51 protein-coding genes (1 of these 51 only partly in view) are annotated in these 56,917 nt (G+C 71.8%); 33 read left to right on the forward strand and 18 right to left on the reverse strand.

The features are described 5' to 3' along the window. A protein-coding gene (locus Vau01_RS30455; protein WP_203999606.1) for a sensor histidine kinase crosses the window boundary here: on the forward strand, positions 1-1,197 show its 3' portion. It extends 63 nt beyond the left edge of the window; 1,197 of the gene's 1,260 nt are visible here — the last part of the coding sequence; its start codon lies beyond the left edge, outside the window; its stop codon occupies positions 1,195-1,197. Beyond that, positions 1,194-1,871 (forward strand): response regulator transcription factor, encoded by a 678-nt coding sequence (locus tag Vau01_RS30460; RefSeq protein WP_203999609.1) that lies wholly within the window; start codon positions 1,194-1,196, stop codon positions 1,869-1,871. Before Vau01_RS30455 ends, Vau01_RS30460 begins: the two co-directional genes overlap by 4 nt. Positions 1,872-2,183: 312 nt before the next feature. Here Vau01_RS30460 and Vau01_RS64715 read toward each other — a convergent pair whose 3' ends face one another. Further along, positions 2,184-2,975, reverse strand: coding sequence for a hemerythrin domain-containing protein (locus Vau01_RS64715; RefSeq protein ID WP_203999612.1), 792 nt, complete (start codon positions 2,973-2,975; stop codon positions 2,184-2,186). Between the two features lie 20 nt (positions 2,976-2,995). Further along, on the reverse strand, positions 2,996-4,135 hold the full coding sequence (locus Vau01_RS30470; protein ID WP_203999614.1) for an acyltransferase family protein: 1,140 nt from the start codon (positions 4,133-4,135) through the stop codon (positions 2,996-2,998). 174 nt (positions 4,136-4,309) lie between these two features. On the opposite strand from Vau01_RS30470, the gene Vau01_RS30475 reads away from it, so the two are divergent. The 4 genes from Vau01_RS30475 to Vau01_RS30490 all read left to right on the forward strand — a co-directional run bounded on the left by Vau01_RS30475 (position 4,310) and on the right by Vau01_RS30490 (position 8,984). Beyond that, entirely contained in the window at positions 4,310-4,945 is a 636-nt protein-coding gene (locus tag Vau01_RS30475; RefSeq protein WP_203999616.1) for a TetR/AcrR family transcriptional regulator, read from the forward strand. Between the two features lie 236 nt (positions 4,946-5,181). Further along, entirely contained in the window at positions 5,182-5,724 is a 543-nt protein-coding gene (locus tag Vau01_RS30480; protein ID WP_203999618.1) for a hypothetical protein, read from the forward strand. 92 nt (positions 5,725-5,816) lie between these two features. After that, positions 5,817-6,380, forward strand: a complete 564-nt coding sequence (locus Vau01_RS30485; protein ID WP_203999620.1) for a pyruvoyl-dependent arginine decarboxylase — start codon at positions 5,817-5,819, stop codon at positions 6,378-6,380. A 141-nt stretch (positions 6,381-6,521) separates the two neighbouring features. After that, positions 6,522-8,984, forward strand: a complete 2,463-nt coding sequence (locus Vau01_RS30490; protein ID WP_203999622.1) for a penicillin acylase family protein — start codon at positions 6,522-6,524, stop codon at positions 8,982-8,984. A 140-nt stretch (positions 8,985-9,124) separates the two neighbouring features. Here the strand turns inward: Vau01_RS30490 and Vau01_RS63610 are convergent, their stop codons facing one another. Further along, positions 9,125-11,371: a GNAT family N-acetyltransferase gene (locus tag Vau01_RS63610; RefSeq protein ID WP_239151971.1), complete on the reverse strand. Its 2,247-nt coding sequence runs from the start codon at positions 11,369-11,371 to the stop codon at positions 9,125-9,127. 249 nt (positions 11,372-11,620) lie between these two features. Further along, positions 11,621-12,259 carry a GOLPH3/VPS74 family protein gene (locus Vau01_RS30500; protein ID WP_239151977.1) on the reverse strand — a complete coding sequence of 213 codons (639 nt, stop codon included), beginning with the start codon at positions 12,257-12,259 and terminating at the stop codon, positions 11,621-11,623. 263 nt (positions 12,260-12,522) lie between these two features. Between Vau01_RS30500 and Vau01_RS30505 the strand changes: the two genes are divergently transcribed. The 5 genes from Vau01_RS30505 to Vau01_RS30525 are packed head-to-tail and all read left to right on the forward strand — an operon-like array spanning position 12,523 to position 20,353. Continuing rightward, positions 12,523-14,454: a S1 family peptidase gene (locus tag Vau01_RS30505; RefSeq protein WP_203999626.1), complete on the forward strand. Its 1,932-nt coding sequence runs from the start codon at positions 12,523-12,525 to the stop codon at positions 14,452-14,454. Continuing rightward, a complete protein-coding gene (locus Vau01_RS30510) occupies positions 14,451-16,514 on the forward strand; it encodes a tetratricopeptide repeat protein (protein WP_203999628.1) in 2,064 nt (687 codons plus the stop codon). The genes Vau01_RS30505 and Vau01_RS30510 overlap by 4 nt, the downstream gene beginning before the upstream one ends. Positions 16,515-16,533: 19 nt before the next feature. Beyond that, the gene (locus tag Vau01_RS30515; protein WP_203999630.1) at positions 16,534-18,039 is read left to right on the forward strand and encodes a vWA domain-containing protein; all 1,506 of its coding nucleotides are present in this window, start codon (positions 16,534-16,536) and stop codon (positions 18,037-18,039) included. Continuing rightward, positions 18,036-19,118, forward strand: a complete 1,083-nt coding sequence (locus Vau01_RS30520; RefSeq protein ID WP_203999632.1) for a GlnX family signal transduction membrane protein — start codon at positions 18,036-18,038, stop codon at positions 19,116-19,118. The genes Vau01_RS30515 and Vau01_RS30520 overlap by 4 nt, the downstream gene beginning before the upstream one ends. Beyond that, entirely contained in the window at positions 19,115-20,353 is a 1,239-nt protein-coding gene (locus tag Vau01_RS30525) for an ABC transporter substrate-binding protein (protein WP_203999634.1), read from the forward strand. Before Vau01_RS30520 ends, Vau01_RS30525 begins: the two co-directional genes overlap by 4 nt. Before the next feature lie 18 nt (positions 20,354-20,371). Here the strand turns inward: Vau01_RS30525 and Vau01_RS30530 are convergent, their stop codons facing one another. Both Vau01_RS30530 and Vau01_RS30535 read right to left on the reverse strand, forming a co-directional pair. Then, positions 20,372-20,998 (reverse strand): response regulator, encoded by a 627-nt coding sequence (locus Vau01_RS30530; protein WP_203999636.1) that lies wholly within the window; start codon positions 20,996-20,998, stop codon positions 20,372-20,374. Next, complete coding sequence (locus Vau01_RS30535; RefSeq protein ID WP_203999637.1) at positions 20,995-22,182, reverse strand: sensor histidine kinase; 1,188 nt, start codon at positions 22,180-22,182, stop codon at positions 20,995-20,997. Before Vau01_RS30535 ends, Vau01_RS30530 begins: the two co-directional genes overlap by 4 nt. A 112-nt stretch (positions 22,183-22,294) precedes the next feature. Between Vau01_RS30535 and Vau01_RS30540 the strand changes: the two genes are divergently transcribed. Beyond that, a complete protein-coding gene (locus Vau01_RS30540; RefSeq protein ID WP_203999639.1) occupies positions 22,295-22,465 on the forward strand; it encodes a hypothetical protein in 171 nt (56 codons plus the stop codon). A 25-nt stretch (positions 22,466-22,490) separates the two neighbouring features. Here Vau01_RS30540 and Vau01_RS30545 read toward each other — a convergent pair whose 3' ends face one another. Both Vau01_RS30545 and Vau01_RS30550 read right to left on the reverse strand, forming a co-directional pair. Further along, on the reverse strand, positions 22,491-23,699 hold the full coding sequence (locus tag Vau01_RS30545; RefSeq protein WP_203999642.1) for a saccharopine dehydrogenase family protein: 1,209 nt from the start codon (positions 23,697-23,699) through the stop codon (positions 22,491-22,493). Positions 23,700-23,842: 143 nt separating this feature from the next. Beyond that, on the reverse strand, positions 23,843-24,454 hold the full coding sequence (locus tag Vau01_RS30550) for an alpha-ketoglutarate-dependent dioxygenase AlkB (RefSeq protein ID WP_203999645.1): 612 nt from the start codon (positions 24,452-24,454) through the stop codon (positions 23,843-23,845). Positions 24,455-24,615: 161 nt separating this feature from the next. Here Vau01_RS30550 and Vau01_RS30555 point away from each other — a divergent pair, with 161 nt between their 5' ends. From Vau01_RS30555 to Vau01_RS30585, 7 genes are all read left to right on the forward strand, one after another. After that, positions 24,616-24,912: a putative quinol monooxygenase gene (locus tag Vau01_RS30555; protein WP_203999648.1), complete on the forward strand. Its 297-nt coding sequence runs from the start codon at positions 24,616-24,618 to the stop codon at positions 24,910-24,912. A gap of 94 nt (positions 24,913-25,006) precedes the next feature. Continuing rightward, the gene (locus Vau01_RS30560) at positions 25,007-26,356 is read left to right on the forward strand and encodes a helix-turn-helix domain-containing protein (protein ID WP_203999651.1); all 1,350 of its coding nucleotides are present in this window, start codon (positions 25,007-25,009) and stop codon (positions 26,354-26,356) included. 10 nt (positions 26,357-26,366) lie between these two features. Continuing rightward, positions 26,367-27,224: an NAD-dependent epimerase/dehydratase family protein gene (locus tag Vau01_RS30565; protein WP_239151973.1), complete on the forward strand. Its 858-nt coding sequence runs from the start codon at positions 26,367-26,369 to the stop codon at positions 27,222-27,224. Between the two features lie 97 nt (positions 27,225-27,321). Next, positions 27,322-27,495 (forward strand): hypothetical protein, encoded by a 174-nt coding sequence (locus Vau01_RS30570; protein WP_203999656.1) that lies wholly within the window; start codon positions 27,322-27,324, stop codon positions 27,493-27,495. Next, positions 27,480-29,318, forward strand: coding sequence for an ABC transporter ATP-binding protein (locus Vau01_RS30575; protein ID WP_239151974.1), 1,839 nt, complete (start codon positions 27,480-27,482; stop codon positions 29,316-29,318). Before Vau01_RS30570 ends, Vau01_RS30575 begins: the two co-directional genes overlap by 16 nt. After that, positions 29,315-29,938 (forward strand): maleylpyruvate isomerase family mycothiol-dependent enzyme, encoded by a 624-nt coding sequence (locus Vau01_RS30580; RefSeq protein WP_203999658.1) that lies wholly within the window; start codon positions 29,315-29,317, stop codon positions 29,936-29,938. Before Vau01_RS30575 ends, Vau01_RS30580 begins: the two co-directional genes overlap by 4 nt. A gap of 121 nt (positions 29,939-30,059) precedes the next feature. Beyond that, complete coding sequence (locus tag Vau01_RS30585) at positions 30,060-31,415, forward strand: cellulase family glycosylhydrolase (RefSeq protein WP_203999660.1); 1,356 nt, start codon at positions 30,060-30,062, stop codon at positions 31,413-31,415. Between the two features lie 99 nt (positions 31,416-31,514). Here the strand turns inward: Vau01_RS30585 and Vau01_RS30590 are convergent, their stop codons facing one another. Continuing rightward, positions 31,515-32,165: a response regulator gene (locus tag Vau01_RS30590; protein WP_203999662.1), complete on the reverse strand. Its 651-nt coding sequence runs from the start codon at positions 32,163-32,165 to the stop codon at positions 31,515-31,517. After that, positions 32,162-33,298, reverse strand: a complete 1,137-nt coding sequence (locus Vau01_RS30595) for a sensor histidine kinase (RefSeq protein ID WP_203999664.1) — start codon at positions 33,296-33,298, stop codon at positions 32,162-32,164. Before Vau01_RS30595 ends, Vau01_RS30590 begins: the two co-directional genes overlap by 4 nt. Positions 33,299-33,450: 152 nt before the next feature. Between Vau01_RS30595 and Vau01_RS30600 the strand changes: the two genes are divergently transcribed. After that, a complete protein-coding gene (locus Vau01_RS30600) occupies positions 33,451-34,317 on the forward strand; it encodes a hypothetical protein (RefSeq protein WP_203999666.1) in 867 nt (288 codons plus the stop codon). Here the strand turns inward: Vau01_RS30600 and Vau01_RS30605 are convergent. Beyond that, positions 34,238-35,818: an AMP-binding protein gene (locus Vau01_RS30605; protein ID WP_203999668.1), complete on the reverse strand. Its 1,581-nt coding sequence runs from the start codon at positions 35,816-35,818 to the stop codon at positions 34,238-34,240. The two genes, Vau01_RS30600 and Vau01_RS30605, sit on opposite strands and share 80 nt — an antisense overlap. A gap of 105 nt (positions 35,819-35,923) precedes the next feature. Here Vau01_RS30605 and Vau01_RS30610 point away from each other — a divergent pair, with 105 nt between their 5' ends. Next, complete coding sequence (locus tag Vau01_RS30610) at positions 35,924-36,295, forward strand: DUF4870 domain-containing protein (protein WP_203999670.1); 372 nt, start codon at positions 35,924-35,926, stop codon at positions 36,293-36,295. A 1-nt stretch (position 36,296) separates the two neighbouring features. Here the strand turns inward: Vau01_RS30610 and Vau01_RS30615 are convergent, their stop codons facing one another. Continuing rightward, positions 36,297-36,857 (reverse strand): helix-turn-helix domain-containing protein, encoded by a 561-nt coding sequence (locus Vau01_RS30615; RefSeq protein ID WP_203999672.1) that lies wholly within the window; start codon positions 36,855-36,857, stop codon positions 36,297-36,299. A 22-nt stretch (positions 36,858-36,879) separates the two neighbouring features. Here Vau01_RS30615 and Vau01_RS30620 point away from each other — a divergent pair, with 22 nt between their 5' ends. Then, on the forward strand, positions 36,880-38,070 hold the full coding sequence (locus Vau01_RS30620; RefSeq protein WP_203999675.1) for a pyridoxal phosphate-dependent aminotransferase: 1,191 nt from the start codon (positions 36,880-36,882) through the stop codon (positions 38,068-38,070). Between the two features lie 16 nt (positions 38,071-38,086). Here Vau01_RS30620 and Vau01_RS30625 read toward each other — a convergent pair whose 3' ends face one another. Then, a complete protein-coding gene (locus Vau01_RS30625) occupies positions 38,087-41,167 on the reverse strand; it encodes an AfsR/SARP family transcriptional regulator (RefSeq protein WP_203999678.1) in 3,081 nt (1,026 codons plus the stop codon). Positions 41,168-41,279: 112 nt separating this feature from the next. Here Vau01_RS30625 and Vau01_RS30630 point away from each other — a divergent pair, with 112 nt between their 5' ends. Together Vau01_RS30630 and Vau01_RS30635 are read left to right on the forward strand one after the other, a co-directional pair. Then, on the forward strand, positions 41,280-41,879 hold the full coding sequence (locus tag Vau01_RS30630; RefSeq protein WP_203999681.1) for a leucine-rich repeat domain-containing protein: 600 nt from the start codon (positions 41,280-41,282) through the stop codon (positions 41,877-41,879). A gap of 93 nt (positions 41,880-41,972) precedes the next feature. Next, positions 41,973-42,386, forward strand: a complete 414-nt coding sequence (locus Vau01_RS30635; protein WP_203999684.1) for a hypothetical protein — start codon at positions 41,973-41,975, stop codon at positions 42,384-42,386. A gap of 62 nt (positions 42,387-42,448) precedes the next feature. On the opposite strand, the gene Vau01_RS30640 is transcribed toward Vau01_RS30635, so the two are convergent. Further along, positions 42,449-45,367, reverse strand: coding sequence for a glycoside hydrolase family 48 protein (locus Vau01_RS30640; protein WP_203999687.1), 2,919 nt, complete (start codon positions 45,365-45,367; stop codon positions 42,449-42,451). A 614-nt stretch (positions 45,368-45,981) separates the two neighbouring features. Beyond that, a complete protein-coding gene (locus tag Vau01_RS30645; RefSeq protein WP_239151978.1) occupies positions 45,982-46,431 on the reverse strand; it encodes a tellurite resistance TerB family protein in 450 nt (149 codons plus the stop codon). A 113-nt stretch (positions 46,432-46,544) separates the two neighbouring features. Between Vau01_RS30645 and Vau01_RS30650 the strand changes: the two genes are divergently transcribed. The 3 genes from Vau01_RS30650 to Vau01_RS30660 are packed head-to-tail and all read left to right on the forward strand — an operon-like array spanning position 46,545 to position 50,368. After that, positions 46,545-47,210, forward strand: a complete 666-nt coding sequence (locus Vau01_RS30650; protein WP_203999692.1) for a leucine-rich repeat domain-containing protein — start codon at positions 46,545-46,547, stop codon at positions 47,208-47,210. Continuing rightward, positions 47,207-49,129 (forward strand): hypothetical protein, encoded by a 1,923-nt coding sequence (locus Vau01_RS30655; RefSeq protein ID WP_203999695.1) that lies wholly within the window; start codon positions 47,207-47,209, stop codon positions 49,127-49,129. The genes Vau01_RS30650 and Vau01_RS30655 overlap by 4 nt, the downstream gene beginning before the upstream one ends. An 18-nt stretch (positions 49,130-49,147) precedes the next feature. Beyond that, a complete protein-coding gene (locus Vau01_RS30660; RefSeq protein WP_203999697.1) occupies positions 49,148-50,368 on the forward strand; it encodes a M50 family metallopeptidase in 1,221 nt (406 codons plus the stop codon). Between the two features lie 248 nt (positions 50,369-50,616). On the opposite strand, the gene Vau01_RS30665 is transcribed toward Vau01_RS30660, so the two are convergent. Together Vau01_RS30665 and Vau01_RS30670 are read right to left on the reverse strand one after the other, a co-directional pair. Continuing rightward, complete coding sequence (locus Vau01_RS30665; RefSeq protein WP_203999699.1) at positions 50,617-51,216, reverse strand: hypothetical protein; 600 nt, start codon at positions 51,214-51,216, stop codon at positions 50,617-50,619. A gap of 47 nt (positions 51,217-51,263) precedes the next feature. Then, a complete protein-coding gene (locus Vau01_RS30670) occupies positions 51,264-51,689 on the reverse strand; it encodes a hypothetical protein (RefSeq protein WP_203999700.1) in 426 nt (141 codons plus the stop codon). Between the two features lie 95 nt (positions 51,690-51,784). Between Vau01_RS30670 and Vau01_RS30675 the strand changes: the two genes are divergently transcribed. Then, complete coding sequence (locus Vau01_RS30675) at positions 51,785-52,441, forward strand: helix-turn-helix transcriptional regulator (protein WP_203999701.1); 657 nt, start codon at positions 51,785-51,787, stop codon at positions 52,439-52,441. Here Vau01_RS30675 and Vau01_RS30680 read toward each other — a convergent pair. Next, positions 52,384-53,337, reverse strand: a complete 954-nt coding sequence (locus Vau01_RS30680; protein ID WP_203999702.1) for an AraC-like ligand-binding domain-containing protein — start codon at positions 53,335-53,337, stop codon at positions 52,384-52,386. The genes Vau01_RS30675 and Vau01_RS30680 overlap by 58 nt on opposite strands. Before the next feature lie 97 nt (positions 53,338-53,434). On the opposite strand from Vau01_RS30680, the gene Vau01_RS30685 reads away from it, so the two are divergent. From Vau01_RS30685 to Vau01_RS30705, 5 genes are all read left to right on the forward strand, one after another. Then, complete coding sequence (locus Vau01_RS30685; RefSeq protein WP_203999703.1) at positions 53,435-54,475, forward strand: NAD(P)H-dependent flavin oxidoreductase; 1,041 nt, start codon at positions 53,435-53,437, stop codon at positions 54,473-54,475. A 9-nt stretch (positions 54,476-54,484) separates the two neighbouring features. Continuing rightward, entirely contained in the window at positions 54,485-55,054 is a 570-nt protein-coding gene (locus Vau01_RS30690; protein ID WP_203999705.1) for an alpha-ketoglutarate-dependent dioxygenase AlkB, read from the forward strand. Between the two features lie 47 nt (positions 55,055-55,101). Then, positions 55,102-55,467 carry a thioredoxin family protein gene (locus Vau01_RS30695; RefSeq protein ID WP_203999707.1) on the forward strand — a complete coding sequence of 122 codons (366 nt, stop codon included), beginning with the start codon at positions 55,102-55,104 and terminating at the stop codon, positions 55,465-55,467. A gap of 133 nt (positions 55,468-55,600) precedes the next feature. Continuing rightward, positions 55,601-56,149, forward strand: coding sequence for a DUF3307 domain-containing protein (locus Vau01_RS30700; RefSeq protein WP_203999709.1), 549 nt, complete (start codon positions 55,601-55,603; stop codon positions 56,147-56,149). 53 nt (positions 56,150-56,202) lie between these two features. Further along, entirely contained in the window at positions 56,203-56,853 is a 651-nt protein-coding gene (locus tag Vau01_RS30705; RefSeq protein ID WP_203999712.1) for a Crp/Fnr family transcriptional regulator, read from the forward strand. The last annotated feature ends 64 nt before the right edge of the window (positions 56,854-56,917 follow it).

The raw sequence follows: 56,917 nt of genomic DNA on the forward strand, positions 1-56,917 counted from the left end.
GCGGCGGTGCTGTTCGTCATCACGGTCACGGTCGCCGAGGGTCCCGACGAAACGCTGGTCCTCCGGCCGGTGAGCTCGGTGCCCGTCCCGGTCGTACTGGTGATCGCGTGTGCGACGGCGGCCACGTACCTGCGCCGGCGGGCGCCGCTGCTGATGCTCGGCGTGGCCGCCGTCGGCTGGGCGGTGCTCGTGCCCACCGGCAGGTACGACCTGGGGTTCACGGTGCTGGTCGTCCTCTACAGCGCGGGCCGGTACGTGGCCGATGTCCGGCTGGGGCTGGCCGGCCTCGGCGTGATATCCGCCGCACTGGTGGCCGAGGGGCTGGTCCGGTCCACCCCGTGGGGCGAGACCGCGTTCGGGGTCGGCGCGCTGTCGCTCACCTGGTACGTGGGGCGGCAGTTGCGGCTGCGCGAGGAGCGCGCCGTCCAGCGGCGTCGGCATCAGGTCGACGAGGCCCGCCGCATCGTCGCCGAGGAACGCACCCACATCGCCCGTGAGCTCCACGACGTGGTCGCCCACCAGGTGAGCATGATGACGGTGCAGGCCGGCGCCGCCCAGGCCGTCGCCGACGCCGACCCGGAGGCCGCCCGGCGGGCGATGGCCGCCGTCGAGCAGGCCGGCCGGCAGGCCCTCGACGAGCTGCGCCACCTGCTCGGCGTGTTACGCCCGGAGTCCGGTGCCAACGGCGCCGACCCTGGCGCGACCGGCCCCCAACCGGGTCTCGCCGACCTGCCCCGGCTGCTCGACCAGGTCCGCGCCGCCGGCCTCACCGTCGACGTCCACGACGCCGTGCGAACGCCGTTGCCGATCCGGGTGCAGTTGTCGGCGTACCGCATCATCCAGGAAGCCCTCACGAACGTCCTCAAGCACGGCGGCCCCGGCACGCGGGCCGAGGTCCACCTGACCGAAGTGGATGGCACCATCACCATCGAGATCCTCGACCACGCCACGCAGCTCCCCACCCCGAGATCCGCCGACCAGCCCGTGGCACGAAGCGCCACCGTGCCATCCGTGCAGATCGCCGACCAGCCCGCCCCGCGAGGCTCCGCCGCGCGGCCACGGCGGGTCGCCGGCCACGGCATCATCGGGATGCGGGAACGTGCGGTCCTCCTCGGCGGCAGTCTCGACACCGGTCCCCACCCCGACGGCGGCTTCCGGGTCGTCGCCCGCCTTCCCGTCACCGGAGACGCGGCATGACGATCACGGTGGTCGTCGCCGACGATCAGGCGTTGGTACGGGGCGGGTTCGCGATGATCCTGGGCGTCCACCCCGACATCGACGTGGTGGCCGAGGCCGGCACCGGGTTCGAGGCGATCGACGCCGCGCACGAGCACCGCCCCGACGTCATCCTGATGGACATCCGCATGCCCGACCTCGACGGGCTCGAGGCCACCGCACGGATCCTGAACGAGGCCGACTGGCCCGTGCGCGTCCTGATCCTCACCACCTTCGACCCCGACGAGTACGTCTACCGGGCGCTGCGCGCCGGAGCGAGCGGCTTCGTGCTCAAGGACATCCCGCCGCAGCAACTGGCCGACGCCGTCCGAACCATCGCCGACGGCGGTGCGCTGATCGCGCCATCGATCACCCGCCGCCTCATCGGCCGCTTCACGGAACGCCGCTCGGTGAACACGGCCGTCGCCGCCCGCGCCCATCGCCTGACCGACCGCGAACGCGACATCGTCGTCGCGGTGGCCCGCGGCGCCACCAACACCGAGATCGCCCTCGACCTGCGAATCGGCCCGGCCACGGTCAAGTCGCACATCTCCAGCGTCCTCACGAAGCTGGGCCTGCGCGACCGCGCCCAGATCGTGGTGTTCGCGTACGAGAGCGCCCTCGTCCACCCCGGCGACCACGACATCGGCCACTAACACTTTCCGGCTTGCCCGCGTGCGGCCGCTCCGCACCCTGACCGGCGGGAGCCGCTCTGCTCGGGTGGCGGCTATCAACCTCAACAAGCGGTTCTCAGGTGCATTACCGCCACCCGAGCGCGCGCCAGGCCACTCGTCCGCGCGGCCGCCAGCACAACCAACCCTTCTCTCCCGTAAGGGTGCCGCGTCGCCGGGGGGCAGGCTCTCGCATGATCAACCTCACTGGCTGGAAAGTGGAGTGTCGCTGCACGTTTCCGCCAGTGAAGGTGATCATGCGAAGGGGTCGGGCGAACGGCGCGGGATCGCGCGCGTCTACCCGTCGAACCGGAACACCGGACGCGACCACCCGGTGTCGGTCACGCCGCCATCGTCGAGGGCGGCGCTGATCGCCCGCTCCTCGAAGCGGAAGTGCGACTCCATGATCGCCGCCAGCCCGTCGAGCTCGCCGCCGAGCGTCTTCAGTGTCGTGCGGTCGGCGCCGCTGGCCCGCTCCGCGAGGTCGGCGACCCGTTGGAGGATCGTGCCGATCATCCCGTGGTCCTCGACGAGCTTGTCGATCTTGCCGGCGAGATCAGGCCGTGCCCTGGCCAGTTCCGCGAACATGCCGGTGTCTTCGCCCTGGTGGTGCGCGGTCAACGCCGAGCAGAACGCGAGACAATGCGCGGCCAGCACCCCGGCACCGGCCACGCCGCCGGCCACGCCGCCAGTTTCGCCGCCGGTCGCCCCGCTGGTGCTGCTGCTGGTCGTGCCGCCGCCCACGCCATTGGGCGTGCTACCAGGCGTGCCACCGGGCGTCCTGCCGGCCACGCCGCCGGTCACTGCGCCAGCTTCGCCGCCGACCGGGCCGCCGGTCCCGGCGCCGGCTTCGCCGCCGACCAGGCTGCCAGTTCCGGCGCCGGCCTCCCCGCCGATCGACCCGCCGGCCTCATCGGCCTCAACGCGAGCGAGCGCGCTCCGCAAACGGGCGACACGAGCCCGCAACTCCCGATGCGCCGCGGCCAACTGCGCACTGAACGCGACCGCCCGGTCTTGATCAGACAATGCCACTGAACGGTGGCCCTTCGATTGCACACCTCCATGCCTGACGCGGTCCGTCACCAGCACGCGATGCTGCGTCTATTCGATCATGAGGCCCGCGAGGGTCGCAAATACCGGGGCCGGCGCGGGCCGAGCAACCGCACCATCGGCTGCTCGACGTACCGGTACAACAGTGCCGCCGAACCCAGACACAAACCGAACAGGCCGAGGGACGCCGCCAGCCCGGCCCAGCCGGAGTATCCGTGCGTCTGCCCGACCGCGCGCAGCACGCCGGTGACCACGAAGACGTGCACCATATAGAACGCGAACGATACCTCGCCCAGCCACCTGAGGGGACGGTTGCGGAACGGTGACCAGAGGTTCTCGACGTCGGCGCGGGCGGCGGCCGCGATGACCACGATGTAGGCGACGGCGAGCACGGTCGGCCACATCACCGCCGGCACCCACTCGTTCGAGCAGACTACCCACGCGGCGGCGAAGACTCCCAGCGACACCGGCAGTCCGGGGCCGCGCCACCGGGACCGCAGGCTCAGTTCCGCGGCCACCACCCCGAGCCAGAACTCCAGCGAGCGGACCACGGGGAAGACCTGCGTGAACCACCAGCGCCACGACTCCGGCACCAGCAGCTGTCCGGGCCAGATCGCCACCAGCATCAGCAACGGCAGCGCGACGGCGACGGCGTACAGCGCCCACGCCGGCAGCCGCCGGATCAGCGGGAGGACCAGCGGCAAGCATAGATAGAAGAACAGCTCGCACGACAACGACCAGCTGACCGTGTTGATGCTGTAGAACCAGCCGTTGGCGGGGAACCAGGCCTGTACCAGGAACAGGTTCACCACTGCCACGACCGGGTTCACCGGGTCGCCCCACCACACGCCGACCAGCAGGATCACGGCCAGCCACAGCACCGCGTGGTTGGGAAGGATTTTCACGATGCGCCGGCGGTAGAACGTCATTCTCTTCTCGCCCGGCCGGAACGACCACACGAGCACGAACCCGCTGAGGATGTAGAAGAACTGCACGCCGGACAGGCCCATGCCGAACACCCGGGAGATGAGCGTCCGCGGGCCCTCGTCGGCCATGATGCCCATCGTTCCCACGTGGAAGCCGAAGACGAGCATCGCACCGATCCACCGCAAACCGGTCAACGACGGAAGCCGGCTCTTCTCCGGAACGGGGGGCGCCGCGGGGCCGGGTGGCGCGTCGATCTGCAGTTGGGTTCGCATAGCGGGATCCACCTAACAAAAGAGACGCGGAACCCGCAACCGGTTGACCCCCGACCGAAACGGAATCGTGTCCACCTCAAGACCTGGTTCACCGCGCGCCAACTCCCGGATCCGCAGGTGAAAGCTCCCTAAGGTACAGACGCACGTCAATTAAACGGGGGACAGGGGGCGGGCATGACCCGTGTGACCACCGGACCGATGTCGGCGCGACGCCGGCAGCGCTGGGCCGACGGCTACGACCCGGAGAACACGCGCAGATCGCTGGTCGCGAGCGCGCTGAGACTGTTCGAGCGACGGGGGTTCGACCGCACCTCGGTGCAGGAGATCGCCGACCACGCCCGGCTGACCAAGGGTGCGTTCTACCACCACTTCGAGAGCAAGGACGACCTGCTGCGCCACATCCACGAGGAGTACCTGGAGGCCCAGCTCGCCGCCATCCACGGGATCGAGGCCGCCAGCGACGACCCGAGGATCCGGGTGGCGGAGCTGATCCGGTTCTGCCTCACCGAATACCGGGCGCACACGACGATCTTCCATCGGGAGCGTCGTCACGCCACGGGTGACGTGGCCCGCAAGCTCGGCCTGGTGGAGGCGGCGCTCGCCGGCATGGTCCAGGACGGCGTGGCGAAGGGCGCGTTCCGCCCGGACATCGACGCCCGGATCGCGATGTTCGGGCTGGTGGGGATGTGTGTGGGGGCGTACCAGTGGCTGCACCCCGCCGGACCGGCCGGCGTCGATGAGGTCGCGCGCCAAATCAGCGCGATGGTGCTCGAGGGCCTGTACGCGTCACAAAGCTCCGAGGTACCGTAGCAGCGGAGCGTAATCGAACAGTTGCCACCTGTCATTGTGAAATGTTTCAGGCTGGAAGGGCGCAGGCAGATGTGCCTACCTCGATCCGATCGTCAGGCGTCGTTGTAGCGGAGCGTGCTTGACCATATTCTCTACGTGACGGACGCTCACCAGGTTCAATTCAAGTTTCATCCGCTTGAGGCGTCCGCTCTGTTCCCGGCGGAAGTCCCGCCCGGGATGGGTGATCGGGGTTGAGGATGATCAAGGTAGTCGACGACGTTCACGGGGAGCTCCTCGAAGAGGCGTGGGCACTGTACTACGCGGCATTCAAAGATCTGAATGCCATGGCCGTGCAGCGGCACCTCATGTACCGCGCCGAATTCGACGACGTCATGCGCGATCAACGGGTGCAGAAGTACCTGTGCCTGGACGACACCGACTCGCTGTGCGGCCTGTCCACCTACACGAACGACCTCGACGCGGTTCCGCTGATCTCGCCGGCGTACTTCGAGCGGCGCTGGCCGGACCTCTACGCCGAGCGGCGCATCTGGTACTGCGGCTTCGTGGCCATCCACCCGAGGGCGCAGGCCGCGACCGCGTTCGGCGAGCTGGTCGAGGCCATGTACCGGCTGGCCGCCACCCAGAACGGGATCATCTCGCTCGACATGTGTCGATTCAACGACCAGAAGCGCCACATGTCCCGCGTGGTCCCGCTGATGTTGCACCGTCTCTCCGGCGAGGTGCGCACCGAACGCATGGACGAACAGTCCTACTGGCTCTACGAATTCCCCGCCGCCTGAACGTCTGCGGCCCGGCGGTCACCGGCCTGGCCGGGCGCGAGTCGCTTTCCGAGCCTTGCGCCCGGCCAGCGGTGCGACTGGAGGACTGATCGATGATCATCCCGGTGACGGGCGCCGTCGGTCGCGGGCCCACCGAACTGTCTGCCTTTGACGCCGCTCTCGTGGCGGCGGGGGTCGCCGACCGGAATCTGATCTATTTGAGCTCGGTCCTACCACCGGCCAGTTCGGTCCGGCGGGTCGCGCGGATCGTCGGCACGCCGGGCGGCTGGGGCGACCGGTTGTACTGCGTCATGGCGCAGGAGCGCGCCGCGGTGCCCGGCGCCCAGGCGTGGGCGGGCATCGGCTGGGGCCAGGACGATTCCGGCCGCGGCCTGCTGGTCGAGCACCACGCGCCCGACGAACCCACGCTGCGCGGCCTGGTCGCCGACTCCCTCGACGCGCTGTGCCGAAACCGGGGGATCACCCTGCCGGCGCGGGGCATCGTGGTCGCGGGCACCGAGTGCGTCGATCAACCGGTCTGCGCATTGGCCGTCGCGGTGTTCGAGGCCGCGGCCTGGCGCCGGGCCTCGCGCGTCAAAAAGAACAGGAGACGCACACCGCCCCGCCCGACTACGGAAATCTTTGCCGTACAATGCCACCCGTCAGTGTCTCAGTAGTCGAAAAACGCGCCAGATGGCGGATGTTGTTGATCGCGGTACGCGGCAGTCTCTGCACTGAGGGTTTTGATTCCCCTACCCTTCGTCAACCTGGCGGGGTCCCTCACGGGGCCCCCTTCCCCGCGATCAATCGGAGTTGCCGTGCCGAAAAGCACTCCCAGCGGCCCCGGCGTGCCGCAAAAGCGCCGATCTCTTCTCGCCGTCGCCACCCTGTCCATCGCCATGATCCTGCCGACCCTCTTCCTACCGACCCCGGCCGCGGCCGATCCGGTGGCGTTCGCCGGCTACACGGCGGTCATCCGGCGGACCAGCTACGGCGTCCCGCACGTGCTGGCCACCACCCTGGGCAACGCGACGTTCGGCCAGGGCTACGCCTACGGTCAGGACCGCTACTGCGACCTGGCCGACCAGATCGTCAAGGTCCGCGGCGAACGGTCCCGCTGGTACGGACCGGGCGCCGACGACATGAACCTGGCCAGCGACTTCGGGTACAAGGCGCTCGGGCTCGTCGAACTGGCCCAGGCCCAGGAGGCCCGGCTGACGGCCGAGGAGCGCGAACTCCTCAACGGCTACGTCGCCGGGTTCAACGCCTTCCTCGCCGTCACCGGCGCCAGCCGGGTGCCGGGCTGGTGCCGGGGCGCGCCGTGGATCGCCCCGATCAGCGCCGTCGACCTGCTCGCCTACCAGCGCGATCTCGCGCTGCTCGCCAGCGGCAACCCGCTGGTTCCGCTGATCGCCGCGGCGTCGCCGCCCGGAACGGCGGCGCTGGACGTGTCGCCGGCCGCCGCCGCCAACGCCCTGCGCCAGGTGGACGAGCAGCAGTCCGGACAGGCCGGCCTCGGCAGCAACGGCTGGGCGATCGGCGCCGACAAGTCCGTCAACGGCAAGGGCATGCTGGTCGCCAACCCGCACTTCCCGTGGCAGGGCGAACTGCGGTTCTGGGAGTCGCACCTGACGGTCGCCAACAAGCTCAACGTGTACGGCGGCTCGCTCGGCGGCCTCCCGGGCGTGCAGATCGGCTTCACCGACAAGGTCGCCTGGACGCACACCGTCGCCGCCGGTTCGCGCTTCACGTACTACACCGTCGACCTCGTGCCGGGCTCGCCCACCACGTACCTCGTCGACGGCGTGCCGGAGGCGATGAACCGCAAGCAGGTCACCGTGCTCGTCAACACCGGGTCGGGTGCGCCGGTGCCCGTCACCCGCACGATGTACTCCACCCGGTACGGGCCGGTGCTCGATCTGTCCTTCGTGGACCCGTCGTTCGGGTGGACGGAGACCCAGGCCATGACCTACCACGACGCGAACATCGACAACGACCGCATGCTGCGGCAGTGGTTCAACATCGCCCGCGCGCCCGACGCCGCCGGGGTGCGCGACGCGATCTCCCGCGACCAGGGCATCCCGTGGGTGAACACGATCGTCAGCGACGCCAAGGGAAACGCGTTCTACACCGACTCGTCGCAGACGCCGGCGCTGTCGCCGTCGTCGCTCGCCGAATGGGCCGCCCACCCGCTGGGCGCGCTGAACGGCAGCGACAGTTCCAACGCGTGGCAGAACCTGCCGGGCGCCCGCTCGCCGGGCCTGATCCCGTTCGCGCGGCAACCGCAGGCGGCCCGCCGCGACTACCTGTTCAACTCCAACGACAGCCACTGGGTGGTCCACCAGACCCAGCGCCTCACCGGCTTCTCGCCGCTGCAGGGCTCGGAGGAGGCGCCGCTGTCGGTCCGCACCCGGCAGAACCTCCGGCTGATCAACGGCCGCGAGCCGGGCACGGTCGACTCGCGGGGCCGGTTCACCGTGGCCGGGCTGGGTAACGCGATCCTGTCCGGCACCACGTACACGGCCGACGAACTGGCCGCGTCCACCGTCACCGCCTGCCGCGCCCGCGGCGCCACCCCGGTCACCGTCGACGGCACGGCCGTCGACCTGCGTCCGGGCTGCGACGTCCTGGCATCCTGGGACAAGCGGTTCGAGCTGGCCAGCCGGGGGGCGGCGCTGTGGCGGGAGACGATCTTCTCCGTCACGGCGCTGAGCCCGTCGGCGCTTTCCGAAGCCGGCCCGCTGTTCGGCGTCCAATATGATCCTGCCAACCCGACGAACACGCCGCGCGGTGCGCCGGCCGATCCGATGCCGCTGCTGGAAGGGCTCGCCCGGGCCATGGTCCGGATGCGATCGTTGGGATTCGCGCTGAACGTGCGGATGGACGCCGTGCAGTACACGTTGAAGGGCGCCGACCGGATCCCGGTCCCCGGCTCCACCGAAGACGTGGGCATCGCCAACATGGCCGAGTACTCCGCCGCTCCGGGCACGTCTCTGGAGCCGGTCTTCGACGCCGGCCCGCCGGTGCCCGGCTCCGACCTGACGAACAAGGGCTACGTCATCAACTACGGTTCCAGCTTCCTGCTGACCATCGGCTACACGGCGCAGGGCCTGGACGCCAAGTGCATCCTGACGTTCAGCGAGTCCATCGACCCCGGGTCGCCGAACTTCGCCGACCAGACCCGCCTGTGGTCCCAGAAGAAACTCCGCGACTGCAAGTACACCGAAGCCTCGATCTCCCAGGACCCCGCCCTATCCATCAAGGTGGTCGTCCAGGCCTGACCCCGTAGGTCTGCTCGCCGATCTTGGACTCCCGACGGTGCCACGGCACCCCAAGGAGTCCAAGATCGGCGTGTGCCTGGGGCAAGGGCGGGCGCCGGTTCCCTGGCTCGGAGGGGGAACCGGCGCCCGCGTTCGTCGGTCTACCGGCTGAACGAGCCTGACGCGATCGCCAACTGCTGGGTCGGTTGCTGGGTCGGGCGCAGTGAGCGGGGCGCGCGGTGCATCGGCCAGATCGGTGGGCCGCCGTCGGGGAGTTGGATCATTGTTTCCACCGCGTAGCCGTGGCGGAGGTAGAGGTCACGGTTGCGGAGGTCGTTGGCCTCCAGGTAGGTGGGGATGCCGGCGGCGTCGGCCCGGGCGTGGTGACGGGCGAGCAGCGCGCTGCCGATCCCCAGGTTCTGCTTGTCCGGGCGCACGGCGAGGAACGCCAGATAGTGGTGCGGGTGGATCGGGTGGTGCACCTCGAGTGCGGCGTCGAGTTCGCGTACCCGGTCGAACGAGGAGCCGCACACGTCCTTCAGCCGCAGGTCGTAGTCGCGCGGGGGCGGGATCGACCGTGTGAACGGGAACCACAGGGCGACGCCGAGCAGGTCGCCGCTGCCGGGATCGACGGTCGCGTACACCTCGCCGTGCTGCACGGCGTGGTCGACGAAGATCTCGAAGTACGCGGGGCTGCTCTCCTGGCGTCCGACCGGATCGGGCAGCAGCCAGCGGGCCACCGCCTGCTCGCCGATGGTGCCGGCGAGAAGCGCGCAGACCTCGTCGGTGCTCACGGGTTCGACGTCGCGGATGACGACCTCCTTGATGTCGTAGCCGAGCGGCTTGCGGCCCTCGTGGCCGTTGGACACAGCGCTTCCGTTCGTACGGTTGCCGTTCACGCGCGGGATCGCGTGCTGGGCGCCGCTGCCCGCCGGTCCCGGATTCGCCGTCGGTGGCCGGAAGTCCGCGCCGCGGCCGATCGCGGCGTACACCTCGGGACGCGCGGCGCGCATGATCAGGGCCCAGATGAAGCCCAGCGTCGCGGTGACGGCGTAGGCGGCCGGGAACAGCCAGTTGAAGATCGAGTCGCCCGGCACGCCGAGCAGGTCACCGAGGCCGATGATCGTCGCCAGCAGGATGACGCTCAGGAACACGAACGCGATGAACGGGGCGATGCGGCCGCGCCACACGTTCTCCAGCCGGTTGCGGATGAAGAAGACCATGACCGCCAGCGACGCGCCCCACATGAGGATCAGCACGCCCAGGCCGCCGGCCGTGGTCAGCCACGCGAACAGGTACACCAGCGGGTCGAGGCCGAAGGACGCGTAGGTGATCAGGACGCCGAGCGCGAAGACGCTCTGGGTGATCGAGCCGAGCAGCGGCGCGCCGGTGCGCGGGTGCGTGCGTCCCCACGCCGAGGGCAGCACGCGCTCGCGGCCGAGAGCGAACTGGTACCGGGCCACGGCCGCGTGGAAGGCGAGCAGCGCGGCGAACACGCTGGTGAGGAACAGCACGTAACCGATCTGCACGAGAATGGCCGGCACGTGCGGCCCCACCAGGTTGAAGACGAGGTCGGTCTGGTCGCTCTGCGCCGAGGCGACGATCTTGTCGGGGCCGGCGCTGACCGACATCGCCCACGCCGAGAGCGCGCACAGCAGACCGGGCAGCAGCACGGCCCACTGGGTGGCGCGGGAGATCGTCCGCTTCGGGTCCTTGGCCTCCTCCGACAGCACGACCGTCGCCTCGAAGCCGACGAACCCGGCGATCGCGACCACCAGCAGCGCGGCGAACTCGGGCCGGAGCATGCCGGCGGGCGCGAAGGCCTCGTAGCTCACCGTCCCGTTGGCCGGGTGCAGGATCATCACGAGGTCGTAGACGAGCACCAGCGTGATCTCGGCGACCAGCAGCACGGCGAGCACCTTGCCGCTGAGGTCGACCCACAGCAGGCCGAGGATCGACACCAGTGCCCAGGCCACGAGCGCGCACGCGAACCAGCCGTAGTGCAGGCCGGCCGCCTCCAGGATCCCGGACGCCACCACCCCGAACAGACCGAACAGGCCGATCTGCATCACCGCGTACGCGGGCAGCGCGACGAACGCCGCGCCCACGCCGGTGACCCGGCCCAGCCCCTGTGCGATGTAGGAGTAGAAGGCGCCGGAGTTCACGATGTGCCGGCTCATCGCCACGAACCCGATCGTGAAGATCGCGAGGATCGCGGCGGCGACGAGGTACGACAACGGCACCACCGTGCTGCCCACCACCGCGTAGATCGTGGTGACCGCACCGAGGATCACCGTCAGCGGTGCCGCGCCGGCGACCCCGAAGAACACCACCGAGGGGACGCCGAGCCGGTCGCGGGCGAGCGCCCGCGTCACGATGTCGGGTCCGGCAGGCTCTGGTCGCGTCATTTTCACTGGCCTCCAGGCATGGATGTTGGAATTGCGCCCCCGCCGGATCAGGTGGTGGCGCCCGCGTGAACCCAAAGTGATGGTTCGGCTTCGTACCGTGATGCGCTTGCCTTGTTCACGCGCCAGCACGGCAAGGGGTTCATTGCTCACGCGATCGCCCCGCTTCGCGGTGCGATGCGCTCCCGTGCTCCCGCGGCAAGCCGCGTGAGCAGAGCGCTGAGCCGATGGTTCGCTCGCACAAGTGCTCGCTCACCGGCGGCCCGCCGCTAACACGGATCCGACGGCGGCCTCGGTGTGGTCGACCAGCTCGCGGAGATCCGTGGGCAGGGACTCCACGACGGAGTGCAGGTGACCCAGGCCGGGCCGGTGCACCGGGAGGTCCCACAACACGTGCCGGGTGAGACCGGTCGCGGCGACGAGGCCGGAGAGGGCCCGGTCGGTGATGTCCACGACGCGGCCCTGGACCAGGATGTTCGCCAGGCGCACCTGGATCCATGCGGCCTGGTTGCGCTGGTCGGAGTTCATCGGCAGGTACAGGGTGTGCGTGCTGAGGAGCCGCCGGCGGACCACCGGCTCCACCACGCCCGCACGGATCAGCCGCTCGCCGACCCGGTCGGCGGCGTCCTGGGCCAGGAACGCCAGCCACGTCCGGAGCTCACGGTGGTGGCGCTGGGCGATCAGGAGATCGAGGACGTCGTGGGCGAGCGCGTCCCCGGGTGGTTCCGGGTTGACGACGAACAGCTCGCCGTCCACGGCCCGCACCCGGCCCTGCATCATCAGTTCGCCCAGAAGTGCGGCGGCCAGGCCGAGGCCGGTCGCCCGTGGATGCAGACGGGACTTTCCGGTTCGGTCTTCATGTGCGATCAGGAAGAACTGGTCAGCCAGCAACGCCGCCACGCCCCCTTTGACCACTGCGGTGGCAGGTGCCGATCCCCGTCGCCTGTTGCGCCGGGTAATCGGTTGCTTGCGCAAGATTGATTCTTGTGCGATGTGACGGGAAGACATCCGCCAGGTGGCGTACGGCCAAGTGGACGAGATCGAAAACGCACGTCAGGTCCGCTGCCGGCGCGGCAAATTTATGTCTTTCGCTTCATCGATGGACGGGTATTGTCGGCACAGTGCATGCGAGTCATGGCAGTCAGTCATGGCCGGTGCGTATCCGCGAGCTCTCCGGCGGGCTGCTGGGTGCCGGCATCCTGCTCGGCGATCGCCACGTTCTGACCTGCGCACACGTGCTCACCAACGGCGTGTCGGGCACCGGTGCCGGCGGACGGTTCGCGGTGGATCTCGTGGGGCGACCCGGCTGGCCACCGGTCCCCGCGACGGTCGTTCCGGGCTGCTGGATCCCGCCGGCCGACGATGGTCGCGGCGACCTCGCGCTGCTGCTCCTCGACCCGTCCGCCGCCCTGCCCGCCGGCCTGTCCGGTGCCCGGCTGCGGGCGCTCTCGCTGAGTTGGCAGCGGGCGGTGTACACGTTCGGTTTCCCGGCCGGGCTCGCCCACGGCGTCTACGTCCGGGCGGTCCTCGCCGGCCAGGCCGGCCCGGGTCGCGAGTGGGTGCAGATGGACGGGCGCGACTCGCGCAGTCCCATCCGGGCCGGGTTCAGCGGGTCCGGCGTGGTCGACGAGCAGACCGGCGACGTGCTCGGCATGGTGGTCTCGGCCTGGTCCGACCCGCGGGCCGGCCTGTCGTGGATGATCCCGGCCGAGACGATCCGCGGCTACCTGCCCCGCGTCGGCGAGTGGATGACCGGCGACTCCTCGGCCGACGGATCGTTCCTGGCACCGGCTCCGGGGCGGGGTGACGCGGAGACCGACCGCCGGATCGCCGAGTTCTTCGCCCGCACCCGGCCCGACAACGTCCTGATCCTGGTGACCGGCCCGCCCGCGGCACCGGTCGCGTCGGCGCTGCACGGCGCGGTCAGCCTCGCGCACCGCTCGCGGTCGGCCGGCCGGGTTTCGGCCGCCGGGTCGGCTCCGCCGGCTGCTGGCACCGGAGCGGCCCCGCCTGCTTTCGCCACCGGGTCGGCTCCGCCGGTGGGCAGCATCGACCTGGCCGTCGACGCCGCCGGCAGCACCCCCGACGACGTGGTCCGGCGCATCGTCGGCTGGTCGGGGACCGCCCGGCCGGAACCCGCCGACGACCTGGACGTGGCCGACCTCGTGGCCGACCTGGCGCCGCGCACGCTCGTGATCAGCGGGATCGACGAGTCGACGGATCCGCGCCGGCTCGTCGCCGAGGTGATCGGTGCGATCGTCGGCCGGGCCACCGAGCGGGACATGCGGCTGCTGCTGGGCTTCCGGTCCCCGTCCGTCGACCTGCGGCTGGACCTGCTCGCGCTGCGGATCGCGGAACTGGAGGCCGTCGAGGACGCCGCCGAAGCGGCGTACCGGGCTGCGGCCGGGGTGCTCGCCGACCCGCCACCGGTCCGTCCGCACGCGGCCGACCTGCGGTTGCGCCTCACCGCTTTGCGGGAGGTCGCCCGCCGGACCGGGGCGGCCGGCCCGGGCGACGTGCCCGGTCGGGACGACGGTCGGGACGACGGCCCGGACGACGGCCCGGATGACGGCGCGACCGGCGTGCCCGGCCCGGACGACGGCCCGGACGACGGCCCGGACGACGGCCCGGACGACGGCCCGGATGACGGTCCGGATGACGGTCCGGATGATGGCGCGGGTGGCGTGCCCGGCGTGCGCGGCCCGGATGACGGTCCGGATGACGGCGTGCCCGGTGTGCCCGGCCCGGACGATGGTGCGGCTGGCGCGGCCGAGCGGTTCGCCGAGCGGCTCGCCGCCCACGAGCGCGTCGCCGACCGGGCGTTGCGGGTGGCCGCCGGCGTTCGGGCCGAGCTGGACGGTGCGCTGGCCCGGTACCGGGAACTGCGCGGCCGGCTGACGTCGGAGCGGGCGCTGTCGGTGCGGGACGGGCTGGTCGAGGACCTCGTGCTCGGCCAGTTGTACCGCGCGGCGCACGACCTGCTCACGTCCGGACGGTGCGAGCTCGCCGAGGCGGCCCGCGCGGTGGACCGGTTCGTCGACGAGCGTCGCAGGCGGGGCGCGGCCGGGCCGGAGGCGGGCCGGTGACCGCCTGTGAACGTACGCCCGGCTGCTCCGGCAACGTCGACGAGTTCGGCTACTGCGACCGGTGCGGCCTGCCGCCGCTGTCGGTGCTCCCGGGATCGTCGACCCGTGGACCGATGATGCCGCCGCCCAGCCGACGGTGCCACAGCTGCGGCGCCGACGTGCCGCCGGAGGCCAGCGGCGAGCACCCGCGCCCGGCCCGGTTCTGCGGGCACTGCGGGACCCGGTACACCTGGGTGCCCGACCTGGCGCCGGGTGACCTGGTCGGCGAGCAGTACAAGGTGGAGTACTGCCTGGCGCAGGGCGGCCTCGGCTGGGTGTACCTGGCCGAGGACACCCACCTCGACAACGACGAGGTGGTGCTGAAGGGCGTCATCGACCAGTCGAACGCGGCCTCGGTGCGCACCGCGGTCTCCGAGCGGCGGTTCCTCACCACGTTGCACCACCACAATCTCGTGCGCATCCGCGACTTCGCGATCCACACCGATCCGTTCACCGGCCGGCAGACCGGCTACATCGTGATGGAGTACCTGCGCGGCCCGGCGTTGAGCGAACTCGGCGCGCTGCCCCTCGACGCCGTTCTGGGGTACGGGCAGGAGATCCTCGCCGCGCTCGACTACGTGCACGGGCGCGGCCTGCTGTACACCGACATGAAGCCGAGCAACGTGATCCGCACCGCCGACCGGTGCAAGTTGATCGACATCGGCAGCGTGGTGTCCGCCGCCGACCCGGGCACCGAGTTCGTCCGCACGCCCGGCTTCTACGACAACGGCGACGGGCCCACCGTCCGCTCCGATCTGTACGCGGTGGGCGTCACGTTGGCGGACCTTTTCCCGGCCGCCGGGGCCGCCGCGGTGGGCGACGCGCACCGGTTCGGGGTGGAGCCGTTCCGCCGCCTCGTCGGCCGGGCCACCCACGAAGACCGCGCCCGCCGGTTCGGGTCCGCGGCGGAGATGGCGGCACAGGTCGCGGGCGTCCTGCGCGACGTGCTGCCGGACCGCGTCCGGCTCGGACGACCGGAGACGTCGGAGCTGTTCACCCAGTCGGCCGACCTGCTCGACGACGGGCTCGGCGCGGTGCCGCCGTTGCGCACGTGGACCGGCCCGGCGGACGCGGAGCGGTTCCGGCCCGGGCAACCGGACGGGCCCGCCGTGGCCGTGGGCCTGCCGACGCCCCGGACGGCGGCCGGCGACGCGAACGCCGTGGTGCTCGACTCGCTCGGCGCCGTCGAGCCGGCCGAGCTCCTGGAGAAGCTGACCAAGCTGACCACCTCGATGGAGGTGGAACTGGTCCGCTGCCGGGCGCTGCTGCGGCTCGGCCGGCTCGACGAGGCCGACGCGGCGGTCGTCCGGGCCGGTGCCGACCTCGCGCCGGAGTCGCCGCACCGGTGGCGGATCATGTGGCACCACGGGCTGCTCGCGCTGGCCCGCGACGATCCGGCCGTCGCCGCGGCCCGGTTCGACGACGTGTACGCCGACCTGCCGGGGGAGTGCCCGCCCCGGCTGGCGCGGGCCTACTGCGCGGAACGCACGGGCGACACCGACGTCGCCGACGACCTGTACCGGTCGGTGTGGCGGCGCGACCGGCTGCAGGCCAGCGCGGCGTTCGGGCTGGCCCGGCTGCGGCTCGCCACGGGTGCGCGGGACGCGGCGGTGGCCTTCCTGGACGCGGTGCCCCGGGTGTCGAGCCACTACGACGCGTCCCGGATCGCCGCGGTGCGGATCCTCGCCGGCCGGCTCGGCGCGGAGCTGCCGCAGGCCGACCACCTCAACCGGGCGGCCACCCGCACGGCGGCGTTGCGGCTCGACGGCGGCGACCGGAACGGCCCCGCCCGGCAACGCCTGATCACGGTTATCCGGCAGGGCGCGCTCGACCGGGTGCGCGAGCACGGTCCGGTCGGGCTCAGCCGCGGTGCGGTGTTCGGCTCGCCGTCGTCGGAGCGGGCGATCCGGGTGCACCTCGAGGCGTCGTTCCGGTCGCTGGCGACGCAGGCCACCACGGCGAACGACCACGGCGTCCTGATCGACCGGGCGAACGAGGTGCGCCCGTGGAGCCGACGATGATCGGGAATGGAGTGGGTCGATGGATCCGTTCGACGTCGGGCTGACGATCGCGCAGGACCCGTACCTGTCGTCGCGGCACACCGAGATGCACGCCGTGCTGCGCGTCACGGCCGGCCGGACCGGGACGGCGCGCTCTCCGGCCGGCGCCCCGGCCGGCTCCCCGGTGACGCTCGCCGAGGTGCTGATCATCGACTGCTCCGGCTCGATGTCCGTCCCCAGCACCAAGATCAGCGCGGCCAAGCACGCCGCCCGGGTCGCCGTCGACGTCCTGCCGGACGGCGCGCTGTTCGCGATCGTGCGGGGGGATCACCGGGCGGCCATGGTCTACCCGCGGGACCGGCAGTTGGCGACCGCGTCCGGGACGACCCGCCGGGCGGCGCGGCACGCCCTCGACCGGGAGACCGCGAGCGGCGGCACCGCGATCGGCACCTGGCTGACGCTCAGCCGGGACCTCCTCGCGCCGCACACCACGGCGGTGCGGCACGCGCTGCTGCTCACCGACGGCCGCAACGAGTCCGAGCCGTCGGAGCGGTTGGGCGCCGTGCTCGCCGAGTGCACCGGTCAGTTCGTCTGCGACCCGCGCGGGGTCGGCGACGGGTGGGAGCCGGCAGAACTGGTGCGGATCGCGGCCGAACTGCGCGGCACGGCCGACGCCGTCGCCCGGCCGCAGGACCTGGCCGACGACTTCCGCCGCACGGTCGAGGCGGCGACCGGGAAGGTGCTGCCCGACCTGCGGCTGCGGATCGCCACCAGCACGTTCGACCGGCTGCTGTACTGCAAGCAGGTCAACCCGTCGGTCGCGGAACTCGCCGGCGAGCAGCCGGCGTCGGCCGACGGCCCGATGGAGGTGTCGCTCGGCGCCTGGGGCGAGGAGACCCGCGAGTACCACCTGTGCTTCGAGGTGGCACCGGGCGGGCGTCCGCACGGGGAGGACCAGCGGGTGGCCCGGATCGACGTGGTGGCCGACCGGCCGCTCGCCACCGGCCCGGTGCTCGTGCTGGTCCACTGGACCGAGGACCCGGTGAAGTCCAGCCAGATCGACCCCGACGTCGCCCGGGTGACCGACCAGCAGCAACTCGCCCACGCGATCAACGACGGGTGCCGGGCGTACGAGCGGGGTGACCGGGTCGCCGCGGAGCGGCACTGGGGCGAGGCGGTGCGGCTGGCGACGGCGATGGGCAACACCGCCAAACTGGAGGACCTGCAGATGTTCGTGCGGATCGTCGACGGTCCGGCCGGGCGGGTCGAACTGCGTCCCCACCTCTCGGTGCTGGACGTGAAGCGGGGCGCGTTGCGGTCGCTGATGACGGAGATACCGGAGCCACCCGAGCCGCCGGGGCGCGCGCACGCGCGTCCACCGGTCCCGGAAAAGGACGCGAGCCCCGCGCCCCCGCCCGAAGCCCCGCGCCCGCCGGCGCCGGGGCCCGACGGATCGGCGCGGGCCTGCCCCGCCTGTGGCCGGGCGGCCGACGCCGGGCACGGATTCTGCCAGGGCTGCGGCCGGAACCTGGACGGCGCGGCATGACCGGCGACCGTTCCACGACGACCCGGCGGACCCTGCTGCGGCTGCAGGCGGCGCTGCTGGTGACCGGGGCGGTGGCGCTCGCCGGCTGCCTCGCCGTGTCGGTCGGGGTGGCCCGCACCGCCGAGGCCGCCGCCGACCGGTCGATCCCGGCGACGCTGGCGGCCTACGACGCGCAGGTGGCCATGCGCACCGCGCACCGCGAGGCGGTCGCCAACATCACCGCCACGAAGGCGCTGCGCGACCCGGGAAGCGAGTACCAGCACCAGATCACGCTCGCCGGGCAGTACCTCGCCGTGGTGGCCGAACGCAACGCGGCCGGCGCCGCCGGCAGCGGCGACATCCAGGTGGTGCAGGCGCTGCTGTCGACCTACGTCGGCCTGATCGCGGTGGCGGCCACGAACTTCACCAGCGGCGCGACCCTCGGCCTCGCGACGCTGCTCGACGCGACCCGGCTCCTCGACAACATCCTGGTGCGGCTCGACCGGTTGCGCGACCGGCAGGACGACGCCCTGCAGGCGCAGGCGACCTCGGGGTGGGGTCACCCGGCGACGACGGCCGTCTGGCTGTTCCCGGTCGCGGCGCTGGTGACGCTGCTCGTGCTGGCGCAGGTGGTGCTGCGGCGCCGGTTCCGGCGGCGGTTCAGCCCGCCGCTGCTGGTGGCCACCGCGCTGGCGGCGTTTCTGGTGGCGGCGACCGGATGGAGCACGCGGGCCGCCGTCGACCTGGACAACGGCTGGGACCAGGCCGCCCGGCTGGTCGCGGGGCGCGCGGCCCAACTGGCGGCGTGGGGGGTCGAGGACAGCCGCCGGCTGCGCACCTTGATCGGGGACGGTTGCGCCACGGGCTGCGAACGGACGATCGGGTCGCTGGACACCGGGTCTCCGCACGGAGCCGTCGACGCCGGTGCGGTCGACGCCGCGTCCACCGAACTGGACGCGACCGCCGACGAGGCCGCCGCCGACGCGGCCACCAGCGGCACGATCAACATCCTTCTCCCGGTGACCGCGTTGACCGCGATGGCGTTGGTGCTCGCCGGATTCCGCCCCCGCCTCGACGAGTACCGGTACCGGCCGACATGATCCGACACTGTTTCGCCGCCGCCGTTCTCGGCGCCTCGCTGCTGACCGCGTGCACCCGGTCGGACGAGCCGGTGACCATCGAGGTGCTCGCGTCGTGGGAGTCGCCGACCGGGCCGGTGGCGCCGGGCGCCGACGAGGAGAAGGCGTTCCGGGCGGCGCTCGCGGCGTTCGAGCGGGCCGACGGGAACGTCCGCGTGCGGTACGTCGGCACGCGCGACGTGAGCCAGGTGCTGCGTGCCCGCGTCGAACGCGAGTCGCCGCCCGACATCGCGGTGTTCCCTCGCCTCTACGACCTGCGGTCCTATGTGGACAGTGGCGCGCTGCGGCCGCTCGACGGCGTTCCCGGGCTGTCGGCCGAGCGGGTGATCCGCATCGACCGCAAGGCGTACGGCGTGAGCATCGCGGCGCACGTGAAGAGCCTCGTCTGGTATGCCGGGCCGCCGGTACCGTGGGCGGACCTCGCCGGCCGGGCGGCCACCATGCTGGCCGCCGGGCGGGAGCCGTGGTGCCTGGGCATGAGCTCGCCGCCGTTGTCCGGCTGGCCCGGCACCGACTGGATCGAGGACCTGGTGCTGAACAGCGGCGTCGACGTCTACAACGACTGGACGGCGGGCCGGCTGCCGTGGAGCCGGGGCAGCATCAGGGCCGCGTGGCTGGCCTGGCGGGACATGATCGCGCCCGGCGAGCGGACGCGTCCCGCGCTGCTGACCGGGTACGCCGATGCCGGCCTGGCGATGGTCGACCCGCAACCCGGCTGCCTCCTGCACCATGCGGCGTCGTTCAACGCCAACAACTACGGCGGCCGCGAGGTGAACGTCCACCCGTTCCCGGGCCGCGAACCGGGCAGCCGCACGCTCATCTCCGAAGACGTGATGGGCGTGTTCCGCGATACGCCGCCGGCCCGCCGGCTGGTCCGCTTCCTGGCCGACCGCGCCCGCCCGGCCGGCCACGACGCGTGGCGCGAGGCGAGCGCCGGCACGCATCTGGTGCTGGGCCGCGGCTCGGCCTCCAGCGGCAACCTCGGCCGGATCGAGCAGATGCTGACCACCGGCACCCTCTGCCGCGACGCGTCCGACCTGATGCCACCGGCCGTGACGGACGCGTTCCAGCACGCCGTGATGCGGTTCCTCCAGGACCCGGGCCGGCTGGACGACCTGCTGGCCGACATCGACGCGGTGGCGGGAATGACGTCGCGGGAGGAGTGGCTGGACCTCCCGTGCATCCCCGCCGCCTGAGGGGAACGCCGCGGACCGTCAGGCGGGTGGGGGGAGGATGCCCCGCGCGATCGCGACCGTCACCGCCGCCGTTCGGTCGTTGACCGACAGCTTCTCGAAGATGCGGGTGACGTGGCTCTTCACCGTGGTCTCGCTGATGAACAGCAGGCGCCCCGTTTCCGGGTTCGACCGGCCGTCGGCGACGCACCGGAGCACCTCGAGTTCGCGCGGCGTCAACGACGGCCGGCCGGACCGGACGCTGCTCACCAGCTTCGCCGCCACGGTCGCGGCCAGGACGGTTTCGCCGCGGGCCGCCGATCGCACCGCCTCGGCCAGCTCCTGCCGCGGGCTGTCCTTCAACAGGTAGCCGGTGGCGCCGGCGGCTACCGCGCGGGCGATGTCGCCGTCGGTGTCGTACGTGGTGAGGACCAGGACGTGGGCGGAGCCGGCCGCCACGATGCGCCGGGTGGCTTCGACGCCGTCGAGGCCGGGCAGGCGCAGGTCCATCAGCACGACGTCGGGACGCAGGTCGGCGGCCAGGCGCACCGCGTCCGTCCCGGATCCGCACTCCGCGACCACGGTGACGTCCGCCGCGGCCCCGAGCACCGCGCGCAGCCCCTCGCGGACGACCGGATGGTCGTCGACGATCAGCACGCGAACGGTCATAACATGGCCTCGACCGTGGTTCCGTCGGCCGAAGCGGAGCGGACCGTGAACCCGCCGCCGACCTGTTCCACCCGCGCGCGCATGCCCGACAGCCCGAACCCGCCCGTCACCGCGGACAGGTCGAACCCGCGGCCGTCGTCGGTCACGCGGAGCACGACCGAGGCCGCGTCGTAGCGGAGCGAGACGTCGACGCGCGAGGCGTCCGCGTGCTTGCGGACGTTGGCCAGCGCCTCCTGCGCCACCCGCAACAGCACCACGTCGTGCTCGGCCGGCAGCACGCGCGGATCGCCCCGTACGGCGAGCGACGGCCGCACCCCCAGGTCGCCGCTGAGCCGCTCGACCAGTTGCGCCAGCGCGTCGGGCAGCGAACCGCCGTGGAGCGCGGGCGGCGCGAGGTCGGCGATCAGCGCCCGCGCCTCGGCCAGGTTCTCGCGCGCGGTGGTCTGCGCGCGGCAGATGTGGTGGCGCGCGGCGTCGAGGTCGGCCTCGGACTCGGCGGCCTGCAACAGCAACAGGACGCTCGTGAACCCCTGCGCGAGCGTGTCGTGGACGTCGTGCGCGAGCCGTTCGCGCTCGGCCATCGCGCCGGCGCGCCGGCTCACCTCGGCGAGTTCGGCGCGGGTCGCCGCGAGGTCGGCCACGAGTTGGGCCCGCTGCCGGCTCTGCTCGATGATGCGGGTGATCCACACGCCGAGCGCCAGCGCCACCACCAACCCGACGAGCACCATCACCGCGATCTCCGGCGAGAATCCCGCCTCCGCCGTGGTGACCGCGGCCGTCGCGACGAGCGCGACCACGGTCGCGGCGACCGCCCGCCGCATCGGCAGCAGCGCCCACACGTGTGGGTACAGCATGAACAACATGATCGAGCCGACCGGGTCGAGCGCGAACACCGCCACCGTCAACGGCACCGCGCCCGCCACGTACCGCAACCCGGCGCGCTGCTGCTCCCGCGCCAACGCGGGGGCGCCGACCGCCGCGTACCATCCGGCCAGAGCGAGGAGACCGCCGAGCGCGGCGTAGCGGCGGACGGCGCCGGGTTCGTCGTTGGTCAATATGAGGACGCACGTGAGCGCGGCCAACGTTCCGAACGCGACGTGCCACCCGCGGACCGTGCGGCGCCACTCGTCGACGCCGGTGTCGGCGCCGCTGTCGGGGCCGCTGTCCGGGCCGCGCGTCGGCATCGATACAGCTTCGCAGCCTCGCGGCCCGGCCCGCATCCGACTGTCGTAGGAGACGCACGGGGTTCCACCGGCGGCTTACGCCCGCACCGCCGCCGGACCGATGATCCGGGGTATGACCAAGGAGTTGTCGTCCCGGATCCTTCTCGGACTGTCGGTACTGTACGGAATCACCATCGGTGTACTTGCCGCCCTCGATGTCCCGGTCGCCGTGTTCGCGATCGTCGGTGGGGCGGTGCTCGGCGGACTGTGGGTCGTCCGCGGCCTGGTGCTGCGGCGCGGCTGATCGAAACCCCGATCCGCTGGGACTGCTAACGGCGGCGCACGGTGATCTCGACGCCGGCGGCGCGGAGCCGGTCGACCAGCGCGTCCCCGATTCCGGTGGCCGGGGTCAGGACCCCGCCGGGCGACGGCGGCAGCGCGTCCCGGTCGAGTGCCAGCGCGAGCCCCGACTCGCCGAGCATGACCGCGGTGGCCGCGTAACCCGGGTCCCCTTTCGCCTTGATCCGGGCGGTGTAGCGGGCGCCGGTGCTCGTGGTGGTGAAGACGACCACGGTGAAGTGGCCGGTGCGCTGGACGCGTTCGCTGGGGCCGGTTCCCGGCTTCGGGAGGACCCGGTCGAGCACGTACCGCGTCGGCGGCAGCGTCATGCCGACGACCAGCGCGCCGAGCCCCGCCTTCGTGGCGAGGGCGAGTGCCGACGAGCGCACCCGCATCGCCTCCCGGTACCGGAACCGGCGGCCGTACGCCCAGTCGCGCAACGCGTTGCTGCGCCGCACGATCCGGGTGTTGTACGACGCCATCACGAACGGCGCGAGGCGGCCCTTCGTGCCCGGGATCACCTCGGCGGCGGGGATGGTGTCGGAGTCGCTCTGCCGGCCGAGGTCGGGTTCGGCGGCGCGGTCGGGGCTCAGCGAGTACGGGCTCAGCGCGATCCGGCGCTTGTCCTTGTCCTTGCGCATCACGTCGAGCTGGTTGCGCATCGAGTCGATCGTGCCGCCGCTCACCCCGCCGCGCAGGCTGGTGACGACGAGTGTGGTGTCGGTCAGGTCGCCCTCGCCGTCCGCGGCGACCCGCCGGTGCAGCACGTGCACGCCGAGGTCGGACGGGATCGAGTCGAAGCCGCAGGAGTGCACGATGCGGGCGCCGGTGCGCCGGGCGAGGTCGTGGTTCTCGTCGATGCTGTCGCGGACGAACAGCACCTCGCCGGTCAGGTCGACGTAGTCGGTGCCGGCGGCGGCGCAGGCGTGCGCGAGCGCGCGGCCGTACTTCGCGTACGGTCCGACCGTCGTGACGATCACCCGGGCCTGCTCCACCATCGCGTCCATCGCGGCGGGGTCGCCGGCGTCGGCGACGATCAACGGCCAGTCGACGCCGAGCCGGTGGCCGGTCTCCGCGAGCCGCGTCGCCGACCGGCCGGCGAGCGCGATCCGGGTACCGGCCGGCGCGTGCGTGGCGAGGTGCCGGGCGACCAACTCGCCGACGAAACCGGTGGCGCCGTAGACGACCAGATCGTTCATGCGCTCCAGGCTAGGCGCAGGCACCCGGCTCCGCTTGCGGAGCACCGGGGATATACGACGCTCGATCCGGTGCGGTGGTGCGGCCGAAACCCGCACCGGATCGAGCGTCGTATATGCGGCGGGTCGGGGGCGGCGCGACCCGGTTAGAGCGGCGTCGCCTGGAGGCGGCTGGAGAAGTTGACGCTGATCCGCGGACCGGCCGGGGTCGCCTGCTTCGGGACGGAGTGCCGCCAGTCCCGCTGGCACCGGCCGCCCATCACGATCAGGTCGCCGCTGGCCGGGGTGAAGCCGATGCTCCGTCCACCGTCCCGGGGCCGGATGAGGAACCGGCGGGCCGCGCCCAGGCTGAGCACCGGCACCGTGCAGATGTCGCGCTTGCACGTCGGCCAGTCGCCGTGCCAGCCGGTGCTGTCGCGATGGTCGCGGTAGTAGTTCATCCACAGCCCGTCGTAGGGCACGCCGTAGTGGTCCGACAGCGCCGACGTCACGGTGTGCAGGAACGGGTGCGGCGCGTCGACGAGGTCGGTGTACTCGGCGGTCAGCCGGGGTTCCCGTACCACCCGGTTGATCATCCACCGGTCCCGCTGCTCCCAGCCCGCGTCTGCGAGCAGCGCGGCGAACAGGTCGTCGCTGCCGGACAGCCAGCCCGGTACGTGCTCGATCCACGAGGTGTCGTCGAGGCGCACCCGGTGCGCGGTGGCGAAGGAACGGTCGACGGCCAGGTGACCGCCCGCGAAGAGGCCGAGTTGGGTCATGCCCTCCTGAATACGGGACGGACGGCGTCGACTCCGGCCGGATCTGGACACGTCGGCGGCGGCGTGAGGTCCGGAAACGGCCGGACCGGTGGCGGGGGTCCGACCAGACTCGTCGAGGCGGACGCACCGTCCGTGCCATCCCGTTCAAGGAGAGATTTCCCGTGCTCGCAAAGGTGTTCCCCATTCCGTTGAAGGCCGGCAAGCAGGCCGAGGCCGAGGCGATCGTGCTCGAGTTCGCGCCGAAGGGTCCGGGCGCCGAGGACGGAACGCTGTCGTTCCGCGTGTACCGCGACCCCGCCCGGCAGGACTACCTGCTGTTCGTCGAGCACTTCGCCGACCAGGCGGCGTACGACGCGCACACCGGCTCGGCGGCCTACAAGGAGCTGATCGCCGGCCGGTTCGCGAACCTGATCGTCGAGTTCGTCGAGATCGACCACGAGCAGCTCGTCGCGATCTGAACCCGCACCGGAACGGCTCCCGGACCCCGGCCGGGAGCCGTTCCCGCTATCATACGTTCACACTTGTCCATGGACGTAGGGATAGGAGTGGGCGATGATCCCCGACGTGGTGTACGGATCGTGGCGCTCCCTCGGGCGCCAACTGGCCGGTCTGCGCAGGTCGGCCGGCTACACGCAGCACGGGTTCGCACCGATGACGTTCTACGGTCGCAGCACGGTCGCCAACGCCGAGGCCGGCCAGCAGCGCGTCGGGCGCGAGTTCTGGGCGCGCTGCGACGGGCTGCTGCGGGCCGACGGCCGCCTGCTCCGCCGCTACGACGAGATCATCGCGATGGAGCAGGGCCTGAGCCGGGCGCAGGCGCGGCGCGGCCGCGAGGCCGAGCGGCCGGTCAGGGACCAGCACAGTGTGGAGCAACAAGGAACCGAGCGGCGGGGAATCGAGCGGCGGGCCGCGCTGCTCGCGGGGATCGCGACCGTCGCGGCCGCGTCCGGTCTGATTGGACGCACAGCAGCGGCGCGCCGGATCGGTGGGGCCGACGTCGGCCGGATCCGTGCCGTCACGGCGCTGTACCGCTCGCTCGACTACGAGGTGGGCGGCGGGGCGATCCGGCGCGACGTGACGCGCTTCGCTCACGCGGTCACCAATCTTCTGGACCACGGCGACGCCGGCGCCATGCGCGAACCGCTCCTGACCGCGGTGGCCGAGATCCGGCAGCTGGCCGGTTGGACGTCGTTCGACGCCGGCCGCCACGCCGACGCGCAGCGCCACCTGCTCGCGGCCGAACGCACCGCGATCGCCGGCGGTGACCTGCGGCTGGCGGCGCGGGTGCGGTACTGCCAGGCGCGGCAGTTCCAGTACCTGCGGCACAACCGCGACGCCGTCGACGCGCTGCGCCTCGCCCGCGACCACCTGGGCGGCGCGGCGACGCCGGGGATCACCGCGATGCTCGACGGGCTGGAGGCGTCCTCGCTGGCCGACCTCGGCGACCACGACGCGGCCGCCCGCCGCCTCGCCTCGGCCACCGACGCGTTCGAGCGCATCGAGCCGTCGCGCGAGCCGGCCTGGATGGGCTTCTACGACCGCGGCGAACTGCTGGCCCAGTACGGCCGCGTCTACCGCGACATGGCCCGTCACGACAACAAATACGCGGCGGAGGCGGTGCGGTGGACCACCGAGGCGATCGGCGACCTCGGCCCGCAGAAGCTGCGCAGCACGGTGCTGAACGAGATCGGGCTGTGCAGCGCGCTGTTCCTGGCCGGCGAACCCGAACAGGCGATCGAGGTCGGCGAGAGCGTGCTCGACCGCGCCGACCAGGTGAAGTCGGCCCGGATCGCCGAACGGATCCGCAACCTCCGCCGCGACTTCGGCCGTCACGCGTCCGATCCGCGGGTCCGGGGCCTTTCCCGCGGCCTGTCGACGTACGGCACGGGGGATGTGCGCTAGCGTCCGTTCCATGCGCGTGTGTGTGACCGGCGCGGCCGGAATGACGGGGATCGTCACCGTGAACCATCTGCTCGACAACGGCTACGAGGTGGTCGGCGCCGACGTCGTGGCCCGGCCGGCGGTCCTGCCGGACCCGGGCGCGCGGCCCGGCTTCACCTACCTGCGGGCCGACCTCACCGACTTCGGCGACACCGTCGACGTGCTCGGCGGGTGCGACGCGGTGGTGCACCTCGCCAACATCCCGGCGCCCGGCCTGGCGCCGCCGGCCCGCACGTTCGGCGCCAACACGGCGATGAACTCCAACGTGTTCCTGGCCGCCGCGCAGCTGAAGCTGCAACGGGTGGTGTGGTCGTCGAGCGAGACGACGCTGGGGCTCGACTTCGTGGTGCCGCCGCGGTTCGCCCCGCTCACCGAGGACCACTATCCGTACCCGACCACCACGTACGCACTGTCCAAAGTGGTCGGTGAGACCACGGCGGCACACGTGGCGGAGTGGACCGGGATCCCGTTCGTGGCGCTGCGGTTCACCAACGTCATCCCGCCGGAGCGGTACGCGCTGTTCCCGTCGTACTGGGACGATCCCGCGAAGCGGCGGTGGAACCTGTGGAGCTACGTCGACGTGCGCGACTGCGCGTCGTCGTGCCGGCTGGGGCTTGAGGCCGCGGTCAGCGGGGCCAGCAGTTACCTGATCGCGGCGGCCGACTCGGTGATGACCACCCCGTCGGCGCGGCTGATGGCGGAGAACTTCCCGGGCGTCCCGGTGACGAAGGACCTCGGCGAGTTCGAGACGCTGCAGAGCATCGACCGCGCCCGCGCGGTGCTCGGGTACGAGCCGCGACACAGCTGGCGCGATCACGTCGCGACCTGACGGCGTCACCGTGCGTTCATATATGAACGGTATACGGTGCCGCCCTACGCTCCGCTCTGCAAGGTCGGTACGGCCCTGTACGACGAGAGGAGCGGGCATGACCCGTCGAATCGAAGCGTGGAGCGACCGCCTGTTGGCACGGTTCGTTCCGCAGACCAGCGCGCACGCCCTCAGCAGTTGGCGGGTGTGCTGCAACACCACGTGCACGGTCTCGAAGGTCTGTTGGGGGTGCGGCATCAACATCTGCTGCAGCCCGTGCGTGCACGACTGATCGGGGGGCGGGAGGTGCGGCCGGCGGTCCGGCGGCACCTCCGCGCAGCGGTGGCGCTGGCGTGGCGGGCGTCGCCGTCGATGTTCGTGGGGTTCCTCCTGCTCGACGTCGTCGCTGCCGGCGTGCCCGTCACCGTCGCGTGGTTGACCAAGGTGGTCCTCGACCGGTTGAGCGCCGGCGGATCGGCGCTCGGCCGTCCGGTGGCGGCGCTCGCCCTGTGCGGCGTGCTGATCGCCGTGCTGCCGCGGCTGTCGCAGCACTGCCGGATCCGGCTGGGCCGGCGGGTCGGCCTGCTGGCCACCGAGCGCCTCTACACGGCGGTCGACGCGTTGCCCGGGCTGCGCCGGTTCGAGGACCCGGTGTTCGCCGACCGCCTCCGGCTCGCCGGCGACGCCGCGCGCGTCACCCCGAACCGGGTCGTCGAGGGGATGCTCGGCACCGTGCGGGGCGCGCTGACCGCGGGCGCGTTCGTCGCGTCGCTCGCGGTGATCAGTCCCGCGATGACCGTCGTGCTCCTCGTCGCGGCCGGGCCGGTGCTCGCGGCGGAACTGTGGCTCGGCCGGCGGCGGGCGCGCACCGTCTGGCAGATCGGCCCCGGCGAACGCCGGGTGGCGTTCTACGCCCAACTGCTCACCGACCTCCAGGCGGCCAAGGAGATCCGCCTGTTCGGCACCGGCGGCCTGCTGCGGGCGCGGATGCTCCGCGAACGCCGGGACGCCGACGCGGAACTGCTGCGCACCGACCGGTGGGAACTGGTCGTCGAGGGCGGCCTGAGCCTGCTGGCCGCCGCCGTGGCCGGTGCCGGGCTGATCTGGGCGGTCGGCGCCGCCGGCGCGGGTGAGCTGAGCATCGGCGACGTGTCCATGTTCATCGCGGCGGTGGCCGGCACGCAGGTCGCGTTGGGCGGGACGGTCACCGGGATCGGACAGGTGCACGACGCCCTGCTGCTGTACGACCACTACGACGCGGTCGTGCGGACGGCCCCGGATCTCCCGCTGCCGTCGAGTTCCGCCCGGGTGCGTTCCGGCGACGTGCGGATCGAGTTCCGCGACGTGTGGTTCCGGTACGACGCCGACGGGCCGTGGGCGTTGCGGGGTGTCGACCTGGTCGTGCCGGCCGGACGGGCGACGGCGCTCGTGGGCCGGAACGGGGCCGGCAAGAGCACGCTCGTGAAGCTGCTGTGCCGGTTCTACGACCCGACCCGCGGCGCGATCCGGTGGAACGGCGTCGACCTGCGCGACGTCGACCCGGCCGAGCTGCGCCGGCACATCGGCGCGATCTTCCAGGACTTCATGTGCTACGACCTGACGGCGCGGGAGAACATCGCGCTCGGTGACATCTCTGGTGTCGCCTCCGTCCGGCGCGCGGCCGAACTGGCCGGGATCGACGAAGCGCTCGCCTCGCTGCCGCGCGGGTACGACACGTTGCTCAGCCGCACCTTCCTCAGCGAGGCCGACAAGGCCGACCCGGCCAACGGCGTGCTGCTCTCCGGCGGCCAGTGGCAACGGGTCGCGCTCGCGCGCGGGCTGCTCCGCGACGCCGGTCTGGTGATCCTCGACGAGCCGAGCGCCGGCCTCGACGCCGAGGCCGAGCACGAGATCCACCGCATGCTCGCCGACCACCGCCGGGGCCGGACCAGCCTGCTCATCTCGCACCGGCTCGGCGCGATCCGGGACGCCGACACGATCGCGGTACTCGACGCCGGCCGCGTGGTGGAGCAGGGAACGCACGACGACCTCGTCGACCGGAACGGCGTCTACGCGCGGTTGTTCGCGTTGCAGGCCGACGGGTACCGCGCCGCCCGCGGTAGGGTCGAGGCATGACGCTCGATGATCGTCTGTCTACATTGGACTCACTCTGGGCCGCGTGGGCCGCGCACGGCACGTCGATGACCGAGGAGCAGTGGCGGCTGCCCACCCGCCTCGGCGACTGGGACGTCCGCAGTCTCTACGCGCACCACGGAAGCTGGCCGTTCATGTTCTCGGCCCTCGTCACCCGCGTCCGCGACGTCGAGCCGACACACGCGTCGGCGGCCGCGCTCCTGCGCGACTTCAACAAGCCCGACGGCGTCGCCAACACGCACCGGGAGTCCACCGCCGCGCGCGCCCGCGAAGACGCGGAGAAATACGACACGGCCGCGATGGTCGGCCAGTTCACCACCACCGGTCCGCGCGCGATCGCCGCGGCGCGGTCGCTCGGCCCGGTGGTCGTCGACTATTTCGGACGGGCGATGCTACGCCTCGAAGAGGCGCTGAGCATCGGCGTCATGGAGGCGACGGTGCACCTGCTCGACCTGCGACGGGCACTGGGTCAGGAGCCCGACGTGCCGGCCGCGGGTCTGGCGCACACCGCCGCGTTGCTGGCGGAGATGGCGGAGCCGGTCGACTTCATCGAGGCGGCCACCGGCCGGAGCACGGTCGCGGTGTTCCCGGTGCTGTCCTGAGAGATCGTTCGACCACGGCTTCGACGTTCCATCGACAATTGTCAGTATTGACCGGCTTTTCGGGCTGCCGTACGGTGCGGTGAAATCGGCCTCCCCGCCCACCACCGCCCGAGGTAGGTCAATGAAGAGACGAATCAGGATCATCGCCGTCGCCCTGCTCGCCGTGGTGGCGTCGGTGGCGGTCTACGTGCAGCCCGCGTCGGCCGCCGTCGGCCTGCACATCAGCAGCCGGAACATCGTGGAGGCCAACGGCCAGAACTTCATCATGCGCGGGGTCAACCACCCGCACATCTGGTACACCGGCCAGACCCGAGCGTTCGCCGACATCAAGGCGCTCGGCGCCAACACCGTGCGCGTGGTGCTCGGCACCGGCAAGCGGTGGGGCCCGTCGAACGACGTGCCGGCCGTGATCCAGCTCTGCAAGCAGAACCGGCTCATCTGCGTCCTGGAGGTGCACGACACCACCGGATACGGCGAGGAGGGCGCGGCCGCGAGCCTCGACGAGGCCGCCAACTACTGGATCAGCCAGAAGTCCAACCTGGTCGGCCAGGAGAACTACGTCGTCATCAACATCGGCAACGAGCCGATCGGCAACACCAACGCCGCCCAGTGGACCGCGGCGACGGTCGGCGCCATCCAGAAGCTGCGCACCAACGGCTTCGAGCACCTGCTGATGGTCGACGCGCCGAACTGGGGCCAGGACTGGCAGTTCGTGATGCGCGACAACGCGCAGACCGTCCTGAACGCCGACACCCGCAAGAACACGGTCCTGTCGATCCACATGTACGCGGTCTTCAACACGGCCGCGAGCATCACCGCGTACCTGAACACGTTCCAGCAGAACAACTGGCCGCTGGTGATCGGCGAGTTCGGGTGGCAGTTCAACTCCGGCGAGGTCGACCACAACACGATCCTGGCCGAGGCACAGGCCCGCGGTCTCGGTTACCTGGGCTGGTCGTGGAGCGGCAACACCGACCCGATCCTCGACATGGCGCTGAACTTCGACCCGGCCCAGCTGACCACGTGGGGGCAGCGGATCTTCAACGGCGCCAACGGAATCCGGGCCACGTCGCGGGAGGCGAGCATCTTCGCGGGCGGCCCGAGCCAGCCCCCGTCGTCGCAACCCCCGTCGTCACAACCACCGTCCAGCCAACCCCCGTCCTCGCCACCCCCGTCGCGCGGCTGCACCGCGACCTACGCGATCGTCGGCCAGTGGCCGGGCGGCTTCCAGGGCGAGGTGCGGGTCACCGCCGGCACGTCGGCGATCACCGCGTGGACCGTAACGTGGACGTACGCCAACGGTCAGGCCGTCAGCAGCCACTGGAGCGCCGCGATCACCAGCAGCGGCTCGTCGGTGACCGCGCGGAACGTCAACTACAACGGCAACGTGGGCGCGGGCGCCAGCACGACGTTCGGCTTCCTCGGCTCCTGGGCCGGCACCAACAGCGTCCCGACGCTGTCCTGCACCGCAACCTGACGGTCCCGTAACGGCGGCGGGGCGTCTCCGGACACCCCGCTACCGTTCCTCCAGGCCGAAAACTCAGCCGAAGGGTGTGGGCGCCGGGTCTGACGATCCTCAGCGCACCAGTCCCGCGTGGTGGGCGAGGATCGCGGCCTGCACGCGGTTGGTCAGTTGCAGCTTGGCCAGCACCCGGCTCACGTGGCTCTTCACGGTGGCCTCGCTCAGGTGCAGGCGCCTGCCGATGTCGCTGTTCGGCAGGCCCTCGCCGACCGCGGCCAGCACCTCGCGCTCCTTGTCGGTGAGCACCTCGATGCGGCGCAGCGCGTCGCCGCGGTGCGGGCTGGACGGTTCGGCGAACCGGTGCAGCAGCCGCCGGGTCACCCGGGGTGAGAGCATCGCGTCGCCCGCCGCGGCGCTCCGGACGGCGCTCGCCATCTGGTCGGCGGTGGCGTCCTTGAGCAGGAAGCCCACGGCGCCGTGGCGCAGCGCGGTTTCGACGTACTCGTCGAAGTCGAACGTGGTCAGCACGACGACCTTCGGCGGGTCAGGAAAGCGGGCGAGCGCGGCCGTGGCGGCGAGACCGTCGGCGCGGGGCATCCGGATGTCCATCAGCACGACGTCCGGACCCGTGGCGCGCGCCTCGCGCACCGCGTGCTCGCCGTCCTCGGCCTCGCCGACGACCTCGATGTCGTCGTAGGCGGCCATGATGGTCCGCAGCATCGCGCGCACCATCCACTCGTCGTCGACGATGAGAAGGCGGATCACCGGCGGCCACCCCCGCCGGCCGGGATCCGGGCGACCACCTCGAAGCCTCCGCCGGGCAGGTGACGCGTCCGCAACGTGCCACCCACCAGCCTGACCCGTTCGCCGATCCCGAGCAACCCGTGCCCGCCACCACCGGCGGAATCGGCCGCGGGCGCGCCGGAACCGTTGCGGATCACCACCTCCAGCGCCGGGCCGTCCGGCGCCACCAGCACCGTCGTGCGCGCGGTGGGCGCGTGCCGGTGGACGTTCGTCAGCGCCTCCTGCACGACCCGGTACACCGCGTGCTCGACGAGCGACGACACCGGCACACAGTCCACTATGGACAGTTCGACGGTCAGCCCGAGCGCGCGCGAGTCCTCGACCAGTTCGGTCAGGTCGGCGATTCCCGGTTGCGGCCGCAGCGGTACCGCGCCGCCGTCGCGGAGCACGGCCACCAGCGTGCGCAGTTCGGCCAGGGCCGTGCGGCCGATGGTCTGGATCTGGCCGCCGATCTGCGCGGCGTCGCGTCCCTCCGCGGCCTCCAGCGCGGTGGCGTGCAGGACCATCAGCGAGACCCGGTGGGTGACGACGTCGTGCATGTCCCGCGCGATCTGGGCCCGTTCCTCCGCGCGCGCCTGGTCGATGCGCAGCCGCTCCTCGCGGAGGTTGCGCCGCGCCCGCTCCTGCAGACCGGCGACGACCTCCCGGCGGGACGCCAGGTACAGGCCGGCGAGCACCGGCAGGACGCAGATCGCCAGCCCGATCGGGAGCGTGGCGTCGGCGCCGTACGCCAACCACATCGGCGTCGACACCGCCGCCACCATCGCCACGGCGAGCGCCGCCCGCAGCCGCGCCGACCCGACGTACGCGCCGACGGCGTACTGCGCCACCGGGATCGCCGGCCACGCTCCGGCGACGAGCCAGCCGAGCACCGCGCCGGCGAACAACAACAGCGGACGCGTGCGCCGCACGAACACGGCCGCCGCCGTCGCCGTCCCCAGCAGGGCGGTGAGCACGATCGGCGCCCGCCGGTCGACGATCGGCGACCCGTCGAACAGGCCCGACTGGAGGTCGGGCACCACGCCGGCCAGCACGCACGGAACGGCGAGCACCGCGTCGACCAGCCGGCCCGGTCGCGGCCATGAAGCGCGCATGCGGCGAGTCTATGCAGGGCAGCTCCCGCCGGCCTCGGTCGAAGGACGCAGTCGAAAGTCGTAGCGGCCGCGTAGGTCTGCCGTCCTTCGTCGGTCACCCCGCATTCCCTTGCCCGATGCCGGCCGCCGCCGGCGGATCTAGCGTTCCGAGCGTGAATCCGCGCCTGCTGCAATGGGTCTTCGCCGCCTACGCCGCGATCGCCACGTGCGTCCTTCTGACCGGTTCCGGCCCGGCGTTCTTCCGCGTCATGGGGATCGCCGGTTACGCGATCGGCGCGGTGGTGTCGGTGATCGCGGTCCGTCGGTGGGAGCGGGGCGGTCGCCGGATCGCGATCGTCGCGCACCTGGCGCTCGCCCCGCTGCAGTTCGTCTTCAGCATCGGCAGTTCGGTGACGCTGATCGGCATCGTGATCTCGCTGCTGATCCTCGCCCGGAGCCGGCCGCGCTTCCCCCGCCTGTCGCCGCGGGCGCGCCGGGTATGGCTGGTGCTGCACGTCGGGTTCAGCGTGGGCTGGCTCGGGGTGGCGCTCACGATGACCGTGCTGGCCCTCGTCGGTCAGTTCGCCGGATCACACGGAATGCGCTACGGCGCCTACGAGGTGCTGCACGTCGTCGACCTCGCGGCCGCCATCCCGTCGATGGCGCTGTCGATCGTCACCGGCCTCGTCGTGTCGCTCGGCTCCAAGTGGGGCCTCGTCCGGTACCGGTGGGTGCTCACGAAGTTCGCGATCTCGCTGAGCATCCCGATGGTCGCCGGCAGCGTCGAGAGCTCGCTCGCCGACGACCTCGTGGTCCGCACGGCCGATCCGGCCGCCCGGCCCGGCGGCGCCGGCCTCGCGCTGACCGCGTGCCTCGGCGCGTTCGTGGTGGCGCTGTGGGTGGCGACCGTGCTGTCGGTGGTCAAGCCCTGGGGACGCACGCGGTGGGGCACGGCGGGGCTCAGCGTGCGGCGTGCTCGCGGTCCCGGAGCTGACGACGCAGAATCTTTCCTGACGCGGCCTTCGGCACCGCCTCGATGAACTCGACGAGCCGGATCTTCTTGTACGGCGCGACCTGTTCGGCGACGTAGGACATCACGTCGTCGGCGTTCAACGAACCGCCGGGCATCGGCACCACGAACGCCTTCGGGACCTCGTTGTTCTCCTCGTCGTAGACGCCGATCACGGCGGCGTCGGCGATGCCGGGGTGGTTCAACAGGACGGCTTCCAGCTCAGCGGGCGCGACCTGGTACCCCTTGTACTTGATGAGCTCCTTGACCCGGTCGACGATGAACCAGTTCCCGTCGCCGTCCACCCGCGCGATGTCGCCGGTGTGCAGCCAGCCGTCGGCGTCGACCATCGCGTCGGTGTCCTCGGGGCGGCCGAAGTAGCCCTTCATCACCTGCGGTCCGCTGATCCACAGCTCGCCGGGTTCGCCCGCCGCCGCGTCGAGGCCGGTGCCCGGGTCGACGAGACGGGCCTTCGTCGACGGGAACAGGTGCCCGACGCACGCGGCCGGCTCGTCGAGGTTGCCGTCGACGTGGATGTGCGTTCCCGGTGACAGCTCGGTCATCCCGTACGCCTGCCCGATCTCCACGCCCAACCGGTCGGCGACCGCGGCCTGCAGCCCCGCGTCGAGCGGTGCGGCGGCGCAGATGATCCGCTTCAGGTTCGACAGGTCCAGCTTCGCGACCGCGGGGTGCTTGGCGAGCACCAGCATCACCGGCGGCGCGATGTAGGCGTGGGTGATCCGGTCCCGCTCCAGGCTCGTCAGGAACGCGTCGAGGTCGAACCGCGCGTGGACGTACACCGTCGCGCCGCGCGACAACGCGTTGTTGAGCAGCACGGCCATCCCGTAGATGTGGAAGAACGGCAGGATGGCGATGATCCGGTCGCCCGGGCCGATCCGGTGCAGATCGGTCAGCTGTTCGAGGTTCGTGCAGATGTTGCGATGCGTCAGCATCACGCCCTTCGGCGTGCCGGTGGTCCCGCTGGAGTAGGGGAGGACCGCGACGTCGGTGGCGGGGTCGAGGTCGTGGGGCGGCACCCGGCCGTCGCGTCCCAGGCTCAGAACGGACCTGTGACCGGCGGCCTCGTCGCAGACGAGCACTTCGATCCCGCGTCCGGTCTGCTCCCGCACGATCGCGGTCGCGCCGGTGGCCGCCGCCAGCAGCGGCGACACGGTCACCAGCAGCTTGGCGCCCGAGTCGACGAGCTGCTTGGCGATCTCCGGTGCGGTCGCGAGCGGCGACAGGGTGGTGACGGTGCCGCCGGCGGTGGTCGTCGCGTAGAAGACCACCGGGAAGAGGACGGTGTTCGGCGAATGCAGCGCGACGACGTCCCCCTTGCCGACGCCCTCCGCGGCGAGCCCCACCGCGAGCCGCTGGACCATACCGGCCAACTCGCCGTACGTGATCGTGCGTCCGCTGGCCGTGTCGACCAGGGCCGGTGTCGCTCCCCGCCCGACGGCCTCGCCCAGCACCCGCTCGTGGATCGGCCGGTCGACAACCGTCACGTCCGGGTACCTGCTGCTGTAGATCACCAGTCCTCCGCCGAAGTCAGTGCCACCGGCGGATACCGGCGGGTTGCCGGACAGCATGGTCGGACGGGTCCTCCGGGGTCAAGCACAGACGTTAGGGTTGGTGCCATGACGCAGCCCTCGGGTCCGGGTTTCCTGGTCGGCGCGGAGAAGACGTGGGCACAGGTCGCGCACTTCGGCGCCGTGCTGGGCCTCGCGCCCGCGCTGGCCGTGTTCCTCATCAAGGGCAAGGGATCCAGCGCCGTCCGGGCGCACGCGGCGGCCGCGTTGAACTTCCAGATCTTCGTGAGCGGCGCGCTCGTGCTGGTGTCGATCGTGCGGCTGTGCGGCATGTTCCTGCCCGACGTCACCAACTGGCTCCTCACCGTCGCCTGGATCGGGGTGTGGGGCGCCGGCATCGCGTTCGGTGTGGTGGCCGGGCTCCGCGCCAACGAGGGCAAGCTCTACCGGTACCCGATCCGCCAGACGGTGGTCTCGTAGCCTACGGGTGACTCATCACGATGACGCCCCGCGCCGCGCCGCCCAGCGCGCGGTACAGATGCGGGACGTCGCCGGCGAACCGCACGAAGTCGCCCGCGTCGAGGTCGACGGGCGCCGACACCGGCCCGGTGCGTAGGCAGCCGGCGGTGACGAGGATCGACTCCACGACGCCGGCCGGATGCGGGTCGGCGTGCCGCGTGCGGGTGCTGAACGTCGCGTCGTAGATCTCCGCCAGCCGGTGCCCGTACACGCGGTCGAGGAGACGCGCGGCGACCGCGCCCTCGACGCGCGCGCCCGCACCGGCGCGTACCACCTCCACCGCCGGCGCCGGGTCGGCGGGCGCCCCGATGAGATCGCCGAGCGACGCGTCGAGCGCGTTGGCCAACGCGTACAGCGTGTCGATCGTCGGATTCCCGTGCCCCGCCTCGATTTTGGTCAGGGTGGCCCGGCCCACCCCGCTGAGCGACGCCAGCGTCACCACCGACATGGACCGGTCGGCCCGCAGCGCGCGGAGATTGGCGGCGATGACCAACTGTGGCGACATCCCTGGCAATGGCGTCATGTGCCCACTATAGTAGGCACCCATGTCGACTTCACGAGTCAGGCCCGCGGCCCGGATGGCGGCGATCCACGGCTTCGGCATCGACGGTGTCGCGCGTGCCGTGGTTGGGGCTGCTAGCGATCGGTGGTCCGTGCTGCGCCTGGAGAACCTCGACACCGACCTCCCGTTACCGCCGGAGGCGACGCGGGTCACCGCGCAGGCGCTCACCACGCCGAAGGCGAACTCGTGGCTGCCGTTCACCGGCGACGAGGACCTGCGCGCGGCGATCGGCGACCTGCTCGTCGACCGCTGCGGCACGAGGTACGACCCCGCCGATCAGATCGTCGTCACGAGCGGCGGCACCGAGGGCGTGCTCGACTGTCTACTCGCGACGGTCGACCCCGGCGACGAGGTGATCGTCACCGATCCCACCTACGCCGGCCTGGTGAACCGGGTGCGGCTGGCCGGCGGCGTCCCGAGTTTCGTGCCGTACCTCGTGGTCGACGGCGAATGGCGGCTCGACCTGGAATCCTTACGGGCCAAGGCGGCCGGCGCCCGCGCCGTCATCATGATGAGCCCGTCGATGCCCAGCGGCGCCGTGCTCACCGACGACGAGTGGCGCGCGGTGTGCGAGGTCTGCGTCGAGCACGACCTGATCCTCATCTACGACGCCGCGATGGAGCGCGTGCTGTTCGACGGGCGCGAGCCGCTGCATCCCGTGCGCCACCACGGAATGGCGGAGCGCACGCTGGTGGTGGGCTCGCTGTCCAAGGAGTTCCGCATGATCGGGTGGCGGGTCGGTTGGGTCGCCGGGCCACGGGAACTCGTCGAGGCGGTCGGCTGGGTGCACGTCTACAACACCACCACACCCGTCGGCATCGCCCGCGCCGGCGCGACCGCGGTGCTGCGCGGCGACCACGGCCACGTCGCGGCGTGCGCCGCCGAACTGGAACGCCGCCGCGACGCCGTGCTCGCCGCCACGGCCGGCCTGCCGGTGGTGCGCCCGGGCGGCGGGTGGTCGCTGCTGATCGACACGGTCGCGCTCGGCATCGAGCCGGCGCGGGCGTCCGCCGCCCTGCTGCGCGACGGCGCGGTCGCGGCCACCGCCATGACGGGCTGGGGGGACGCGGTCGCCGCGCGCTTCATCCGCTTCGTGTTCAGCGCCGAACCCGTCGACGCGCTGCGCACCCTGCCCGAGCGCCTGACCGCGGCCGGCCTGACGCGGCGGACCTGACGGCCGGTCCGGTACGTCAGGTGTCCGACGCGCAGAGCAGGTGGGCCCGCGCCCGCTCGGCGACGAGCCGGAACCCGTCCCGCTCGGCCAGGGCGAGCGCCTCGTGCGCGCACCGGTCGCGCCGGGTCGCGTCGTCGGCCGCGTCGTGGGCGGCGGCGAGCGCCAACAGCGTCTCGCCCTCGATGTGCCGGCTCGCGGTGGCGCGGGCGAGCTCGAGCGCGGCGCGGTGCCGCCGGACCGCCTCGTCGGGCCGCCCGAGCACCCGGTCCGCGGTGCCGACGGCGTTGTGCGCCAACGCCTCGGTGGTGCGGTCACCGATCTCCCGGGCCAGATCCAGCGCGGCCAGCGCCCGGTCGCGCGCCGCGGCCGGCCGGCCGAGGTCGCATTCCAGCGCGGCGAGGTGGCACTGCACCACCGCGTAGCCGTCCCGGTCGCCGACCTGCGTGCACCGTTCCAGCGCGGCGCGCAGGTGCGCGTCCGCCCGGTCCGTGCGCCCGGCGGCGTGGCAGACCTGCCCGAGACCGGTCAGCGCCAACGCCTCGCCGTGCCGGCTGCCGATCTCGATGTTGAGGTCGAGCGCCGCGGTGAACTGCGCGGCCGCCTCGTCGAGGCGGCCGAGTTCACAGTGGACGGTCGCGAGCAGCCCGAGGTTGTTCGCCACCCCGGCGCGCCGGCCGAGGTCCCGGTCGATGTCCAGCGCCGCCTCCAGCCGGCGCACCGCCCCGGTGAGCCGGCCGAGCTTGCGCTCGACGATGCCGAGGTTGCCCAGCGTCGTCGCCTCCGACTCGCGCCAGCCGCTGCGCCGCGCCAGCCGCAGCGCGACGGTGTAGTGGCGCAACGCCTCCCGGTGGTCGCCGAGGCCGCGGTACGCCGTGCCGAGGCTGTGCCGGGCGGCGGCCTGCGCATGTTCGTCACCCGCGCGCTCGGCCGCGGCGAGCGCGGCGTCGGCCACCGCCAACCAGTCCGCGGTGTAGCGGCGGAGATGGAAATAGCCGCGCAACGCGTCGGCGAGCAGCCATCCGGACGGCTGCGGTCCGTCTACCGCCGCGTACCGCACGGCGAGCACGAGGTTGTGCCGCTCGCCCTCCAGCCACCGCAGCGCGGCGGCGTGCCCGTCGAACGTCACGCGATCGGGCGGCGGGTCGGCGTCCGGAAGCCGCAGCATGTGCGGATACAGGACGTCGGCGGCGGCCCGGGCCCGTGCCAGGTAACGGGTGTAGAGCCGGTCGAGCGCCGCCCGTCGCTCGTGTGCGGGCTCCTCGTCCGTCGCCCGCTGGATCGCGTACAGCCGCAACAGGTCGTGGAACGTGTAGCGGCCGGCGGCGTGCTCGTCCAGCAGATGGGCGTCGGCCAGGCGGTCGAGCAACGCGCGTGCGACCGGCGCGGAGATCCCGCCGAGCGCCGCGGCCGCGTCGGCGTCGACGTCGGAACCCGGTGTGAGACCGAGCCGCCGGAACAGCGCCCGGGCGTCCGGTGCGAGGCCGGCGTAGGAGAGGTCGAACGCGGTGCGCACCGCGCCCCGTTCGTCGCCGTTGACCGCGAGCACGGCGAGCCGGTTGCCGTCCCGGAGTTCGGCGACGTGGTCGGCGATGCCGCGCTTCGGGTTCACGGTGAGGTTGGCGGCGGCGATCCGCAGCGCCAGCGGCAGGAAGCCGCACAGTTCGGCGAGCGCCGTCACCGCGTCCGGTTCGGCCGCCGCCCGCGGGCCGAGCACCCGGAACAGCAACGCCCGCGCGGTGTCCGCCGGCAACGGATCGAGCGGGACGTGGTCCGCGCCCTCCTGCGCGACCAGCCCACCGAGCTTGTGGCGACTGGTCACCAGCACCACGCACCGGGTGCCACCCGGCAGCAGCGGGCGCACCTGCTCCGCGTCGCGCGCGTTGTCGAGCACTACCAGCGTCCGGCGCTGGGCGAGCAGCGTCCGGAACAGGTCGGCCGCCGCGGTCCCGTCCGGGGGCACGCGGTCCGCCGGCACCCCGAGCGACCGCAGGAACCCGGTGAGCGCCTCGATCGGACGCATCGGCGGCGCCGTCGCGTACCCGCGCAGGTTCACGTACAACTGGCCGTCGGGGAGCCGGTCGGCCACCCGGTGCGCCCACTGCACCGCCAACGACGTCTTGCCGGTGCCGGCGGCGCCGCAGATCACCCCGACCGCCATCGCCGGTCCGCCGGCGTCGAGCAACCGGTCGAGCCGCGCCAACTCGGCGTCCCGCCCGGCGAACGCGGCCACCGCGGCCGGCAGTTGCGCGGGAACCGGTGCGGCGTCGGGCGCTGCTTCCGGCGCCGTTTCCGGCTCCGCTTCGGGCGCCGCGTCCGGCACCGCTTCCGGCGGTGCGACGACGGGGGACGGCGACGTGTCGGCGATGATCTCCCGGTGCACCCGTTGCAGCGCCGCACCGGGTTCGACCCCCAGTTCCTCCCGGAGGATCCCGCGCACCCGGCGGTACGCGTCGAGCGCGGCGGCGCGTCCGTCGTCGCGGTGCAACGCCGTCATCAACTGGGCCCAGAAGCGTTCGCGCAGCGGATGTTCCCGCACGAGGGCGGACAGCTCCGGGACGAGCACCGCGTGCCGGCCGCACGCGAGGTCCACGTCGACGCGTCTGTCCACGATGGACAGCCGGTACCCGTCCAACCGGGCGGCCTCGGCGCGGCACGCGTCCACCGTGATCCCGTCGAACGCCGGCCCGCGCCACAACGCCGCCGCCCGGCGCAGCAGCGCGCCCGCCGCGTCGAGCGCCGCCGGCGAGCCACCGGCCGCGTGCCGCTCGGCGGCCGCGACCAGGTCGTTCACGTCGTCCAGGTCGACCGTTCGCGGCTCGGGTCGCAGCACGTACCCGGGCGCGCGGGTCACCAGCAGCCCGCCGGTGCCGGTCCGCAACGCCCGCCGCAGCCCGGCGACGCAGCCCTGCAACAGGCTCCGCGCGGTCGGCGGGGCCCGCTCGCCCCACACCTGGTCGATGATCCACTCGGCCGACACCACGCTGTGCGCCCGGAGCAGCAGCAGCGCCAGCACCGCGCGTTGCTGCGGCCCGCCCACGGGCACCGACGCGCCGTCGTCGTCGTGTACCTCGAGCGGACCCAGGAGGAGAAACCGCACACCGCAGGCTATCCGGGCAGGCCGGTCAAAGACGGCTCATCTGTCCGGGATCGGGCGCAACCCCTGTCGGGGATCGAACATCGCATTGACGTCCGGCGCTATCCTGCGCCGGGTGCGTTACGTATCGATCAAGGACTTCGGGCTGTACCGCGCGCTGAAGGAGGCGGTGGCCGGCGAGTGGCTCACCCCCGAGGCGCTGCTGGCCGTCACCGATCTGTCGTGGGACGAGTACCGGGCCGAGGTCGGTCCGGAGCACTGGCAACCCATCGACGACCTGCGCGGCATCCAGCACTGCGTGAACCTCCGCGGGCTGCATCTCGACGGCAACCACATCCGGAGCCTGCTGCCGCTGGCCGGCCTCGACCAGCTCACCGAGCTGTGGCTGGTCGACAACGACGTCACCAACCTGAAGCCGCTCGCCGGCCTCACCGCCCTGACGACGCTGGTGCTGGACATGAACCGCCGCCTGGTGAACATCGCCCCACTCGTGGGCCTGCACCGGCTGGAGTACCTGAACATCGCCGACACCGGCGTCAAGGACCTCTCGCCGCTGCTCGACCTGCCCGCCCTCACCCGCCTCGCCTGGAAGCCGTACACGATGTACGGCCGCAAGCCGGTCGCGCCGGCCGTGCTGCGCCGGGCCGAGGGCGTCCTCACCACCCTCCGGGACCGCGGCGTCTCGATCGAGCGCTACCAGCTCGCGTCCACCTAGTCGGTGCCGTCGACGGGACCTCCGGCGGGCGGCGGCGTTGCCGGTCGAGCACATCGTCGAGGTTCGTTGAGCGGGTGCCGTACCCTTCGGTCCATGATCGGTGCGGCCCTGCTGATGCGAGTCTTCGCGCGTTGGCCGCACCACCTCGACCGGTTCCGGTACCGCCGCGGCCAGGCGGGCCTGACGCTCACCGAGCTGCGCGCCGAGTACGGGCAGCGGATCATCGACGACGCCCGGGCCGATCCGGTGCTGGCCCAGGTGCTCGACGACATCGGCACCACGCTGCTCCAGTCGGTACGCACGCTCGACAAGGGCCTCACCCCGCCGGCCAACCGGCCCGTGGTCCGCTACATCCTGCTCACCGAGCTGGCGAACCGGTACCTGGCGAGCGTCACCGAGCCCTTCACGCACATCCCGCCGAGCCCGTACCGCGGCTACTCGCACCCGATGCTGATCGTCGCCGCCGCCTGCCGGCTGGGTACGAGCCGGCGCCTGCGCGTCCCGTAGAAAGACCCGCAGCAAAGAGCGGCCGGGCGCCTGGCCCGGCCGCTCGTCGATCTGTTGCTACATCAGCCGGTCGGGAACAACCGGCCGAAGTCCGCGTACGCCATCGCGACGTCGGACTGCGCCCAGAACCGGTGGTAGTTGAACGTCGGCACGGCGCCGCCGTTCAGGTAGTTCTGGACCTTCGCCCAGTTCGGGTCGTTCTTGTAGAAGGAACGGATGTCGACGAAGCTCTTGCCCGGTGCGATCACGTCGCCGTTGGGCATGTCGCCGGTCCAGCCCGGAGGCAGGTACAGGCCCTGGCCGGTGCTGGCGTTGTAGACGTCGTCGAACCGGTTGTAGTCGGCGCGCGACTCCGTCGTGGAGACGCCCTGCGCGTCGGCGTTGGCGTTCAACGCGTCGAGCAGGCCCTTGGCGGTGGTCTTCGCCGCCGCGTTGCCCGACTTCGCCGCGTACCAGGTGAGCGTGCGGGCGTAGGCGGCCGCGACACCGACGTCGGTGCCCCGGGCGGTGACGGTGACGTGCAGGTTGGTGTTGGCGGCCGGGCTGGACGGGTTCCAGGTGGCCGGCGCACCGGTCCACGCCATGTCGGACGGGATCGAGAACGTCGCGCCCGTGCCGATCGTCGTGTTCGCGATCGCCCACGGCACCCACTTGTCGAGGATGGCCTTGGCCTTCGCGTTGCCGGTCTCGTAGTAGAGCTCGGCGACGCGCTGCAGCGACCACACCTGCATGCCGAACCACTGGTTGCTGCCCGGGTCACGGTAGACCGGGTGCTCCTGGTAGAACATGCCGTAGAACGTCGGCGTGCCCGACGGCGGCTGGGCGTACGCGCCGTCCCAGCTGTTCGTCGCGCCACCGGCGATCGCGCCCTCCGACGACTGCAGCCACTGGTAGAACTCGAGCTGCCGGTTCATCGACGTGGTCCAGTCGGTCGTGGCCGACGGGCTCTTCATGTTGCTCGTCAGCTCGGGCGTGTTGGTGAGCGCCCAGGCCGTGAACGGGTTCTGGTACCCGAAGTGGTTGTGGCTGGAACCGATCCGCCACGACCAGCCGGCCGCGGGGTCGGTCGCGCCGCCCCACGCGTAGTACCACGAGAGCAGGTAGTGCATCGAGTTCTTGCCGGAGCCCGCCGGGCAGGTCGAGGCGCCGACACAGTTGCCGATCTGCTTGAAGTACTTGTCGAACATGGCGTAGCGCAGGTAGTCGCCCATCTTGGCCGCCTTGGCCACGGTGGCGGCGACGTCGGCCGCCTTGTTCTGCTCCTTGGCCCACTTGTTGGCCCAGTACGCCGCCTGGATCGCGCGGGCGTCGGCGTCGGGGGCGTTGGTGTACTTCCACTGCTTGGCCGGCGTGCCGGAGTCCCTGATGGAGATGTCGAGGTAGCCGTTCGGACCACCGTCGACGAACGTGTCGCAGGACGGCTGCGGCACCGTCTCCCACACCGACTCCTGCGGCCCGCGCTGGAACGTGTTGATGTACGCGGGACGCGTGGTGTGGTCGCCGCAGCGGCCGAAGCCGTAGGTGTTGTCGACGTCGAGCAGCCAGTGCATGCCGTAGATCGAGCCGGTGCCGTAGGCCGACTGCAGTTCGCCGCGCAGCGGGTCCTGGCCGACCGGCACGCTCGGCTGCAGTGCCGACGGGTACTGGCTGGGCAGGTTGAACTCGGCGGCGTACTGCGGTGTTCCGTTGACGCCGGCGGTCGGCTGGTCGGCGGTCGACGGGATGATGTAGCGCTCGGCCACCGTCCACGCGTTGTTGAACGGCGCCCAGTTCTGCGTCACCCGGCCGTACTGCGCCTCGAGCCAGATCCAGAAGCTGAACGCCTCGGAGGTGGTCTCGTGGCCGTGGTCCGGCGCCTCGACGATCAGCGTCTCGATCGAGTGGTACGGCACGCCCTCGGGGCTGAAGTAGCCCGAGTTCTTGATCTTTCCGTACTGCGCGAGGAACCGGGTGATGTACTCGTTGTTGCCGCCCGGCACGTCGTTGTCGACCTCGGTCGCGACGACCGCGAGCGTCGGGTAGCCGGTCGCCGTCGCGGTGAACGTGGCCGTGCTGCTCGTGGTGTCGGTGTCCTCGGCCGCCGTGTAGGTGACGTTGACGCCGGTGCTCCAGTTCGCCGAGGTGAACGTGACGGTCGTCGGCGACGCGGAGATGTCGGTGTCACCGGTTCTCGGCAGCGTCATCGTCACGTTGCTGCTCGGTGCGGCGCTCAACTTGTAGTTGACCACCGCGGAGCCGCCCTCGGGCACGCTGACCGACGACGGGGTCGCGATGATCGTCGGGCCGGTCGACCCGGTGACCGTGAACGACCGCTCGGCGGTCGCGGTGGCGTTCGCGTTGTCGTAGGCCCGCGCCTGGACGGTGTAGCTGCCGGCCGGCAGGTCCTCCATCGTGTAGGCGTACGGCGAGCTGGTGTCGGTGTTGATCAGCAGGCCGTTGCGGTAGAACTCGACCTTGCTGATCGTGCCGTCCGGGTCGGACGCCGTGGCGCTGAGCGCCACGTCGGCGGGTGCCACGTACGGGCCGGGAAGCGCGGCGAGCGCCACCGTCGGCGGCTGGTTCACGCCGGTGCCGCCACAGGTGACGCCGTTGAGCGTGAACGAGGCCGGCTTCGGGTTCTGGCCGGTGTGCGACCCGTTGAAGCCGAAGCTCACCGAGCCGCCGCTGGGCACGTTGCCGTTCCAGGCCGCGTTGGTCGCGGTGACCTGGGCGCCGGTCTGCGTGATGTTCGACGACCAGAAGTTCGTGACCCGCTGGCCCGTGTTCGGGAACGTCCAGCCGAGGTTCCAACTGGTCAGCGCGTCACCCGTGTTGTTGATGGTGACGGTCGCCGTGAAGCCGGTGTTCCAGTCGTTGGTGGCGTAGACGACATTGCACGAGACAGCCGCGTACGCACTGGTGGGGATGCTGACCAGGCCGGCGGTGACGAGGGCGCCCGTGGCGGCGAAGGTCGTCCACCGTCTTGTTCGGGGAAAATTCATGTGTTGCTGACTCCTCGCGAGATCGCCCTCGGGCAGCCCCCGGCGGAGGGGGCTGGAGGGCGTGAATGGGGGTCGCGGGGTCGGCTCCCTGCTCGCGATGACGGCAGTCTGCCATGGGAGCGCTTCCAGCGCCAGTCATCAATGGAAGTCGCTCATGAGCTGGCGTCTGACCTGGAAAGATTGAAAGTCATGGTCGGAAGTTCACAAACTCGAAAAGAACCGCTACAGTTCGGAAACCACCCATGGGAGCGCTCCCATGGTTTCGGCCAACGGTTGAGAGCGCGGAAGGAGGCCCCACCCCCGGCACCACCCGCGTGGATCGGCTCCCGCGCGCAGTTCCCCCGCTCCGCGATACCCCCGACGACGGGGACGAGCCCACTCTCGTCCCCGTCGATTTCCCTTGCCTGCCGCGTCACACCGCCGTCGGTTGACCGAGTCCGCGGTCAACGCCGGTTCCGACCACGGCGATTGTCTGCAACTCTTGTGGGAGAGAAAGGTCGGTTGCAGCAGACCTTTGTCTCCCCGATCCGGGCTCGGATCGCCTCTCCAACTACCGGGAGTGGCTGGACTTTGTGCGTGACTCCCCGTCGGCGACGATGCTGATCGAACGGTGTTCAGAGGTCGAACTCCTGCGGCGGGATGCCCAGGGTGTGGCACGCCTCGCGGACCGCGGCCTTCTCGTGGTCGTCGAAGAAGCCGTCGGCGCCGCCGATGATGATGCCGATCTGGATCACCGCGCGGGCCTGGTCGGGCTTTGACTTGAGCTTCGCGATGGTCTGGGTCGCCTCGAGCTTGCCGAACTGGAAGTTCGACTGGAGCTTGCTGGCGTAGAAGTCGAACTTCTGGGTGAGCTCGGCCGCCGGGAACACCTTCAGGGCCTCGTTGCTGGTGATCAGGCCCGACATCGTGGCGCGCTCGGCGTTGTCGATGCTGCCGTCGGCGGCCGCGATCAGGGCGCACATGGCCATGGCGCCGTTGGCGAACTCCTTGTTCTTGAACTGACCCGTCTTCGTCTTGAGCTGCGCGGTCATGTCGACCGCGCGGTTCCGGAGCTGGTTCCACATGGACACGGACGCAGTCCTCTCCCACGGTTGTACACCGGCACTCTGCGTAGCCGGACATACCGACCCTAACAACGGAGGCTGGGCGTTTCCTGTGTGCTGCTAGTTTGCTTCGCGTGGACGCCACCAAGGTCACGGTCGAGTGGTCCAGCGAGGCGCCGTTGACCATCGGCGGGTTGCTGCGCGACCCGGCGGTCACGTCGCTGCGCATCACGGCACCCGCCCGCGACGACGACGCCGACGACTGGGACGAGGAGAACTGGGACGCCGACCCGGCCCCGCCCGAGGGGATCGGCGACATCGCGTCGCTCGACCTCAGCCGCATCGTCGACCTCGACGTCTCCTACCTGCGCCTCGGTCCGCTCGGCGCCGAGGCCCTCGCCGTGGCGTCGTTCGTGCACCTCGACCCCGCCGAGGAGCGCATCGGCGCGGGCCGGGTCGAGACGCTCGACCTGAGGTACTGCTACATCGGCGACGCCGGCCTCACCGCGATCGCCGCGTCGTCGACGTTCCGGAACGTGCGCCGCCTTCACCTGCAGGCGAACCGGATCGGTGCCGCGGGCGTCGCCGCGCTCACCGGGTTCCCGCGCCTGGAGGTGCTCGACCTCCGCTACAACGATCTCGGCGCCGCGGGCGCGGAGGCGTTGCTGGCGACGCCGTTCATCGGCCGCCTGGCGCGGCTGAACCTGTACCGGACCGACGTCGGCGACGCGGGCGCGAAACTGCTCGCCCACGCGCCGCAACTCCCGTCCGCCCTGCGCAGCCTCTGGAGAAGCGTATGAGCACGGAACTCCGCGACCGGTTCTTCGAACTGTCCACACCGGACAGTCCGGCGGCCGACGTGGCCGCGTACCGGGCCGCGGTCGACGCCGTCGACGCCGAGCCGGTCGCGACCGTCGACGGGCTCGCCGTGTGCTGGCACCCGACCGCGCGGTTCAAGGCGCTGCGCTTCGTCGACGCCGAGCGCATCGACGCGAACGTGCGCGACCTGTTCGCCCGGCCGAGCGAGGGTGCGCCGGAGTTGGCGGCGGCGTTCGTCGATCCGACCGAGCTGTCGTTCCGCACGTTCGAGAACATCGTGGCGCTCGATCGCGCATTCACGGGCGTCCCATTGGGTTTTGATCTTATTGGACGCGCGGAGCTCGCGCCCGACGCGTTCACCTTCACCCTCGACGCGCCCGCCGCTGCGCGCGAGCGGCTCGACGCCCTCGACGCGCTGAATCTTTACGTGCCACCGCTCAACGCGTCGTCGCGGGGCGGGCAGCGGTACATCTTCCACTCCGCGCTGCTGGCCGACGCCCTCACGACGGCGGTCAAGGCGGCGATGCCGGACCTCGACGGCTTCTCGCACGTGAACCCGGTGTTCCGCTGCAACCGGTTCGAGCCCGGCGACGCGGACTTCCACCGGCACCGCGACACCCCGTACTACGACGCGGCGCGCAACCACGTGTCGAGGTACACGGTGCTCGTGTACCTCACCGGCGGCACGGGCGCGCCGGCGCTCGACCTCGGTGCCGGCGTGGCCCTCGACACCATCGGGCCGTACACGTGCGTGGTGTTCGACCAGCGCTACGAGCACGCGGGCGCGCCGTACACCGACGGCCGGAAGGTGTTCCTGCGCACCGAGCTCGTCTTCGAAGTGTCCACAGTGGAGCATGACCCGGAGATCGCCGCGCTGTTCAGCAAGGCGTGCTACTGGACGGGCGAGAGCGTCTTCGCGCCGGAACTCGCGGCGCACGCCGACGCCTACTACAACCAGGTGGCCGCCGCGCACTGGGCCGGTCTGGAACCGTCCGACGCCACGGAACCCTTTGTGCACAAGGAGTTCCGCGGCGTGCACTTCGTGGCGAACGGGTACGACTTCTGGTTCGCCAAGGGCGACGGGCTCACGCTGGCCGAGTGCGCCGCCATCACACTCCTCGACTACTTCAACTGCCGGCTGGGCGACAGCGCGTTCCGCGTCCAATGTAAGAGCGAACGCGTGGCAGCGGACGGTACGGCGTGGATTCCTGAGTTCCTTTCTGGCAAACGGAATCGGCCCGCGGTGCTGCCGTTCGACAAGTCACACCTGTTCCCCGAGCCCGAGGAGAGCGACGGCACCTGCTGCCCGTTCCACGCCGGCATGGTGTTCGAGGCCGCCCGGCTCGACGAGGTCATCGACTTCTACGCGTCGGCGCAGACGTTCGCCCGGGCGCACATCATGCCGGCGCCGATCCTGATGCTCGGCGAAGACGTGGTGCTCGACCCGGAGAAGTTCGTGGTGCGGGGCAACCAGATCCACGTGACCGGCGACCGGGAACTCGCGCCGCTGAACTTCGCGGCGTGCTGGAACTCCGGTGGCTCGGTCGAGAACTACCTCGACACGGCGGCGACCGTCGACGCGGCGCACTTCCTCGTGCCGCCGATCCTGTTCACCGAGACCGCCGACTGCTACCACCTCCGGTTCGACTTCTTCCGCAACTCGTGGATGGTGCGCCACGATCGGGCCACGGTGCCGGTCCCGATGATCCGCGACCTCCGCGAGGAGCCGGAGGACATGCCCGTCGACGAGCAGGCGCCGTGGCTCGACGCGGTCATGCGGGCCACCGGCGATCCGGGCACGCTGCCCACCCGCTCCTGGTGGACGCGGGACAAGATCCTCGGCGACTTCGTCGGTCACATCGAGGAGCGCCTGTACGAGATCGAGGAGGACGAGGACTGAGCCGCTACTCTCGATTCCGTGGCCTATGGCATCGGAGTGGCGCTCTTCGCCCTCGGCATCCTGTTGTCGCTGACCCTGCACGAGATCGGGCACGCCGCGGCGGCGCGGGCGTTCGGCATGAAGGTCACCCGGTTCTTCATCGGGTTCGGGCCGACGCTGTTCTCGTTCCGTCGGCGCGGCGTCGAGTACGGCGTCAAGGCGATCCCGGCCGGCGCCTTCGTGAAGATCGTCGGCATGACCCGGCTCGACGAGGTGGCACCCGAGGACGAGAAGCGCGCCATGTGGCGGTTCCCGGTCTGGAAGCGGACCGTCGTGATGGGCGCCGGGGTGGCCGTCCACTTCCTGCTCGGCTTCCTCGTGTTGTGGGGCCTGTTCGCGTTCTCGCCGCTGCCCGACGAGGGCCTGCTGCAGAGCGGTCCGGTGCGCGTCGCCACCGTGTCGCCGTGCGTCGAGCCGCGGCTGGCCGACCAGCAGCGCCCGTGCGTGCCCGGCACCAGCCCGGCCAGCGCCGCGCTGTCGGCCGGCCTCCAACCCGGTGACGTCATCGTCGCCATCGACGGCCGCCCGGTCCGCGGCTGGGACGCGGTGACGGCGGCGGTCCGCGAGGCGGGCGGCCGCACGGTCGCGCTGACCTACGAGCGGGCCGGGGAGCAGCGGACGGCGTCCGTGGCGATGCCGCTGGTCGAACGGGTCCGACCGGGCACCACCGACCTTGAGCGGGTGGGCATGCTCGGGATCACGCCGCAGGTCCCCACCAGCACGGCCGGCCCGGCAGCTGCGGTCGGCCTGGCCGTCCGGCAGACCGGTGCCCTGTTCGGCGCCACCTTCGACGCCCTCCTGCACCTACCGGCGAAGATCCCGGCCCTGTGGTCGACGATCACCGGCGACGAACGCGACCCCGAAGCGCCGGTGAGCATGGTCGGCGCCAGCCACATCGGCGGCGAACTCGCCCACCGCGGCGACTACCAGTCGTTCCTGCTCATGCTGGCCTCGTTGAACTTCTTCATCGGCATGTTCAACCTGCTCCCCGTCCTCCCGGCCGACGGCGGGCACATCGCGATCTCGTGGTTCGAGCGGGCGCGGTCCTGGCTCTACGGGCGGCTCCGCCGGCCGGATCCCGGCCCGGTCGACTACTACCGGCTGGCGCCACTCGTGTTCGTGGCGATCCTGTTGTTCGCGGGGTTCACGCTGCTGAGCATCACCGCCGACCTGGTCAACCCCGTCCACATCACCGACTGACAGTCCGGCACCACGCGGTGGTGGCTGTCGTGCCCGACCCAACGAGTCGATCTTGCAGTTGTGGTGGCCCATAAACAGGGCCAAATACGGGCGAGCCAGGCACCACAACTGCAAGATCGACGCCGAAGGGCAGCTCTCGGCTCTCGATCTTGCAGTTGTGTCCGCCCTTTCGCTGGAATTCGCCCTTTTTTCGGCGAGCACAACTGCAAGATCGGCGACGGTGGGGTCCCTGTGGACCCCGGGGGTCGTCAGGTGGGGCGGACGCGTTGGTGGACCACGTGGGCGGCGTACACCGGGTCGGTGGGGTCCTCGGCGGGCGGTTCGGCGCCGAGGAGTTCGGTGAGGCACAGGGTGTCGGCGGCGGCCGCCAGCGCCGGCCAGTGGTCCCCGGGGAGGTTCCGGCCGGCGGCTACCAGGGCGGCGAAGGCGTCGCCCAGCCGCCCCTTCTGCAGGTGGTCGGGGACCTCAGGAACGGGCGGGAGGGCCGCGGCGATCTCCCGTAGCTGCCCGGTGGCCCGTTGCTGGCGGGCGCGGCAGTCGGCGGCCCAGTCGGGCGGTTCGGTGACCTCTCCGCCGTCGAGGACGCACCAGATGAACCCCGCGCGCCAGGCCTGCTCCTCGAAGCGCTCGTCGGACTCGCGGCGGTCGGACCACGCGGGGCTGAAATGCACCAGCGGCTTCGCCTCGCCGAGGGGGATGCCGGTGGCGACGTGCAGGACCACGATGCAGTCGATCTTTTCCAGGCCCCGCCGGCGCAGGTCGGCGATCAGGTCGTCATGCGTGGTGCCGGCCGCGAGGGAGGTTCGGGCCAGGTCGGCGAACCGTTCGCGGCCGGCGGGATCGAGCATCGTCGAAGCAGACCATCCGCGCGGGCCGGCGCGCAACGCGTATTCGGTCAGGGTCGGCGGGTGGGGAAGGCGGTCGCCAGCCGGGCGAGGGTCAGGGCGGCCAGCAGCAGCCCGAAGTCGCGCAGCGCGATGTCGTAGTAGTCGGGGATGAGCAGCAGGTTCAGGATGATGCCGGCCAGCCAGGCGGCCACCAGGTAACCGCCGAAGCGGGGCATCAGGAGGACCACCACGCCGGCCACGATCTCGATCACGCCGACGGCGTACATCGCCTGCTGGGCGGTGCCCGGAACCAGGTCGTCGATGCGGGGGGCGAGGTAGGCGGGCCAGTCGGTGAGCAGGTTCGTGAACTTGTCCAGGCCGAACAGGATCGGCGCGACCGTGAAGCCGATGCGCAGCAACCAGAATGCCTGGAATGTCGGGTCGGTACGGAGCCGTTCGCGCGTGGAGAGGGCGGCGGGGTCTACGGCTGTCATGGCAATTGTCCTCCTTCTAAAAGAAGTCAATCTGTACGTTAGAAGGAGGGCGCTCTTTCGTCAACTACGCTGTCTGTTAGACCGGAGGGAGCACCGTGACGGACTTCGACGCGCAGGTGGAGAGGGTGGCGGCCCTCGGTGAGCCGGTGCGCCGGTCGCTGTACCGGTTCGTGGTCGCCCAGGCCGACCCGGTGAGCCGCGAGCAGGCGGCGGCCGGCGTCGGGGTCGCGCACCACGTCGCCAAGTTCCACCTCGACCGGCTCGAATCCGACGGGCTGCTCGACGTCGAGTACCGCCGGCCGCCGGGCCGCGGCGGTCCGGGCGCCGGCCGGCCCGCGAAGCTGTACCGGCGGTCGGCCCGCGACGTGGCGGTCAGCCTGCCGGAGCGGCGCTACGACCTGGCGTCGCGGGTCATGGTCGAGGCGATCGCGGCGGCACAGGCCGGCGGCACGCCGGTGGCGGAGGCGCTGGGCGCGGCCGCGAAAAGATACGGGGAGACGTTGGGAGGGCAGGGAAACGACGTGACGCAGGTGCTCGCCGACAACGGCTACGAGCCGCGCGCCGGCGACGACGGCATCGTGCTGACCAACTGCCCGTTCGGCACTCTCGCCCAGACGCACACCGAACTGGTCTGCGGAATGAACCTCGATCTGATCGACGGGGTGCTGTGCGGCCTACCGTCCACAGTGGACGCTCACGCCCGGCTGGCGCCCGCACCGGGTCGCTGCTGCGTGGTGGTCACCACCGGCTGACGCACGCTGGCCGGCGTGCGGCCGAACTCGCGCCGGAACGCGCGATGGAAGCTCGCGACGTCGCCGAAGCCGGCCTCGGCCGCGACGTCGATGACCCGCAGGTGCGCGAGGTTCGGGTCGCGGAGGGTGCGCAGGGCGAGCTCCAGCCGCATGCGTCGTACGGTGCCGGCGTACGAGTGCTCGCGCCCGGCGAACAGACCGTGCAGCGACCGCACCGACAGGCCGAGCCGGCGCGCGGTCGCCAGCGGGGACAGGTCGTCGTCGCCGAGATGTTCGACGATGTCGGCCAGCGCGGCACGGTAGGTGCGGTGGTTGCGGCCGGGCGTCTCGGCGGGCTCCACGGTGGTCAACGCGACCGCGAGGAGGCCGCCGGTGAGCGTCGCGAGGCGGGCCGCGGACTCCGGCGCGAGCGGGGATCCGGCGAGCGCGGTCATCGCGTGCCGGGCGGCGGCGCCCGCCCCGGTGACGGTGCCGACGCGGGTGGCGGTGGGCACCCGGCCGGGCAGCAGGAGACCGGGGACGAACAGCGACAGCTGGGTGAAGTCGGTGCCGAACTCGAACTCGAACGGCTCGTCGGTGTAGACGACCGCGAGGTCACCGGGCGCGAGGACGGCGGTGCGGCCGGCCTGCCGCATCACGCTGCTGCCGCGGACCTGGAGGTTGGCGTAGAAGCCGGCGCGGGGCGCGCGGGCGATGTCGCGGGCGGTGCGCCGCACCCGCTGGCCCTGCGACCCGATCCGCGCGATCCCGGTGGGCCACTGCGTGACGGTTCCGGCGAACCGGTCGCGCCGCTCCGACTCGGGGCTGAGGTCGAGGAACGCCTCGCAGATCATCTCGCGCCAGTACTCGAACTGCCGCCGCGGTTCAGTGTCCACTGTGGACCAGGTGCGGATCATTGCAGCCCCCTGTCGGGCAACTGACCATTGCACGCGCTGCAAGCCGTCGTGCGCCCGATGCGATTCGCTTTCCGTGCCGGTCTGCGACCGTGCCGGCATGACATCGACGACACTGCACACACGGTTCACCGAAGCGTACGGTCTCACCACGCCGATCGCCCAGGCCGGCATGGCCTTCGTCGGAATGACGCCAGATCTCGCGGTCGCGGTCAGCGAGGCGGGCGCGCTCGGTGCGGTCGGCGTCGGGTTGATGCCCGCGCCGGCCCTCGCCGATCTCGTCGCCGCGGTGCGGTCGCGCACGGCGAAGCCGTTCAACGTCAACCTGATCACGCCACTGGCCACTGTGGACCATGTCGCGGTCGCCTGCGCGGCCGGCGTCGCCGTCGTCTCGTTCCACTGGGGACACCCGCCGCGGGCCTGGATCGACCGGCTGCACGCGGCCGGGGTCCGGGTCTTCGAACAGGTCGGGTCCACAGTGGACGCACGACGCGCGGCCGACGACGGCGTCGACGTGATCGTGGCGCAGGGGCAGGAGGCGGGCGGTCACAACTACGCGACGCTGCCGACGTTCGCCCTGGTGCCGGTCGTGGTCGACGCGGTGGCGCCGACACCGGTGCTCGCCTCGGGCGGCGTCGCCGACGGCCGCGGGCTCGCCGCGGCGCTCATGCTCGGTGCCGACGGGGTGTGGGTCGGCACGCGGTTCGTGGCCACCACCGAGTCGCTGGCGCACGACGGGTACAAGCAGCGGCTGGTGGCGGCGTCGGCGACCGCGACCGCCCTCACCGGGATCTTCGGCCCGGAGAACCCCGCCTTCAACCCGACGCGGGTGCTCCGGAACCGGGTCGTCACCGAGTGGCACGACCGGCTGGCGGAGATCGGACCCGACCAGCCCGTGATCGGCTACACCGACCTGGGCGGGACGAGGGTCGAAATGCGCCGTTTCTCGAATCTCGTGCCGATGCGCGGTGCCACCACGGGCGACCTCGAGGAGATGGCGCTGCTCGCCGGCCAGGGCGTCGGGCTGGTCACCGCGATCGAGCCCGCCGCGGCCGTGGTCGAATCGATGACCGGGGACGCGCGGGCGCTCCTCGGCCGGTTCGTCGGGAGCGGGGACAGTTTGTCGTACCCATGTGTTTGATTTGACGGCATGGATGTCCCGGGTCTCCACTACCTCCCGAACTGGCTGTCCGAGGCCGCCCAGCGCGCGGTGCTGGCGAGCGTAGACGCCGCGCCCTGGTCGGCCGAGTTACGCCGGCGGGTGCAGCACTACGGGCACCGGTACGACTACGGACGGCGGTCGGTCGCGGGCGGTGCGGGCGACCGGGTCGCGGCACCGGTCCCGGCGTGGGCGGCCGAACTGGCCGAACGGCTGCACACCGAGGGGTACACCGCCGAGCCGGCCGATCAGGTGATCGTCAACGAGTACGAGCCGGGGCAAGGCATCAGCGCGCACGTCGACTGCGTGCCGTGCTTCGGCCCGGCCGTGGCGGCGATCAGCCTGGGCTCGTCCTGCGTCATGGACTTCATCGCGCCCGACGGCGCCACCCGGGTCGGTGTCCCGCTCGCGCCGGGCAGCCTCAGCGTGATGACCGGCCCGTCGCGGTACACGTGGAAGCACGCGATCGTCGCCCGGAAGAGCGATCCGGGGCCGTTCGGCCGGGTGCAACGGGGGCGCCGGGTCTCGGTGACGTTCCGCACGGTGGTGCGGGAGCCGTGACGTCGGTCGAGATACCCGGTGCGGCTCGCACTTGGTACCGTCGATCCGTGGCTGAACTACGGGGTGGAGTGCTCGGGCGCGGTGCGTCGGTCGGCGCGATCGATCTGACGTTCGCCGACTTTCAGCGTCTGGTGTCGCAGGGCGGCAGGTTCGTCGTCAACTTCTCGGCCGACTGGTGTCCGGCGTCGCGCACGTTCATGCCGATCTTCCAGCGGTCCAGCCAGCGTCACCCCGACGTCGTGTTCGGCAAGGTCGACACGAGCGTCGAGAAGGAACTGTCCGCGGTCATGGAGATCACCTCGATCCCGACGCTGATGGCGGTGTACGGCGGAGAGATGGTGTACCGGCAGGCCGGCGTGCATCAGGCCCACGAGGTCGACCAGGTTCTGGCGGCCCTCCGCCGGGCCCGGTAGGCCGGGCGCGACAAGCACGCCGAACGGCCCCGCGCCGGGGTGACGTCAACCATCCGACGTTCCCATCGCACGATGACATCTGCCGCCCGGATGTGTGGTCAACTGCGAAAGACCACCTATCCGAGGAGCCTTCATGTCGACCGCAGCCACGGCCGCCATCACGTTCGTCGCGCTCTATGCGGGTCACCAGATCGGCGACCATGTGGTGCAGACCAACGCCGTCGCGGCGACCAAGGGCGCGCCGAGCGCGGAACAACTCGCGGCCGGTGTGTCGCCGTGGGCGGGGTGGGCGGCGTGCCTGAAGCACGTCGCGAGCTACACCGGCACGCAGGCGGTCGCGCTCGCGGTGGTCTGGGTCGTGTCGCCGCTGGGTCCGGTCGGTGCGGCGGCGGCGTTGCTGGTGTCGGCGAGCACGCACGCGGTGATCGACCGGCGGTGGCTCGTGCGGCGGCTGATCCGCGCCAAGGGCTGTCACGACTGGCGGGAGGGTCCGTACCTGATCGACCAGTCGCTGCATATGGGTGCGTTGCTGGTCGCGAGCGTGCTGGGGGCGGCGATCGGCGGCGTCGGCATCCTGGCGGTGGCGGCCGGAGCGGTCGCGCTGATCGCGGCGGCGTTGGCGGCGGAGCGGTGGCTGGGCGCCGCGGAGTACCCGCGGTCCGCGGCACCCGTGCACGGTTGAGGTGACGCGATGCCGCTGGTGGGCGACCTCGGGAACGACGACCGGGTGACGCGATGCCGTTGCTGAGCACCCTCACCGACGACGACCGGGCGGCGCTGCTCGGGCTCGGCAGCCAGCGCGCGTTCGGGCCCGGTGCGGTGCTGATCACGGAGGGGTCGACCAACACCGACACGTTCCTGCTCCTCGACGGCTACGGCAAGGTGATCGGCAACACCGTCGACGGACGCACGGTGCTCCTGTCGATCCGCGGATCCGGAGACCTCGTCGGCGAGTTCGCCGCGCTCGACCACGAGCCGCGGTCGGCGTCCGTGGTGGCGATCACCCGGCTGGTGGCCCGCGTCGTCACCCGGCAGGCGTTCCTCGCCTACCTGCGCGACCGTCCGGACGCCGCCCGGGCCGTGGAGGCCGCCGTGCTCGACAAACTGCGCCGGGCGACGCGGCACCGGTTGCTGATGACGGGCGCGCCGGTCGGGGTCCGGTTGGCGCTGGTGCTGACGTACCTGGTCGAGACGTACGGGCGCCGCTGCCCGGAGGGGACGTGGATCGACGTTCCGCTGAGCCAGCCGGAGCTGGCGTCGCTGATCGGCGCGTCGGAGCCGAGCCTGCACCGGGCGTTGACGGAGTTGCGCGTCCGCGAGGTGGTCGGAACCCGGTACCGGAGGCTGGTCGTCCGCGACGTGGAGGCCCTGCGCGTCCTATCGTGAATTGGCGGCGAACCCGTCGCCCGGTCACGGACATATATTAGTATGCGCATGTGTGCACTACTCG

Origin of the sequence: Virgisporangium aurantiacum (assembly GCF_016863635.1) — a bacterium.
GTDB classification, from domain to species: domain Bacteria; phylum Actinomycetota; class Actinomycetes; order Mycobacteriales; family Micromonosporaceae; genus Virgisporangium; species Virgisporangium aurantiacum.

Bases quoted from the DNA above. Each gene is read 5' to 3' on its own strand.
- Vau01_RS30635 (WP_203999684.1), top strand. From the start codon at position 41,973: ATGATCGGTGCGGCCCTGCTGATGCGAGTCTTCGCGCGTTGGCCGCAC.
- Vau01_RS30595 (WP_203999664.1), bottom strand. From the start codon at position 33,298: ATGCGCGCTTCATGGCCGCGACCGGGCCGGCTGGTCGACGCGGTGCTC.
- Vau01_RS30550 (WP_203999645.1), bottom strand. From the start codon at position 24,454: ATGACCCAACTCGGCCTCTTCGCGGGCGGTCACCTGGCCGTCGACCGT.
- Vau01_RS30610 (WP_203999670.1), top strand. From the start codon at position 35,924: ATGACGCAGCCCTCGGGTCCGGGTTTCCTGGTCGGCGCGGAGAAGACG.
- Vau01_RS30540 (WP_203999639.1), top strand. From the start codon at position 22,295: ATGACCAAGGAGTTGTCGTCCCGGATCCTTCTCGGACTGTCGGTACTG.
- Vau01_RS30570 (WP_203999656.1), top strand. From the start codon at position 27,322: ATGACCCGTCGAATCGAAGCGTGGAGCGACCGCCTGTTGGCACGGTTC.
- Vau01_RS30515 (WP_203999630.1), top strand. From the start codon at position 16,534: ATGGATCCGTTCGACGTCGGGCTGACGATCGCGCAGGACCCGTACCTG.
- Vau01_RS30475 (WP_203999616.1), top strand. From the start codon at position 4,310: ATGACCCGTGTGACCACCGGACCGATGTCGGCGCGACGCCGGCAGCGC.
- Vau01_RS30585 (WP_203999660.1), top strand. From the start codon at position 30,060: ATGAAGAGACGAATCAGGATCATCGCCGTCGCCCTGCTCGCCGTGGTG.
- Vau01_RS30645 (WP_239151978.1), bottom strand. From the start codon at position 46,431: ATGTGGAACCAGCTCCGGAACCGCGCGGTCGACATGACCGCGCAGCTC.
- Vau01_RS30685 (WP_203999703.1), top strand. From the start codon at position 53,435: ATGACATCGACGACACTGCACACACGGTTCACCGAAGCGTACGGTCTC.
- Vau01_RS30670 (WP_203999700.1), bottom strand. From the start codon at position 51,689: ATGACAGCCGTAGACCCCGCCGCCCTCTCCACGCGCGAACGGCTCCGT.
- Vau01_RS30690 (WP_203999705.1), top strand. From the start codon at position 54,485: ATGGATGTCCCGGGTCTCCACTACCTCCCGAACTGGCTGTCCGAGGCC.
- Vau01_RS30680 (WP_203999702.1), bottom strand. From the start codon at position 53,337: ATGATCCGCACCTGGTCCACAGTGGACACTGAACCGCGGCGGCAGTTC.
- Vau01_RS30525 (WP_203999634.1), top strand. From the start codon at position 19,115: ATGATCCGACACTGTTTCGCCGCCGCCGTTCTCGGCGCCTCGCTGCTG.
- Vau01_RS30520 (WP_203999632.1), top strand. From the start codon at position 18,036: ATGACCGGCGACCGTTCCACGACGACCCGGCGGACCCTGCTGCGGCTG.
- Vau01_RS30560 (WP_203999651.1), top strand. From the start codon at position 25,007: ATGATCCCCGACGTGGTGTACGGATCGTGGCGCTCCCTCGGGCGCCAA.
- Vau01_RS30665 (WP_203999699.1), bottom strand. From the start codon at position 51,216: ATGCTCGATCCCGCCGGCCGCGAACGGTTCGCCGACCTGGCCCGAACC.
- Vau01_RS30580 (WP_203999658.1), top strand. From the start codon at position 29,315: ATGACGCTCGATGATCGTCTGTCTACATTGGACTCACTCTGGGCCGCG.
- Vau01_RS30565 (WP_239151973.1), top strand. From the start codon at position 26,367: ATGCGCGTGTGTGTGACCGGCGCGGCCGGAATGACGGGGATCGTCACC.
- Vau01_RS30705 (WP_203999712.1), top strand. From the start codon at position 56,203: ATGCCGTTGCTGAGCACCCTCACCGACGACGACCGGGCGGCGCTGCTC.
- Vau01_RS30615 (WP_203999672.1), bottom strand. From the start codon at position 36,857: ATGACGCCATTGCCAGGGATGTCGCCACAGTTGGTCATCGCCGCCAAT.
- Vau01_RS30480 (WP_203999618.1), top strand. From the start codon at position 5,182: ATGATCAAGGTAGTCGACGACGTTCACGGGGAGCTCCTCGAAGAGGCG.
- Vau01_RS30470 (WP_203999614.1), bottom strand. From the start codon at position 4,135: ATGCGAACCCAACTGCAGATCGACGCGCCACCCGGCCCCGCGGCGCCC.
- Vau01_RS30620 (WP_203999675.1), top strand. From the start codon at position 36,880: ATGTCGACTTCACGAGTCAGGCCCGCGGCCCGGATGGCGGCGATCCAC.
- Vau01_RS30535 (WP_203999637.1), bottom strand. From the start codon at position 22,182: ATGCCGACGCGCGGCCCGGACAGCGGCCCCGACAGCGGCGCCGACACC.
- Vau01_RS63610 (WP_239151971.1), bottom strand. From the start codon at position 11,371: ATGACGCGACCAGAGCCTGCCGGACCCGACATCGTGACGCGGGCGCTC.
- Vau01_RS30655 (WP_203999695.1), top strand. From the start codon at position 47,207: ATGAGCACGGAACTCCGCGACCGGTTCTTCGAACTGTCCACACCGGAC.
- Vau01_RS30530 (WP_203999636.1), bottom strand. From the start codon at position 20,998: ATGACCGTTCGCGTGCTGATCGTCGACGACCATCCGGTCGTCCGCGAG.
- Vau01_RS30545 (WP_203999642.1), bottom strand. From the start codon at position 23,699: ATGAACGATCTGGTCGTCTACGGCGCCACCGGTTTCGTCGGCGAGTTG.
- Vau01_RS30460 (WP_203999609.1), top strand. From the start codon at position 1,194: ATGACGATCACGGTGGTCGTCGCCGACGATCAGGCGTTGGTACGGGGC.
- Vau01_RS30640 (WP_203999687.1), bottom strand. From the start codon at position 45,367: ATGAATTTTCCCCGAACAAGACGGTGGACGACCTTCGCCGCCACGGGC.
- Vau01_RS30485 (WP_203999620.1), top strand. From the start codon at position 5,817: ATGATCATCCCGGTGACGGGCGCCGTCGGTCGCGGGCCCACCGAACTG.
- Vau01_RS30700 (WP_203999709.1), top strand. From the start codon at position 55,601: ATGTCGACCGCAGCCACGGCCGCCATCACGTTCGTCGCGCTCTATGCG.